Source organism: Crystallibacter degradans (assembly GCF_012952295.1).
Taxonomy (GTDB): Bacteria; Actinomycetota; Actinomycetes; order Actinomycetales; family Micrococcaceae; genus Crystallibacter; species Crystallibacter degradans.
Genome location: NZ_JABBCH010000010.1, coordinates 1 through 56509, shown reverse-complemented (window position 1 = coordinate 56509; position 56509 = coordinate 1). Strand labels below are relative to the sequence as shown.

The 56509-nt window shown below is 63.8% G+C and carries 55 protein-coding genes (1 of these 55 cut by a window edge); 46 read left to right on the top strand and 9 right to left on the bottom strand.

The features are described from left to right. The 3 genes in view from HGO92_RS15500 to HGO92_RS15490 are tightly spaced (at most 16 nt apart) and all read left to right on the top strand, a layout consistent with a single transcriptional unit that may run on beyond the window. A protein-coding gene (locus HGO92_RS15500) for a molybdenum cofactor biosynthesis protein MoaE (protein WP_169996382.1) crosses the window boundary here: on the top strand, positions 1–34 show its 3' end. 398 nt of this gene lie to the left of the window's left edge; 34 of the gene's 432 nt are visible here — the last part of the coding sequence; its start codon lies off the left edge, out of view; its stop codon occupies positions 32–34. 16 nt (positions 35–50) lie between these two features. Next, positions 51–809, top strand: coding sequence for a 4-hydroxy-tetrahydrodipicolinate reductase (dapB, locus tag HGO92_RS15495; RefSeq protein ID WP_169996380.1), 759 nt, complete (start codon positions 51–53; stop codon positions 807–809). Then, positions 802–1290, top strand: coding sequence for a tetratricopeptide repeat protein (locus HGO92_RS15490; protein WP_169996378.1), 489 nt, complete (start codon positions 802–804; stop codon positions 1288–1290). Before dapB ends, HGO92_RS15490 begins: the two co-directional genes overlap by 8 nt. Before the next feature lie 70 nt (positions 1291–1360). On the opposite strand, the gene HGO92_RS15485 is transcribed toward HGO92_RS15490, so the two are convergent. Beyond that, positions 1361–2563, bottom strand: coding sequence for a heparan-alpha-glucosaminide N-acetyltransferase domain-containing protein (locus tag HGO92_RS15485; protein WP_169996376.1), 1203 nt, complete (start codon positions 2561–2563; stop codon positions 1361–1363). A 138-nt stretch (positions 2564–2701) separates the two neighbouring features. On the opposite strand from HGO92_RS15485, the gene dapA reads away from it, so the two are divergent. From dapA to HGO92_RS15455, 6 genes are all read left to right on the top strand, one after another. Beyond that, positions 2702–3613 carry a 4-hydroxy-tetrahydrodipicolinate synthase gene (gene dapA, locus HGO92_RS15480; protein WP_169996374.1) on the top strand — a complete coding sequence of 304 codons (912 nt, stop codon included), beginning with the start codon at positions 2702–2704 and terminating at the stop codon, positions 3611–3613. A gap of 8 nt (positions 3614–3621) precedes the next feature. Continuing rightward, positions 3622–5313 (top strand): ribonuclease J, encoded by a 1692-nt coding sequence (locus tag HGO92_RS15475; RefSeq protein ID WP_169996372.1) that lies wholly within the window; start codon positions 3622–3624, stop codon positions 5311–5313. A 140-nt stretch (positions 5314–5453) separates the two neighbouring features. Next, positions 5454–8294 carry an FtsK/SpoIIIE family DNA translocase gene (locus HGO92_RS15470; RefSeq protein WP_169996370.1) on the top strand — a complete coding sequence of 947 codons (2841 nt, stop codon included), beginning with the start codon at positions 5454–5456 and terminating at the stop codon, positions 8292–8294. An 18-nt stretch (positions 8295–8312) separates the two neighbouring features. Continuing rightward, positions 8313–8912 carry a CDP-diacylglycerol--glycerol-3-phosphate 3-phosphatidyltransferase gene (gene pgsA / locus HGO92_RS15465; protein ID WP_169996368.1) on the top strand — a complete coding sequence of 200 codons (600 nt, stop codon included), beginning with the start codon at positions 8313–8315 and terminating at the stop codon, positions 8910–8912. Further along, positions 8909–9409, top strand: coding sequence for a nicotinamide-nucleotide amidohydrolase family protein (locus HGO92_RS15460; RefSeq protein ID WP_169996366.1), 501 nt, complete (start codon positions 8909–8911; stop codon positions 9407–9409). Before pgsA ends, HGO92_RS15460 begins: the two co-directional genes overlap by 4 nt. 142 nt (positions 9410–9551) lie before the next feature. Next, a complete protein-coding gene (locus HGO92_RS15455) occupies positions 9552–9992 on the top strand; it encodes a helix-turn-helix domain-containing protein (RefSeq protein ID WP_169996363.1) in 441 nt (146 codons plus the stop codon). A 97-nt stretch (positions 9993–10089) separates the two neighbouring features. Here the strand turns inward: HGO92_RS15455 and HGO92_RS15450 are convergent, their stop codons facing one another. After that, positions 10090–10584, bottom strand: coding sequence for a MarR family winged helix-turn-helix transcriptional regulator (locus HGO92_RS15450; protein WP_169996361.1), 495 nt, complete (start codon positions 10582–10584; stop codon positions 10090–10092). Between the two features lie 62 nt (positions 10585–10646). Here HGO92_RS15450 and HGO92_RS15445 point away from each other — a divergent pair, with 62 nt between their 5' ends. The 6 genes from HGO92_RS15445 (at position 10647) to dapF (ending at position 16160) form a co-directional block, all read left to right on the top strand. Next, on the top strand, positions 10647–10868 hold the full coding sequence (locus tag HGO92_RS15445; protein WP_169996359.1) for a DUF3046 domain-containing protein: 222 nt from the start codon (positions 10647–10649) through the stop codon (positions 10866–10868). 205 nt (positions 10869–11073) lie between these two features. Beyond that, positions 11074–12126 (top strand): recombinase RecA, encoded by a 1053-nt coding sequence (recA, locus tag HGO92_RS15440; RefSeq protein ID WP_169996357.1) that lies wholly within the window; start codon positions 11074–11076, stop codon positions 12124–12126. Between the two features lie 6 nt (positions 12127–12132). Continuing rightward, the gene (locus HGO92_RS15435; protein ID WP_169996355.1) at positions 12133–12690 is read left to right on the top strand and encodes a regulatory protein RecX; all 558 of its coding nucleotides are present in this window, start codon (positions 12133–12135) and stop codon (positions 12688–12690) included. Between the two features lie 72 nt (positions 12691–12762). Further along, entirely contained in the window at positions 12763–14292 is a 1530-nt protein-coding gene (gene miaB, locus HGO92_RS15430) for a tRNA (N6-isopentenyl adenosine(37)-C2)-methylthiotransferase MiaB (protein WP_169996353.1), read from the top strand. Positions 14293–14304: 12 nt separating this feature from the next. Beyond that, complete coding sequence (gene miaA / locus HGO92_RS15425; protein ID WP_169996351.1) at positions 14305–15228, top strand: tRNA (adenosine(37)-N6)-dimethylallyltransferase MiaA; 924 nt, start codon at positions 14305–14307, stop codon at positions 15226–15228. Beyond that, positions 15225–16160, top strand: coding sequence for a diaminopimelate epimerase (gene dapF, locus HGO92_RS15420; protein ID WP_169996349.1), 936 nt, complete (start codon positions 15225–15227; stop codon positions 16158–16160). Before miaA ends, dapF begins: the two co-directional genes overlap by 4 nt. Positions 16161–16162: 2 nt before the next feature. Here dapF and HGO92_RS15415 read toward each other — a convergent pair whose 3' ends face one another. Beyond that, positions 16163–16774, bottom strand: a complete 612-nt coding sequence (locus HGO92_RS15415) for a class I SAM-dependent methyltransferase (protein ID WP_169996347.1) — start codon at positions 16772–16774, stop codon at positions 16163–16165. Positions 16775–17191: 417 nt separating this feature from the next. Here HGO92_RS15415 and hflX point away from each other — a divergent pair, with 417 nt between their 5' ends. Both hflX and HGO92_RS15405 read left to right on the top strand, forming a co-directional pair. Then, positions 17192–18739, top strand: coding sequence for a GTPase HflX (gene hflX, locus HGO92_RS15410; RefSeq protein ID WP_169996345.1), 1548 nt, complete (start codon positions 17192–17194; stop codon positions 18737–18739). Beyond that, on the top strand, positions 18693–20765 hold the full coding sequence (locus HGO92_RS15405; protein WP_346768975.1) for an ATP-dependent DNA helicase: 2073 nt from the start codon (positions 18693–18695) through the stop codon (positions 20763–20765). Before hflX ends, HGO92_RS15405 begins: the two co-directional genes overlap by 47 nt. 162 nt (positions 20766–20927) lie before the next feature. On the opposite strand, the gene lexA is transcribed toward HGO92_RS15405, so the two are convergent. Further along, positions 20928–21692, bottom strand: a complete 765-nt coding sequence (gene lexA / locus HGO92_RS15400) for a transcriptional repressor LexA (protein WP_169996343.1) — start codon at positions 21690–21692, stop codon at positions 20928–20930. Between the two features lie 273 nt (positions 21693–21965). Here lexA and HGO92_RS15395 point away from each other — a divergent pair, with 273 nt between their 5' ends. From HGO92_RS15395 to HGO92_RS15365, 7 genes are all read left to right on the top strand, one after another. Continuing rightward, on the top strand, positions 21966–22340 hold the full coding sequence (locus HGO92_RS15395; RefSeq protein WP_169996340.1) for a LysM peptidoglycan-binding domain-containing protein: 375 nt from the start codon (positions 21966–21968) through the stop codon (positions 22338–22340). Positions 22341–22401: 61 nt separating this feature from the next. Then, positions 22402–23496, top strand: a complete 1095-nt coding sequence (locus HGO92_RS15390) for a histidinol-phosphate transaminase (RefSeq protein ID WP_169996338.1) — start codon at positions 22402–22404, stop codon at positions 23494–23496. A gap of 75 nt (positions 23497–23571) precedes the next feature. Continuing rightward, a complete protein-coding gene (gene hisB, locus HGO92_RS15385) occupies positions 23572–24189 on the top strand; it encodes an imidazoleglycerol-phosphate dehydratase HisB (protein WP_169996336.1) in 618 nt (205 codons plus the stop codon). After that, entirely contained in the window at positions 24186–24827 is a 642-nt protein-coding gene (gene hisH, locus HGO92_RS15380) for an imidazole glycerol phosphate synthase subunit HisH (RefSeq protein WP_169996334.1), read from the top strand. Before hisB ends, hisH begins: the two co-directional genes overlap by 4 nt. A gap of 2 nt (positions 24828–24829) precedes the next feature. Further along, complete coding sequence (locus HGO92_RS15375) at positions 24830–24991, top strand: CG2302 family histidine operon protein (protein WP_502305989.1); 162 nt, start codon at positions 24830–24832, stop codon at positions 24989–24991. 35 nt (positions 24992–25026) lie between these two features. After that, on the top strand, positions 25027–25770 hold the full coding sequence (gene priA / locus HGO92_RS15370; protein WP_169996332.1) for a bifunctional 1-(5-phosphoribosyl)-5-((5-phosphoribosylamino)methylideneamino)imidazole-4-carboxamide isomerase/phosphoribosylanthranilate isomerase PriA: 744 nt from the start codon (positions 25027–25029) through the stop codon (positions 25768–25770). 5 nt (positions 25771–25775) lie between these two features. Then, positions 25776–26624 (top strand): SseB family protein, encoded by an 849-nt coding sequence (locus tag HGO92_RS15365; RefSeq protein ID WP_346768974.1) that lies wholly within the window; start codon positions 25776–25778, stop codon positions 26622–26624. Positions 26625–26683: 59 nt separating this feature from the next. Here the strand turns inward: HGO92_RS15365 and HGO92_RS15360 are convergent, their stop codons facing one another. After that, positions 26684–27115 carry a DUF1844 domain-containing protein gene (locus HGO92_RS15360; RefSeq protein ID WP_169996330.1) on the bottom strand — a complete coding sequence of 144 codons (432 nt, stop codon included), beginning with the start codon at positions 27113–27115 and terminating at the stop codon, positions 26684–26686. A gap of 362 nt (positions 27116–27477) precedes the next feature. Between HGO92_RS15360 and infC the strand changes: the two genes are divergently transcribed. From infC to HGO92_RS15335, 5 genes are all read left to right on the top strand, one after another. Further along, positions 27478–28506, top strand: coding sequence for a translation initiation factor IF-3 (gene infC, locus HGO92_RS15355; RefSeq protein ID WP_440915780.1), 1029 nt, complete (start codon positions 27478–27480; stop codon positions 28504–28506). Between the two features lie 139 nt (positions 28507–28645). After that, positions 28646–28840 (top strand): 50S ribosomal protein L35, encoded by a 195-nt coding sequence (gene rpmI / locus HGO92_RS15350; protein WP_169996328.1) that lies wholly within the window; start codon positions 28646–28648, stop codon positions 28838–28840. Positions 28841–28956: 116 nt separating this feature from the next. Next, positions 28957–29661 carry a 50S ribosomal protein L20, sunset domain variant gene (gene rplT / locus HGO92_RS24745; protein WP_169996326.1) on the top strand — a complete coding sequence of 235 codons (705 nt, stop codon included), beginning with the start codon at positions 28957–28959 and terminating at the stop codon, positions 29659–29661. Between the two features lie 45 nt (positions 29662–29706). Beyond that, positions 29707–30672: a TrmH family RNA methyltransferase gene (locus HGO92_RS15340; protein ID WP_169996324.1), complete on the top strand. Its 966-nt coding sequence runs from the start codon at positions 29707–29709 to the stop codon at positions 30670–30672. 2 nt (positions 30673–30674) lie between these two features. Next, positions 30675–31625, top strand: coding sequence for a cation diffusion facilitator family transporter (locus HGO92_RS15335; RefSeq protein WP_169996322.1), 951 nt, complete (start codon positions 30675–30677; stop codon positions 31623–31625). On the opposite strand, the gene HGO92_RS15330 is transcribed toward HGO92_RS15335, so the two are convergent. Continuing rightward, positions 31559–32818 carry an MFS transporter gene (locus HGO92_RS15330; RefSeq protein WP_169996320.1) on the bottom strand — a complete coding sequence of 420 codons (1260 nt, stop codon included), beginning with the start codon at positions 32816–32818 and terminating at the stop codon, positions 31559–31561. The two genes, HGO92_RS15335 and HGO92_RS15330, sit on opposite strands and share 67 nt — an antisense overlap. Positions 32819–32993: 175 nt before the next feature. On the opposite strand from HGO92_RS15330, the gene HGO92_RS15325 reads away from it, so the two are divergent. Continuing rightward, positions 32994–33440 carry an NUDIX domain-containing protein gene (locus HGO92_RS15325; protein ID WP_169996318.1) on the top strand — a complete coding sequence of 149 codons (447 nt, stop codon included), beginning with the start codon at positions 32994–32996 and terminating at the stop codon, positions 33438–33440. A 254-nt stretch (positions 33441–33694) separates the two neighbouring features. On the opposite strand, the gene HGO92_RS15320 is transcribed toward HGO92_RS15325, so the two are convergent. Then, positions 33695–34756, bottom strand: coding sequence for an Rv2578c family radical SAM protein (locus HGO92_RS15320; protein WP_169996316.1), 1062 nt, complete (start codon positions 34754–34756; stop codon positions 33695–33697). Positions 34757–34810: 54 nt separating this feature from the next. Then, a complete protein-coding gene (locus HGO92_RS15315; protein WP_169996314.1) occupies positions 34811–35239 on the bottom strand; it encodes a hypothetical protein in 429 nt (142 codons plus the stop codon). A gap of 232 nt (positions 35240–35471) precedes the next feature. On the opposite strand from HGO92_RS15315, the gene pheS reads away from it, so the two are divergent. The 3 genes from pheS to HGO92_RS15300 all read left to right on the top strand — a co-directional run bounded on the left by pheS (position 35472) and on the right by HGO92_RS15300 (position 39900). After that, on the top strand, positions 35472–36551 hold the full coding sequence (gene pheS / locus HGO92_RS15310) for a phenylalanine--tRNA ligase subunit alpha (RefSeq protein ID WP_169996312.1): 1080 nt from the start codon (positions 35472–35474) through the stop codon (positions 36549–36551). A gap of 3 nt (positions 36552–36554) precedes the next feature. Continuing rightward, positions 36555–39098 carry a phenylalanine--tRNA ligase subunit beta gene (gene pheT / locus HGO92_RS15305; protein WP_169996311.1) on the top strand — a complete coding sequence of 848 codons (2544 nt, stop codon included), beginning with the start codon at positions 36555–36557 and terminating at the stop codon, positions 39096–39098. 79 nt (positions 39099–39177) lie between these two features. Continuing rightward, positions 39178–39900, top strand: a complete 723-nt coding sequence (locus HGO92_RS15300) for a 4'-phosphopantetheinyl transferase family protein (protein WP_169996309.1) — start codon at positions 39178–39180, stop codon at positions 39898–39900. Positions 39901–39935: 35 nt separating this feature from the next. Here HGO92_RS15300 and HGO92_RS15295 read toward each other — a convergent pair whose 3' ends face one another. Then, a complete protein-coding gene (locus tag HGO92_RS15295; protein ID WP_169996307.1) occupies positions 39936–40901 on the bottom strand; it encodes a quinone oxidoreductase family protein in 966 nt (321 codons plus the stop codon). 156 nt (positions 40902–41057) lie between these two features. Here HGO92_RS15295 and argC point away from each other — a divergent pair, with 156 nt between their 5' ends. The 13 genes from argC (at position 41058) to tyrS (ending at position 55896) form a co-directional block, all read left to right on the top strand. After that, a complete protein-coding gene (gene argC, locus HGO92_RS15290) occupies positions 41058–42089 on the top strand; it encodes an N-acetyl-gamma-glutamyl-phosphate reductase (RefSeq protein ID WP_169996305.1) in 1032 nt (343 codons plus the stop codon). After that, positions 42086–43237 (top strand): bifunctional glutamate N-acetyltransferase/amino-acid acetyltransferase ArgJ, encoded by a 1152-nt coding sequence (gene argJ / locus HGO92_RS15285; RefSeq protein WP_169996303.1) that lies wholly within the window; start codon positions 42086–42088, stop codon positions 43235–43237. Before argC ends, argJ begins: the two co-directional genes overlap by 4 nt. A 7-nt stretch (positions 43238–43244) precedes the next feature. Beyond that, positions 43245–44153 (top strand): acetylglutamate kinase, encoded by a 909-nt coding sequence (gene argB / locus HGO92_RS15280; protein WP_205834547.1) that lies wholly within the window; start codon positions 43245–43247, stop codon positions 44151–44153. Next, positions 44150–45490, top strand: a complete 1341-nt coding sequence (locus tag HGO92_RS15275) for an acetylornithine transaminase (RefSeq protein WP_169996299.1) — start codon at positions 44150–44152, stop codon at positions 45488–45490. Before argB ends, HGO92_RS15275 begins: the two co-directional genes overlap by 4 nt. Further along, positions 45487–46449: an ornithine carbamoyltransferase gene (gene argF, locus HGO92_RS15270; protein WP_169996297.1), complete on the top strand. Its 963-nt coding sequence runs from the start codon at positions 45487–45489 to the stop codon at positions 46447–46449. Before HGO92_RS15275 ends, argF begins: the two co-directional genes overlap by 4 nt. 23 nt (positions 46450–46472) lie before the next feature. Further along, complete coding sequence (locus HGO92_RS15265; protein WP_440915779.1) at positions 46473–46994, top strand: arginine repressor; 522 nt, start codon at positions 46473–46475, stop codon at positions 46992–46994. Positions 46995–47033: 39 nt separating this feature from the next. Continuing rightward, a complete protein-coding gene (locus tag HGO92_RS15260) occupies positions 47034–48242 on the top strand; it encodes an argininosuccinate synthase (protein ID WP_169996295.1) in 1209 nt (402 codons plus the stop codon). A 2-nt stretch (positions 48243–48244) separates the two neighbouring features. Further along, positions 48245–49666 (top strand): argininosuccinate lyase, encoded by a 1422-nt coding sequence (gene argH, locus HGO92_RS15255; protein WP_169996293.1) that lies wholly within the window; start codon positions 48245–48247, stop codon positions 49664–49666. A 203-nt stretch (positions 49667–49869) separates the two neighbouring features. Next, positions 49870–50868, top strand: a complete 999-nt coding sequence (locus HGO92_RS15250; RefSeq protein ID WP_169996292.1) for an SRPBCC domain-containing protein — start codon at positions 49870–49872, stop codon at positions 50866–50868. Continuing rightward, a complete protein-coding gene (locus HGO92_RS15245) occupies positions 50868–51512 on the top strand; it encodes a DNA-3-methyladenine glycosylase (RefSeq protein WP_169996282.1) in 645 nt (214 codons plus the stop codon). The genes HGO92_RS15250 and HGO92_RS15245 overlap by 1 nt, the downstream gene beginning before the upstream one ends. A gap of 114 nt (positions 51513–51626) precedes the next feature. Then, complete coding sequence (locus HGO92_RS15240; protein WP_169996290.1) at positions 51627–52166, top strand: adenine phosphoribosyltransferase; 540 nt, start codon at positions 51627–51629, stop codon at positions 52164–52166. A gap of 150 nt (positions 52167–52316) precedes the next feature. Continuing rightward, entirely contained in the window at positions 52317–54572 is a 2256-nt protein-coding gene (locus HGO92_RS15235) for a HelD family protein (RefSeq protein WP_169996288.1), read from the top strand. Positions 54573–54585: 13 nt separating this feature from the next. Then, entirely contained in the window at positions 54586–55896 is a 1311-nt protein-coding gene (gene tyrS, locus HGO92_RS15230) for a tyrosine--tRNA ligase (protein WP_169996286.1), read from the top strand. Positions 55897–56509: the final 613 nt, after the last annotated feature.

The following is a 56509-nucleotide window of genomic DNA, read 5'->3' as shown; positions in this document are numbered from 1 at the left end:
CGGACGTACCGAATGGGTGGGCATCGGCCAGTAGCGATACGCTGGAAACCATGACTGAACAACTTGCGGTGGCCGTGCTCGGTGCCGGTGGACGAATGGGCGCGGAGGCGGTCAAGGCCGTTGACGCCGCCGAAGACCTCAAACTTGTGGCGGCACTGGGTCGCGGGGACAGCTTGGATTCGCTGACCGGCACCGGCGCACAAGTCGTTGTGGATCTGACCACGCCGGACAGCACCGAAGCCAACGTCCGTTTCGCCGTCGAACACGGCATGCACGCCGTCGTCGGTACTACCGGCTGGGACGAACAGAAGCGCCGCAACCTGGCCGCACTGCTGGAATCGCACCCGGGAACCGGCGTGCTGATCGCGCCCAACTTCGCGCTGGGCTCGGTGCTGGCGTCCGCGTTCGCCGCCAAGGCTGCCAGGTACTTCGAATCGGTGGAAATCATCGAACTGCACCACCCAGACAAGGTCGATGCGCCCTCCGGCACCGCGGTACGCACGGCGCAGCTGGTCGCCGCATCGCGCGAAGAGGCCGGCGTTTCCGCCAGCCCCGACGCCACCACCAAGTCCCTCGACGGCGCCCGCGGTGCGGACGTGGACGGGGTCCGGGTGCACAGCGTGCGGCTGCGCGGCCTGGTGGCGCACCAGGAAGTGCTGCTCGGCGGCCCTGGGGAACAGCTGACCATCCGGCACGACTCGTTTGACCGTGCCTCCTTTATGCCCGGAGTCCTGCTGGGCGTGCGCGCTGTGGCAGCCCACCCGGGATTGACCTACGGCCTGGACGGATACCTTGACCTCAATGACTGACTCCGCAACCCCGGGAACCGGCTCCGCTTCCTGGTATTCGCGCCACGGCGAGAAGATCTGGGTCTCGGCGATCATCTTCCTGCTGCTCGCATACATGGCGCTGACCGTGCACCGCGCTTGGCTGCTCCTGCAGGACCCGCAGCCGGTGGCGATCGCCCTCGGCGCCGCCCTGCTGGTGCTCCCGGTGATCGGCGCATGGGCACTGATCCGCGAAATCCTCTTCGGCTCGAGGATGTCGAAACTGGCCAAGATCCTCGAAGCCGAGGGCGGGCTGCCGGTGGACAATCTGCCACGCACCCCGGGCGGACGCATTGTCCGCGAGGCAGCGGATGCCGAGTTCGAAAGGTACAAGGTGGAGGCCGAGGCCGCGCCCGAGGACTGGCGCAGCTGGTTCCGGCTTTCCTGCGCCTACGATGCCGCCCGCGACCGCAAGCGCGCCCGCGAATCCATGCGCAAGGCGATCGAGCTCAGCCGCAGCTGAATCCGCCGCCGACAGCGGCAGGCGGGCGTCCCGCCGTCGTACGTTTGATACGTAAGCGAAGTGGCGGGCGTCAGCTGTATTGGCGGTGGCCGCCGCGGATGGCGTCGCGGGTGGCCCGCGAGGTGGTGGAAGTGATGTATTCGAAAGGCCCCCGCCGGTCCAGCACTCGCAGAGTGGTGCCCACGGACAGGGCCACGATGACCTGCACCCAGTAAATCTCGTTGTCCCCGGGCCAGACCGCATTCTTCGGGATCAAGCTCATCACCCAGACATGCACGGAGTATAGGGTCAGAGTCATGGCACCGGCGCCCGAGAGCGGCAGCAGCAGATTCGGCTTCTTCGTGGTCAGCAGCAGGCAGATGGCAAGCACCACCGCCGCCGTACCGGAGGTATGCAGCAGATCGAAGGTTGTGCCGGAATGCGGGCCGGAAATCCCCAGCCACCACCAGGAATCGTCCGTGTCCACCCAACTGAGGTTCACCTGGTAGATCAGGGCGAAATCCGCACGTTCCGCCGCCTCGGTGGAGGCGAGCTGGCGGTAGCCGCCCAGACCATCCATGATGAGCCACGAGCCGGCCTTGGCCAGCGCCGCCGCCGCCAGGCCCCCGGAAAGCAGCCACAGCTGGACCACCGCGCGGCGGATATCCAGCCTGCCGATGACAAGTCCAACCAGGATGTAGCCAAGCCACTGCAGCACGGGGTAGTAGCCGGTGACGAAGATGTCGGCCAGGAACGTGGACGGGATAAACACGTCGAGAATCATGGGATTGTGCCCCAGGCTGCCCAGGCCGAGCGTGTTTTCCAGCCATGGGCGCAGCAGGTAGGCAGCCACCGGGGAGAGCACCAGCCAGCCACCGGCCCACGCTGCCAGCACGGGCAGACGCAGTTGCAGGAACGGCAGGGCGCAGAGGAACAGCACCGCATAGTGCACAAGGATGACGGCAATGCTGACGTTCAGCGTGCCAAGCATCAGACCAACGACGGCGATAATGGCCGCCCGCACCGTAATCCCGGACCGGTCGGCCAGTAGCGACCGGCCGCTGTGAGGGCGGCTGCCGCCGGTCAACAGGCCAAGCCCGACGCCGGCCAGGACCGCGAAGAGGGCCGAGGACCGGCCGGAGAGCACCAAGCCGCTGAAACTGGGCTCGGGGTTGGCGCCGGCGGTCCACAGCGGAAAGATATGGGTGGCCATCATGCCCAGCAGGGCCAGGCCCCGGGCAGCGTCGATTCCGGCCAGCCGCTGCCCGGCGGAACCGCTGTGAGTGGATGCCATAATCCGATATTCTCACAGCCCCCTGTATTGGGGCCCGCGGCGTAATAATCGCAGCGCCTCGAGGCGGAAAGGGCCCGTGATACGAAACTCCTGAGGGCCGTTGCGGCAAACCGAGGTCCACGCGGTAACGTTTTGTCTATGTCTGAGTCTTCTTCCCGTGAGTACACCTTCGGAACTTTGGTGACTGCCATGGTTACCCCCTTCAACGAAAAGGGGGACGTGGATTATGAAGTCGCTGGAAAGCTGGCCCTCAAGCTCGTCGAGGACGGCTGCGACGGGCTGGTGGTCACCGGGACCACGGGGGAGACTTCCACCCTGCTGGACGAGGAAAACCTCGGCATGTTCCGCGCGGTGGTAGACGCCGTCGGCGGACGGGCAAAGGTCATCGCCGGCTCCACAACCAACGACACGCGGCACTCCATCCGTCTGTCCCAGGAGGCAGCGAAACTAGGCGTGGACGGACTCCTTGTCACCACGCCGTACTACAACAAGCCGAGCCAGGCCGGTGTCCAGGCACACATCGAAGCGATCGCGGACGCTGTCGATCTGCCTGTCATGGTTTACGACATCCCCGGCCGCGCCGGCATCCCGATCGAGACCGAGACCCTGTACCGGCTGGCCGAACACCCGCGCATCGTCGCGCTGAAGGATGCCAAGGCGGACTACCAGGAGACCACCCGCGTCCTGGCGAACACCGATCTGGACGTGTACGCCGGCGATGACTCGCTCACCCTGCCGCTGATGGCAGCGGGAGCCGTCGGCCTCGTGTCGGTCAGCGCCCATGTTGCGACGGCGCAATACCGCGCACTGGTCGATGCCATGCATGCCGGTGATCTGACTACAGCCCGACGGCTGCACTTTGAGCTGGATCCGGTCCAGCGGGCGGTGATGACCCATATCCAAGGGGCGGTTGCGTCCAAACTCATTCTTAAGTGGCAGTCCGTTCTGCCCAACTCGGTGGTCCGCTTGCCTTTGGTCGAGCCGTCCGACGCCGAGATCGCAATGATCCGCGCAGACCTCGAAGAGGCCGGCTGGAACCTGGAGGTTTGATCTAAAGTATGAGCGAGTCCACAATTACAGAGCTGCGCACCCCGCCAAAACTCGCCGCCGGTACCCTGCGGGTAGTGCCGCTGGGCGGCCTGGGCGAGATCGGCCGGAACATGGCGGTGTTCGAGATCAACTCGAAGCTGCTGATTGTGGATTGCGGTGTCCTCTTCCCCGAGGAACACCAGCCGGGTGTGGATCTGATCCTGCCGGACTTCTCCTACATCGAGGACCGCCTGGACGACATCGTTGGTGTGGTCCTGACCCACGGGCATGAGGATCATATCGGTGCCGTCCCGTACCTATTGCGCATGCGCCAGGACATACCGCTGATCGGTTCCCGGCTGACTCTGGCACTGGTCGAGGCCAAGCTGACCGAGCACCGCATCAAGCCGTACACGCTGACTGTTTCCGAAGGCCAGATCGAGCAGTTCGGGCCATTCGAGTGCGAATTCGTCGCCGTCAACCACTCGATTCCAGACGCTTTGGCCGTCTTCATCCGAACGGCCGCGGGCAATGTCCTGCACACCGGCGACTTCAAGATGGACCAGTTGCCGCTGGACGGGCGCCTGACGGACCTGCGGGCCTTCGCCCGGCTCGGCGAAGAAGGCGTGGACCTGTTCATGTCGGATTCGACCAACGCCGACATCCCCGGGTTCACTACCGCGGAAAAGGAAATCGGACCGGTGCTGGAACGGCTCTTCGGGCAGGTCCAGAAACGGATCATCGTCGCGTCGTTCTCTTCGCACATCCACCGCGTCCAGCAGGTGCTCGACGCCGCCGCCGCCCACGGCCGCCACGTAGCATTCGTCGGCCGCTCCATGGTGCGCAATATGGCCATCGCCGAGAAGCTGGGCTACCTGAACGTACCTCCGGGCATTATCGTCGACCTGAAAAACGTCGAAGACTTCCCGGATGACCGCATCGTGCTTATGTCCACCGGCTCGCAAGGGGAGCCAATGGCTGCCCTCTCGCGGATGGCCAACGGGGACCACCGGATCCAGGTTGGCAAGGGCGACACCGTGATCCTCGCGTCGTCGTTGATCCCGGGCAACGAGAACGCGGTCTTCCGGATCATCAACGGCCTGCTCAAGCTGGGGGCCGAGGTCATCCACAAGGGTACGGCCAAGGTCCATGTCTCCGGCCATGCCGCTGCCGGCGAACTACTGTATTGCTACAACATCCTCCAGCCCAAGAACGCGATGCCGGTCCACGGCGAGACGCGCCACCTGATCGCGAACGGAAACCTGGCGCGGCAGACCGGCGTGGCCGACGAAAATGTCCTGCTGGCCGACGACGGCAGCGTGGTCGACCTCGTCGACGGCAAGGCGCGCATTGTGGGCCAGGTCGAATGCGGCTTCGTCTACGTGGACGGCTCCAGCATCGGCGAAATAACGGACTCGGACCTGAAGGACCGCCGGATCCTGGGCGAAGAAGGCTTCATCTCGGTGATCACCGTAGTCAACCGCAGTACCGGCAAGATTGTCTCCGGCCCGGAAATCCATGCGCGCGGCTTCGCCGAAGACGACGCGGTCTTTGACAACATCAAGCCCCAGATCACTGCAGCCCTGGAAGAAGCAGTGGTAGGCACGAAGGAGCACACCACCTACCAACTCCAGCAAGTGGTCCGCAGGGTCGTGGGTACCTGGGTCAATAAGCGACACCGCCGCCGGCCCATGATCGTACCTGTCGTGCTCGAAGCCTGATCTGCTCTCTGTTGCGCTCCGGCGGCCTGTCGCCGTTGCGGCAGTTGGTGCTGCCGCCGCGCCCGTGATTCGGCTGACACCTGCTCGTGCTCGATGGCAAATCCCCCAGTTGCCGGGTCTTTGCGGGTAACGTATCCGATATGGCGACTCGTACTTCTCCTGCCAAAAAAGGCACCCAGCAGTCGCGCGGTAAGAACTCAGGCAGTGCTTCGCGCTCTACTGCGGGACGCGGCGCGGCCAAAACCAAGGCCCTCAATGTGCAGCCGGAGGACCACCTTCCGCTGCCGCTGAGGATGGTCCGCGGCGCTTGGATGGGTACCGCGCACATCGTCGCGGCCGGCATCCGCAAACTCGGTCCGGATGTCCATCCGGACAAAGACCTGCGCCGCGACGGCACTGGTTTCTTCATGCTCCTGCTGGCCGTGGTCATCGCAGCGGTCGAATGGTGGGCCCTCAACGGCGGATTTGCCGACGTCGTGCACGCGGTCGCCGGCGGGACGTTCGGCTGGATGGCACTGCTGCTGCCTGTTTTCCTGCTGATCTTCACCGTGCGCCTGATGCGCTCCCCGGAGGATGCCCGCGGAAACAACCGGATCGCCATCGGGCTGACTCTGATGACGCTGTCCGGAACAGCCCTGGCACACGTCATCGGCGGCGAGCCTGGTTTGGCGGACGGGCTGGATGCATTGTGGGCCGCCGGCGGCATGGTCGGTTTCCTTATCTCTTCGCCGCTGGCAACCATCAACATGTGGCTCGCGGTTGCCGTCTACTCGCTGCTGGCCTTCGTCAGCCTGCTCATCGTTACCGCCACGCCGTTCCGGCATATTCCGGCCCGGCTCCGCGCCCTTTACGAAGGCCTCATGGGCCAGGATCTCAACGCGGTCACGGCCAACGGTCATGACCAGAGCTACCTCTATGAATCGGACCGGAGCGAGCCGAAGGCGAAGAAGCCCCGGAAGCGCAGGTTCGGCCGCGACAAGCATGAGTCCGAAGAGGAAGAGCACGACGACGGCTACTACGGCGACGAAGCCTTCGAGACACCCGTCATTGAAGACGAGGACGCTTCGAGTGCCGGAGCCCCCGGACCGGCCGCCCCGAAGGTGCCGCCGGGCGTGCGCCGTCCGACCCAGTCCGAGCTGGCAGCCGAGAAGCTCAAGCGCGACCAGGGCCTCCTGCCGGAGGGTGCCACCGAGGCCATCCCTGTTGTGCCCCCTGCCTCGACCGGGAGCGTCGCGGCGGTGCCGGCCAACCCGGTCCAGCCACAGCCGCCGGCGACGCCCATTCCGCAACGGACCGAGCAGCTTCAGCTCTCTGGCGATGTGGCGTACACGCTGCCGCCCTCGGACTACTTGCCTGCGGGCCCCCCGTCGAAGGAGCGCTCGGAAGCCAATGACGCCGTCGTTGCCGCGCTGACCCATACGTTGGACCAGTTCAAGGTGGAGGCCCACGTGACGGGGTTCTCCCGCGGCCCGACCGTGACCCGGTATGAAATCTCACTCTCGCCGGGCACCAAGGTGGAGCGTGTGACGGCGTTGTCCAAGAACATCTCCTACGCGGTGGCCAGCTCGGACGTCCGGATCCTGAGCCCCATTCCGGGCAAGTCCGCCATCGGCATCGAAATCCCGAACACGGACCGCGAGACGGTGTCTCTCGGTGACGTGCTGCGGTCCAACAACGCGCGCAAGACGGATCATCCGATGGTCATGGGCGTGGGCAAGGACGTCGAAGGTGGCTACGTCGTGGCCAACCTGGCGAAAATGCCCCACCTGCTCGTGGCCGGCGCCACCGGTGCCGGTAAATCCGCGTTCGTGAACTCCATGGTCACCTCAATCCTGATGCGCTCGACGCCGGACGAGGTCCGCATGGTCATGGTGGATCCGAAGCGTGTGGAACTGACCGCATACGAAGGCGTCCCGCACCTGATCACGCCCATCATCACGAACCCGAAGAAAGCCGCGGAAGCGCTGCAGTGGGTGGTTCGGGAGATGGACACCCGCTACGACGACCTGGCCAACTTCGGCTACAAACATATCGACGACTTCAACAAGGCCGTGCGCAACGGCAAGGTCATCCCGCCGGAAGGCTCCAAACGGATCGTCAAGCCGTACCCGTACCTCCTGGTGATCGTGGACGAGCTTGCCGACCTGATGATGGTCGCCCCGCGTGACGTAGAAGACTCCATTGTCCGGATCACCCAGCTGGCCCGTGCAGCCGGCATCCACCTGGTGCTCGCCACGCAGCGGCCTTCGGTCGACGTCGTTACCGGCCTGATCAAGGCCAACGTGCCCTCCCGAATGGCGTTTGCCACGTCGTCGGTCACCGACTCCCGCGTGGTGCTGGACCAGCCGGGCGCCGAAAAGCTGATCGGCCAGGGCGACGCGCTCTTCCTGCCGATGGGGGCCAACAAGCCCATGCGCGTCCAGGGCGCCTGGGTTAGCGAGACCGAGATCCACAAGGTTGTCGAACATGTCAAGGGCCAGCTGCAGGCGGTGTACCGCGAGGATGTGGCCGTCGAGGCACCGAAGAAGCAGATCGACGACGACATCGGGGACGACCTGGAGGTGCTGCTGCAGGCCACCGAACTGGTCGTGACCACGCAGTTCGGCTCCACCTCCATGCTGCAGCGTAAGCTCCGGGTCGGTTTCGCCAAGGCCGGGCGACTGATGGACCTGCTCGAGTCCCGCGGCGTGGTGGGCCCGTCCGAAGGCTCGAAGGCCCGGGACGTGCTGGTGAAGCCGGACGACCTCGCCGTGACGCTTGCTGCAATCCGGGGCGACGATGTTCCGGCAGCGGCCGCACCGGGCGCAGACCCGATGACGGATGCTCTCGCCGACAACGCCAATGCCAACCACAACTTCGACCAGGCCGGGCCGGAGGATCTTGTCCAGGCAGACCTGGACGCCAGGGCCCAGGCCGCGGAGTATTACGACGACGATGACGACCAGGGATCGGAAGATGCCTGGAGCCTGACCGGCCGATAGACGGGTAACCTTAGCGTCGTGACTGATTCACCAGCCCATCCGGTGCCCACGCTCAACATTGCCAACGTCCTCACGACGGTGCGCATCCTCCTGGTGCCGGTCTTCATCTGGCTTCTGCTCGCGGACAACGCCGAGCACGGGCTGTTCCGGTGGATCGCCGTCGTCGTTTTCGCCGTTGCTATCTACACCGACAAACTGGACGGCGATCTGGCCCGCAGCAGGGGCCTGATCACCAACTTCGGCAAGATTGCCGATCCGATTGCCGACAAGCTGCTGATCGGGTCCGCCCTCATCCTCCTGTCTGTCCTCGGCGAATTGCCTTGGTGGATCACGGTGGTCATCCTGGTGCGCGAACTCGGCATCACTTTGTTGCGGTTCGTGGTGATCAAGTATGGCGTCATGCCGGCGTCGCGAGGCGGCAAGTTGAAGACCGTTCTCCAGACCCTTGCCATCTTCCTGTATCTGCTGCCGCTGGGAACCTGGCTGGGGGAGTGGGCAGTCTGGATCGCCTTTATTGTCATGTTGGTGGCAGTGCTGGTGACAGTGGTGACCGGCGTCGACTATGTTCTCAAAGCTGTCCGGCTACGGTCCGGGGCACGACGGGAGGCCGGAAAGTGAACGAGCATACGTTGGCGCAGCAGGTTGTCCTGGCCGCCGTCGCGGACGGCGTGACAATCGGCACGGCCGAATCACTGACTGCCGGAATGGTCTCTTCGGCACTGGCAACCGTTCCCGGCGCGTCGGCTGCCTTGCAGGGCGGCATCGTGTCTTACCAGAGCGAGGTGAAGTCGGGCGTGCTCGGGGTTGATCAGGACCTGCTGGCCACAGAGGGGTCGGTCCACGCCGATGTGGCCAGGCAAATGGCTGAAGGAGCCCGTCGGGTCCTTGGCGCCGACATTGCTGTTTCGACCACCGGTGTGGCTGGTCCGGAACCGCACGGGGGCAAGCCAGTAGGCACTGTATTCATTGGAACTGCCGGTGCGGACGGTTCGGCTGCGGTGGGCTTTACCTTCAGCGGCGGGCGGGCAGAAATCCGTGCCCAAGCGGAGGAAGCCGCATTGGAACAGTTGCTGGATGCTATCCAGCGGACCACAGCGGCGCGTGGTCAAAGGTGACCTATCCCGCATCTTTCATGTCACGGGAACAAAATAATTAGCCCAGTAGTTATCAAAGGTGTCAGCAACTGTTACGGTAGTTGGCCTAAGCTGGAGACAAGCGGCAGCAGCCGCCATGCATTGAGGGAGTAAGGCGATACAGATGGTCAAGCAACCCGTGTCCGTAAACGGCGTCGTCCGTTGGCGTGATGTGGGTCTGACGGAAGAATCCCACCGGGAGCAGAAGGAGCGCAAAATGGTAGTGCTACGCCACGAGATCGGTGACGTCTTGCGCGACGTCCGGCAGCGGCAGGGCCGCACCCTGCGCGAAGTTTCACACAGCGCCCGTGTTTCCCTCGGTTACCTGAGCGAAGTGGAGCGTGGCCAGAAGGAAGCATCTTCAGAGCTTCTCTCGTCTATCTGCTCGGCTCTTGATGTTCCGCTTTCCCTGATGCTCCGCGAAGTCAGTGATCGCGTCGCTGTTGCAGAAGGTGTGGTCATACCCGATACCGTGCCGCAGGAACTTTCCCGCGAGTTTGTCGCCGACATTCCGGACGAACTGCCGGACGGCCTGAGCCGCGGGCTCGCATCCGCGCGGTCCTAACACGCCAATAAGCGGGCCGGTTACTTGGGGTCAGGTAACCGGCCCGCTTTTTTGTTGCGCGGTTTTAGTGCCCGCGACGCGGCGTGCGCAGTCTTTCTCAGGGCTGGTCGTGCGCCACCGGCTGTTCATGGGCATAGGACTCGTTGAGGCGGTCAAGTAACTGGGCAAGGGACGTTAGATCGTCCACACTCCAGTCTCCGAGCCGGTCATGGAAGGCTGCCTTCCTGGCGGTTTGGGCGGAGTGCAATTTCTCCCGACCGGCTTCGGTCAGGGTGATGGCCTGGGCGCGGGCGTCCAGCGGATCCGTTTCCTTCTGGACCAAGCCCAGCTGCTCAAGGAGTGCGACCTGACGGCTGACGGAAGGTTTACCCACCCCGATGCTGGCTGCCAGCTCGGTCAGGCGCATCGAGTCCTCTCGCTGCAGCAGCATCAGCAGCCCATACGCTGCCGGCTCCATGTCCGGGTGCACCTGACGTGCCACACGGTGGGAGTTGGCTCGGGCGCGGCGCCACAGGAGACTGAGCTGTTGTTCCAGGGCATCGATTGCCACGTCGAAACCAGTCTCGTCCGGTGCGGGATCCTGTCGGGTCATGAAGCCATTGTAGTGAGACGGTGGAACTCCCGTCGCAGGCGCTGCCGTGAGAGGATGGAAATGTGCGCATAAGTGACTTCTGGCGACTGATGGATGACGAGTTCGGGCCGGGATATTCGCGTGTCCTCGCTGCGGACCTCGTTCTGACGGGGCTCGGCGGGAGGACTGCCATGGCCGCTCTCGAAGCGGGGATACCGCCAAAATCGGTCTGGCTGGCCGTGTGCGAGATGCAGGACGTGCCGGCCGAGCGACGTCTGGGCCGGGATATCAAGCCGTCCCGATAAGTACCGACACGCCTAGAAAATTCGCAGATGTGTTCGAATCAGTGCTTGTGAGCGGATAAGCTCCTACACAGAGGCTGGAATCTGCGCAGTGTGCGCGGATTATCCACAAACGACATCCCTGATCAGATTCTGTCAGTGCGGAAAGCTACGGTCAGAGTGAGTAATGAACATGGTCCTGAGGGGCCCCAAGATACCGAGGTGAAGAATGGCCGCACCAGCTGACCGCGAGAAGGCTCTGGAAGCAGCGCTTGCACAAATCGATAAGCAGTTTGGCAAGGGCTCAATCATGCGCCTCGGCGATGACACCCGGGCGCCCATCGAAACAATTTCCACCAGTTCCATTGCCCTGGACATAGCTTTGGGCATCGGCGGACTGCCACGCGGGCGCGTGGTGGAAATCTATGGTCCGGAATCTTCCGGTAAGACCACGTTGGCTTTGCATGCCGTTGCCAATGCGCAGCGCAAGGGCGGTATTGCCGCGTTTATCGACGCGGAACATGCCTTGGATCCCGAGTATGCCAAAAAGCTTGGGGTGGATACTGATGCTTTGCTCGTGTCACAGCCGGATACCGGTGAGCAGGCGCTGGAAATCATGGACATGCTCATTGGCTCGGGGTCGTTGGACATCGTCGTCATTGACTCGGTCGCTGCGCTCGTTCCACGGGCCGAAATTGAAGGCGAAATGGGCGACACGCATGTCGGGCTCCAAGCCCGGCTGATGAGCCAGGCTCTGCGTAAGATCGCGGGCCGGCTGCACCAGAGCAAGACGACGGCGATCTTCATCAACCAGCTGCGTGAAAAGATCGGTGTCTTCTTCGGCAGCCCGGAGACGACCACCGGTGGTAAGGCCCTGAAGTTCTACGCCTCGGTCCGCATCGATGTTCGGCGGATCGAGACCTTGAAGGAAGGCTCCAACCCCGTCGGTAACCGCACCCGGGCCAAGATCGTCAAGAACAAGATGGCTCCGCCCTTCAAGCAGGCGGAATTCGACATTCTGTACGGGCACGGCATTTCCCGCGAGGGCGGCCTGATCGATATGGGTGTTGAGCAGTCGCTGGTCAAGAAGTCGGGTGCCTGGTTCACCTACGACGGTGACCAGCTGGGCCAGGGTAAAGAAAATGCGCGCAGATTCCTGGTTGACAACCCGGACCTGGCGGACGAGATCGAACGCCGGATCAGGGAGAAGCTTGGCATCGGGGTTGTGCCGGACGAGGGCGAAGGCGGGGAGCCCAAGCTCAAGGCCGTCGACGGTTTCTAGCCTGTCATGACCGGCAAAAGAAGCAGGGCTGCGGGGCCAACTCCCGGCAGCCCTGCGTACCAGGCTTCCGAAGCGGACCCGCATGAGGTGGCGCGGTCAATAGTTCTGCGGCAGCTCACGATGGCTCCCCGCAGCAGAAAGCAATTGGCGGAGAAGCTGGCCGAGCGCGATGTTCCCGGCGATGTCGCGGCTGCCGTGCTGGACAGGTTCGAAGAGGTTCAGCTCATCGATGACGCTGAATTCGCCCGAATGTGGGTGCGCAGCCGGTCCCAGACGCGGGCTTTGGCTCGTGGGGCGCTCAAGCGGGAGTTGGCGGACAAAGGCATCGACGGAGACATGGCGGACCAAGCGCTCAACCAGTTGACGCCCGAGGACGAACTGGAAAGTGCCAGGGAGCTGATCCGCCGGAAAATCCGGCCCGACTGGAATCTGGGCGACCGTCTCGTTAGGGACAAGCACGTGCGGCGCCTGGTTGCCATGCTGGCCCGGAAGGGCTATCCGCCCTCGATGGCGTTTCGCGTGGTGAACGAGGAACTCGACGTCCCGCAGGGAACCTGGGACTGACAAATACGTGTTTGCCCTGGGTCCTCGGGTGCCGATTGTGGCGACCTGCTTGGCAGGTCTTACCCTTAAGAGGTGAGCGTGACCATCCCTGCCCCCGAATCGATCCTGCCCGAAGGCACCCAACGTACATATCAGGTACGGACCTTTGGCTGCCAAATGAACGTGCATGACTCCGAACGCCTGTCCGGCCTGTTGGAGAATGCAGGTCTGGTGGAAGCGCAAGGCGCCCGGGCCGACGTCGTTGTTTTCAACACTTGTGCAGTACGCGAAAACGCGGACAACAAGCTGTACGGAAACCTCGGCCAGTTGGCTCCCGTCAAGGAACAGAACCCCGGTATGCAGATAGCCGTCGGTGGATGTTTGGCGCAGAAAGACCGGGAGACAATCCTTAAGAAGGCTCCATGGGTTGACGTGGTCTTCGGCACGCATAACGTGGGCTCGCTGCCGACGCTGCTGGAACGGGCGCGGCACAATAACGAGGCACAGCTGGAGATCCTCGAATCCCTGGACGTCTTTCCCTCCACGCTGCCGACAAAGCGGGATGCGGTCTACTCGGGCTGGGTCTCCATTTCGGTGGGCTGCAACAACACCTGCACGTTTTGCATTGTGCCGTCCCTTCGAGGCAAGGAACGGGACCGCAGGCCAGGGGACATCCTGTCCGAAATCCAGGCATTGGTCGACGATGGCGCCATCGAAGTTACCCTGCTAGGGCAGAACGTGAACTCGTACGGCGTCGAATTCGGCGACCGGGGTGCGTTCGCTAAGCTGCTGCGCGCGTGCGGCGATATTCAGGGTCTTGAGCGGGTGCGGTTCACGAGTCCGCATCCGGCTGCGTTTACTGACGACGTCATCGATGCGATGGCGGAAACGCCCAATGTCATGCCCCAGCTGCACATGCCGCTGCAGTCGGGTTCGGACAAGGTGCTCAAGGACATGCGCCGCTCCTATCGGTCAACCAAGTTCCTGGGCATCCTGGACAAAGTGCGGGACCGCATCCCGCACGCGGCCATTTCAACCGACATCATCGTAGGATTCCCCGGGGAAACCGAGGAAGACTTCCAGGCGACGCTGGATGTGGTGGAGAAGTCCCGCTTTGCAACCGCATTTACGTTCCAATACTCGAAGCGTCCGGGGACGCCGGCCGCGGAGCTGCCGGACCAGCTTCCCAAATCCGTTGTCCAGGAACGCTATGAGCGACTCACGGCCTTGCAGGACAGGATTTCCGCGGAGGAGAACGCCAAGCAGGTAGGACACCGGGTCGAAGTCATGGTCACCGCTCAGCAAGGCCGCAAAGCCAGCGAGACCCATCGGTTGTCGGGCCGGTCCCGCGACCAGCGGCTGGTCCACTTCTCGGTGCCGGCAGGCGCAGAGCCACCGCGTCCCGGGGACCTGGTGACAGTGGCAATTACGGAGGCCGCACCGTTCCATCTCGTTGCCGACCCGGACAACGCCGCCGATTACTCGGTACGCCGGTCCCGCGCGGGAGATGCATGGGACCGGTCCCAGGCTGAATCCTGTGGCGTTCCGTCGGCTGGGTCGGCCAGCGGAGCCAAGGCTGCCGTATCCCTGGGGATGCCGGTACTGCCTGTCCGCAGCAACTAACCCGGGGACGGAATGGGCAACGGAGCCGCGCCGGCGCCGCCGGTCATTGCGGTCGTCGGACCTACCGGCTCGGGCAAATCGGATCTGGCCGTCGCGTTGGCGCAGCGGATTGATGCCGAAATTATCAACGCCGATGCCATGCAGTTCTACCGCGGCATGGATATCGGCACGGCCAAGATGCCCGCGGTCGAACGCCAGGGAGTACCCCACCACCTGCTCGACATTCTTGATGTCCGTCAGGAAGCCAGCGTTTCGGCGTTCCAGCAGCAGGCCCGTGCGGCCATTGCCGACATAAGCAACAGGGGCCGGCGGGCCATTCTCGTCGGCGGATCAGGGCTGTACATCAAGGCGGCCCTGGACGTCATCGATTTCCCCGGAACCGATCCCGGGCTCCGCGGCCAACTCGAAGCAGAGCTGGACGCGCACGGCCTGCCTGCAATGCGGGAACGGCTGGCAGCCGTGGACCCGATCTCGGCGGCCCGTCTCGGGGATGGGCGCCGGGTGGTGCGTGCCCTTGAAGTCCATGCATTGACCGGACGTCCGTTCAGCTCCTACATGCCTGACCGCCGCTACTGGCAACCGGCTGTACAGATCGGTCTGGAAGTAGAGCGGGACGAGCTCAAGGAACGCCTGGCGCTGCGAGTCCATCAAATGGTCGAGGAGGGCTTGTTGGACGAGGTTCGTTGGCTGGAAGGCCACGGGCTGCGGGACGGGAAGACGGCCGCGCGCGCGTTAGGATACTCACAGTTCCTGCGGGTACTTGACGGACAGCTGTCCATCGAAGGGGCGGTTGAGGAAACAGTTGTGGCCACGCGCAAGTTCGCCCGCCGCCAGCTGACCTGGTTCCGTGCAGACCCGCGCATCCATTGGCTTCATTGGAAGGACGAGTTCCTCGTGGACAAGGCGGCGGCCGAGGTCGCTAAGCTTGGACAGTGACCGATACTTCCAGCGCAGCAATTCTGACTTCTCTTTCCGGAACCGCATTCTCGAAAGGTCACGGCACCGGCAATGACTTTGTCCTGATCGCCGATCCCGACGGAACGCGGCAGATCGGGCCGGAAGCTGTGGCAGTTCTCTGCGACCGACACCAAGGAATCGGCGGTGACGGCCTGATCCGCGCGGTGCGTTCCAAGCATCTGGCCGAGGGCCGCGACCTGCTCATGATGGCGCCCGAGGCCGAATGGTTCATGGACTACCGCAACGGGGACGGATCCTTCTCGGAAATGTGCGGCAACGGCGTTCGCGTGTTTGTGCACTTCCTGATTGAGCAGGGCTTTGTCACATTGAGCGAGGGGCAGTCCCTGACCATCGGCACGCGCGCCGGACTCAAGGTCATCACGCGCTCCAACGACGGCTATGCGGTGGATATGGGGCCCTGGGAGTTCATCTTTCCCGACCAGGCCGCCGCCAAAGCCATGGATTCCCTGGTCAATGCGGAGGGATTGGAGGTACCGCGGCCCGCGCTGAGCATCAGCATGGGAAATCCCCATACCGTGGTTGCATTGGCTGAACTTGACGAGCTGGCAGCCACAAAGCTGCACGAATCACCCGAAGTTGATCCGCAGCCCGCCAACGGCACCAATGTCGAATTTGTTGTCCCGGCCGAGCCGCTGGTTCACAACGGTGCCGGACATATCACCATGCGGGTACACGAGCGCGGGGTCGGCGAAACACAGTCGTGCGGAACCGGGGCGTGCGCCTCGGCCGTAGCCATCCGGCACTGGGCCGGCTCAGGAGCACCGAACGAATGGCAGGTGCAGGTACCCGGCGGCACCGTGCATGTCAGTTTCCTGCCCGGCCTTGACGGCAAAGAACATGTGCAGCTCAGCGGCCCGGCGGTTCTAGTCGCCACCGGGACCATCGCCTAGCTTCAGGCAGCCCGGGTGACCCGCAGTATCCTGAAGGCCTTGGCCGTGCTTTCGCGGCGTATCGAAAACTCCCCGGGAAGCTCGGCGGCTAACCAACGCTGCAGCGAATCGGAACCGAGATTCTTCTGCACCACTAGCCAGGCGTTTCCCCCAGACGCGAGTCGCGGCAGCCAGAGCATGAGCAGAGAATGCAGCTCGCTCTTGCCGATCCGGATCGGCGGATTGGACCAGATCGCATCGAAGCGGAGCGCCGGATCGACTTCTTCAGGCAGGCAAGCGCGGACGTTCGCCAGCCCGAGCGCGCGGGCGTTGTCATTGGTCAAGGCGATGCAGCGGGGGTTGACGTCGACGGCAGTCACCGTTGCCCCGGGGGACTTCAAAGCAAGGGTGAGAGCGATTGGTCCCCAGCCGCAGCCAATGTCCAGCAAATTCCCGCTGGCCGGCGGGGCCGGCACCTCAGCCAGGAGAACCGCCGTCCCCTTATCAATGCCCTCCGGGCTGAAAATTCCGTTGGACGTCGTCAAGCGGCGGGACTCACCGTCCAACACTACGGTCAGAGGCTTTCGGATCTCGGGTTTTCCGGGATCCGCACTGAAGTAATGATCTGTGGCCATAATCCGCCAGAGTAGTGCGCCAGGAGCGGAATGTGTATCTAGGCAGTCCTAACGAGGGCCGAAGTGCTGGTATGGTAGGTCCATGTGGAATAAGTGATTGTGCTGTTGCGGCTGACCTGAGCCGCGCCGAATCTTCTCTGCCGTTGAGCCCAGCTCCGAGGGAAGATGATGCACCTCAATCCGGAAGCGTAACCAAGTTCCTTCTTCCTTGAACCTGCGGCGGTGTGTGCCGCAGTTTTCCGATCTTCATCAGCCGAAGCCAAACGCTTCGGCGCCTACCAGATTATGCGCCGGCGGACACGCGCCGCCCGTTGTCAGGAGGATTTCTTGACCCCTCATCAACAAAGACCGGCTGGTCCCTCGGTACCCGACGCCGCTGAGGTCTACGATAGAACTACAGACTTTTCAAAGGAGAGCATGTCCACCACTAGCAACAGCCAGCCCTCGCCGGAACCGGAGCTGAGCCCCGAGGAAATCCAGGCGGTCATTGACCGGATTCTGGCCAAGGATACTGCGGCACGGACGAAGTCCGGCGGTGTCAGAGGCAGGGCACAGGCCATCTCGACGTTGGACGAGGAACACTCGGAATTCGACGGCGAGCAACAGGACTTGGCCGAACGGCGCGCCTTGCGCCGGGTTGCAGGTCTTTCTACCGAACTCGAAGACGTCACCGAGGTTGAATACCGGCAGCTGCGGCTCGAACGAGTCGTCCTTGCCGGTCTCTGGACTGAAGGAACCGCCGACGACGCCGACAATTCGTTGCGCGAGCTTGCAGCCCTGGCAGAGACCGCAGGTTCCGAGGTACTCGACGGCGTAGTGCAGCGGCGGCTCAAGCCGGACCCCGGCACGTTCCTTGGATCCGGCAAGGCCCAGGAGTTGCGGGACATCGTGATGGGCACGGGTGCGGACACCGTCATTGTGGACGGCGAACTTTCCCCGTCGCAGCGACGGGGCTTGGAAGACATCGTCAAGGTCAAGGTGATCGACCGGACAGCCCTGATCCTTGATATATTCGCCCAGCATGCCAAGAGCCGCGAAGGCAAAGCGCAGGTGGAACTGGCCCAGCTCGAATACCTGCTTCCGAGATTGCGTGGCTGGGGCGAATCAATGTCCCGCCAAGCTGGTGGCCGGGTCGGCGCTGCCGGTGGCGGCATCGGATCCCGCGGCCCGGGTGAAACCAAGATCGAACTGGACCGGCGCCGGATTCGCACCCGGATGGCGAAGCTGCGCAGGGAAATTACAGGGATGAAACCTGCACGGGATACGAAGCGGGCCAACCGAAAACGCAATGCTGTTCCGTCCGTTGCCATCGTCGGCTACACCAATGCGGGCAAGTCGTCGTTGTTGAACCGTCTGACCAATGCGGGCGTACTGGTGGAGAACGCGCTTTTCGCCACCCTCGACCCCACGGTGAGGAAGGCCGAAACCGCCGATGGCCTCGGCTATACCCTGGCCGACACGGTCGGCTTCGTCCGCTCGTTGCCTACTCAGCTGGTTGAGGCATTCCGCTCGACCTTGGAAGAGGCAGCGGATGCAGATCTCATTCTGCACGTGGTCGACGCCTCCCACCCGGATCCCGAAGGGCAGATTGCCGCTGTCCGGGAAGTGCTCACTGAGGTCGACGCGCGAAAGCTCCCGGAAATCGTAGTCCTGAACAAGGCGGACGCAGCCGACCCGTTTGTCATCGAGCGACTGCGCCAGCGTGAACCGCGGCACGTGGTAGTTTCGGCGCGCACCGGCCAAGGGATCCCGGAACTGCTTGAGGCCATCAGCGACGGAATTCCACGTCCCACGGTCAAGCTTGAGTTGTTGATTCCGTATGACCGTGGCGAAGTGGTGAGCCGGCTGCATAGCCCGGATGCGGAAATTCTCTCCGTCGAACATGTCGAAAACGGAACGAAGCTGGAAGTGAAGGTCCGTGAAGGGCTGGCGGCAGAGCTCGGACCCTTCCTCCATCGTGGCTGAGGCATCGTTGACCGAAAAGGAAGCGTTGCGTCTGCTTGACGTTGCGGTGCGTGCCATGGGCGGGCAGAACCGCGCGGGGCAGCATGAGATGGCCGACCGCGTTGCCGAGGCGTTCAATAATCAGGAACATCTGCTCGTTCAAGCGGGGACGGGCACCGGCAAATCATTGGCGTATCTCATTCCTCTGATCGTCCATGCCCTGGAGAGCGAGAAGCCCGCAGTTGTTTCCACTGCGACGCTGGCCTTGCAATCACAGATCGTCAAGCGCGACCTGCCGCGATTACTCGAGGCTATCTCGGACGAACTGCCCCGGCCGGTAGATGTAGCCCTCCTGAAGGGGCGCAACAACTACCTCTGCCGGCACAAGCTGGCGGGTGGTTTCCCCGAGGATGACGTTCCGGACGCTCTCTTCACTCTTGGCGAGGATGCCGTACCTCATCCTGCCCCGCCAACCGGCGGACCGGCCTCCGGGCTGGGAAAAGAAGTGGTACGACTGCGGGAATGGGCGGACGAAACTGACACCGGCGATCGGGATGAGATCGTCCCCGGCGTCAGCGATCGCGCCTGGCGACAAGTTTCGGTCAGTTCCATGGAGTGCCTCGGAGCACAGAAGTGTCCGATGGCGGCAGAATGTTTCAGCGAGCTAGCCCGCACGCGAGCCGGTGAAGCGGACGTCGTGATCACCAACCATGCGCTGCTGGCTATCAATGCCTTTGAAGGCCTGTCGGTACTTCCGGAATACGACGTGGTAGTCATCGACGAAGCACATGAGCTGCAGGACCGCGTCACCAGCGCGGTCGCTGGGCAGCTCTCGGTGGCGATGGTGCATACAGCGGCGTCCATGGCCCGCAAGCATACTGCGGCCAGCGTCGAGTCGATCAACAGCGCAGCGAAGAGCCTCGAAGTATCCTTGGCAGCAACTGCCACGGGGCTGATGGCCTCCGGGCTCCGTGACGATCATGAAATGGCGTTGACACAGTTGCGGGAGGCTTGCCGGATCGCACTTTCCGACTCCAAGTCGGACACGTCCAACAATGCGGACGGTGGACGGCAGATGGCCCGCTCCAGACTGATGGTTGTGCTGGAGGTGTGCGACCGGATTCTCTCGGCGGCTCAGGCTCGGGAAGTCTTGTGGATTACCAGGCCTAGTAATTTCGCGTCCGGAACGGATTTCGGTTCAGAGGACGATACGCAGCCCGCAACAGTCAACGTTGCACCCCTATCCGTGGCCTCACGGCTACGTGAAGGATTGTTTGACGGCCACACTGTGGTTCTGACTTCCGCGACGTTAGCCATCGGCAACGCTTTCGATGCAGTGGCAGGATCGCTGGGACTGATGGGGGCCGGTGCACCGGCCTATTCGAGCGCAGACGTTGGAAGCCCGTTCGACTATCCGAAGCAGGGAGTGCTGTATGTGGCTTCGCATTTGCCGAAGCCTGAACGCGGAACCAGCGCGGAACAGCTGGACGAGTTGGAAGCACTGCTGAAGGCTTCCGGAGGCGGGGCATTGGGCCTGTTCTCATCCCGGCGGGCGGCCGAGGAAGCGGCCGCCGAAATGCGGCGGAGGATTAGTAGCGAAATCCTGTGCCAGGGCGAGTCTTCGATCGCTGCCTTGGTCAAGCAGTTCGCGGCGGAGCCGGATACCTGCTTGTTCGGGACGATGACACTGTGGCAGGGTGTGGACGTACCCGGAGACGCCTGTAGGTTGGTCGTCATCGATCGGATTCCGTTTCCGCGTCCGGATGACCCTCTGATGACAGCGAGGACCCGCTCGGTGGCGCAAGCTGGTGGCAACGGTTTTATGGCCGTCTCCGCTACCCACGCCGCAGTCCGTCTGGCTCAGGGAGCCGGACGCCTTATTCGCGCCGCGGGCGATCGTGGCATGGTCGCAATACTGGATTCCCGCTTGGCAAACGCCCGGTACGGCAGTTTCCTCCGGTCTGCTTTGCCTCCATTCTGGTCTACTAAGGACCGGAGTGTGGCGCTGCAGATCTTGGAACGTCTCTCGGCACGTCAGTCGGGTTGACGGGCACGTCAAAGGCAACCCACGGTACTCGTGACATGGAAGGCCCCGGCCCTTAGCTCCGGTCCATCCGAAGACATGGACATCGTTGCAAGGATCGTAGGGCGCCGCGCCGCATCCAGCGGGAAAGCGGCTCCCAGCCACCTCGGCGAACACGGCGTTCGGCTACAGAGTGCGCATTACTGAAACCACTTTGCCCATCACCGTTGCATGGTCGCCGAGGATCGGTTCGTATTGGGTATTTTGGGGCAGCAACCACGTATGGCCGTCCCGCTGCCTGAATGTCTTCACAGTTGCCTCGTCATTAAGCAGGGCTGCGACAATGTCTCCGTTGTTGGCGCTTTGCTGTCGCCGCACGACAACCCAATCGCCATCGCAGATCGCTGCATCGATCATGGAATCGCCGGAGACCTTGAGCATGAACAGTTCGCCATGGCCAACCAGCTGTCGCGGAAGTGGCATGACGTCCTCGACGACCTGATCCGCCAGGATTGGACCGCCGGCGGCGATGCGACCGACGAGGGGAACCATAGCTGTATCCGACGCACTGCCGAGATCCGAAACGGTGGAACCGTTGATACTTCGCAGATTGCCTGCTTGTTCCATCCCGGCCACCTGGACAGCGCCGTCCTCAATAGTGAGCGGAGTCAGCACCTCCATTGCGCGGGGACGCTTGGGGTCACGACGGATGTAGCCCATCTTTTCGAGTTGGATCAGCTGGTGGGTCACGCTGGAAAGGCTTGCCAGTCCGACTGTGTCCCCGATTTCCCTCATCGATGGCGGATAACCATTGGCACTTACAGAGCCCTGGATGGTTTCAAGGATCTTCTTTTGGCGCGCAGTGAGGCCCTTGGACTGCCCCGCAGCCCGAGTCGGCTTTGTCTGTTTGCTGTCTGATGTGGCAGCTGCGTTGGAAACATTCTTCGACATGGCCGGACTCCGGTTTCTCCGTCCGATCCGATTCAGCAGTGCCGTGCCTGAACCGAACCGGAATCTTATTTTGTCAGTGGCAGCTGATGCACTGCATGTACGGCCACCTTTAGCTTTAACGCTAGGGGAGTCGCGGTGAACTTTCAAACATTTGTTCTAGTGAGTCTCGACAATGTTCGATCATAAGTGCTAAAACTGTGGAAGAAGGATTCGAACGTGAGTTCGAGTAGTTGATCTCGGACATCAGCGTTCGAAGATCGGGAAAGGTGTCATATGTCTGCACAGCTCGCACCGCAGTCGCCTGCCGTACCGCGCCACGCTCAACCACTCCAGCTAACCCGCCGGGGCCGCCTGCTGTTGATCGGCCTTCCGCTCATCCTGTCAGCTGCTGCCCTGTTGACGCTGATCGGCTTCTTTACTGCTCCCGCAATGGCCTCTACCGGCGACCGTCTAGGAGTTGGCGAGACGATCACCGTGACGGTCGGCGCCGGGCAGACCCTGTGGGAAGTCGCCAGTGCCGTTGCCCCTGAACGGAATCCGCACGATGTGATTGCCGAGATTTCCCAATTGAACAACCTTCCGGGCTCGGTTGTGCAAGCCGGACAGCAAATCCACGTTCCCGTCAGCGGCAGCGGCCAACGGCCGTAATATGAGACCCTCCGGCTGGCCCGATTCCTGCCCCGGGCCGGCCGGAGCTTAAGCTTGATCAGTGAGTGACCAGCTAGAACGACTGAATCGCCTGCCTCTCAGGGAAAACCTCAGAGGCTTAGAACCATATGGCGCACCCCAGTTACATGTGCCGGTGCTGCTGAATGTTAACGAGAACACCCATCCACTTCCCGAGAGTGTTCACAAGGCCATTGCGGCAGCCGTCGATGCGGCAGCCACGGGGCTGAACCGCTATCCTGACCGTGAATTTACGCAACTGCGTCAATCGTTGGCTCGTTACCTGGGGCACGGGCTAACCGAAGAAAACGTTTGGGCTGCCAACGGGTCGAACGAAGTCCTCCAGCAGATTCTGCAGGCTTTTGGCGGTCCCGGCCGACGCGTACTCAGCTTCCCCCCTACATATTCGATGTATCCATTGCTCGCAAGCGGCACGGACACTGAATATGTGACCGGCGCTCGCTCCTCCGACTTCAGTTTGACGGCCGAGGCAGCCGCGCGGGCAGTCAGAGAGTCAGCTGCCAATATCGTCATTCTTTGTTCCCCGAATAATCCGACCGGGACAGCTCTAGGCCTGGATGTTGTAGAAGCCGTGTACGAGGCCGGGGCCGAATACAACACCGTGGTCATTGTCGACGAAGCGTATGCCGAGTTTGCCCACACCGGCACCCCCAGCGCTCTGGAATTGCTTCAGGGCAGAGAGCGTCTGATCGTTTCGCGAACAATGAGTAAAGCGTTCGCTTTAGCGGGGGCGCGTGTGGGATATCTGGCAGGGGCCCCCGAAGTGACGGATGCGTTGCGTTTGGTCCGCCTTCCGTACCACCTGTCCGCCATTACCCAGGCAACTGCTGTTGCGGCCCTGGACCATGCGGACGCGTTGCTGGCCAACGTTGAAGACATCAAGGGCCAGCGTGACAGGATCGTGTCCGAACTCACGGATATGGGTCTGCATCCCGCGCCCTCGGATTCGAATTTCGTATTCTTCGGGGGAGTACGGAATCCGCACGCAGTATGGCAGGGTTTGCTCGACGCCGGAGTGCTCATCCGAGATGTGGGGATTCCGGGCCATCTTCGGGTTACTGCCGGCACTGAGGCGGAGACCACGGCGTTCCTGAACCGTCTCCGCGAGCTTGTCTGAGCGATTTCTCCTAGACTGATATAAGAGGCGCACGTCTTCGTGGACAGCCGAATCGATTTTCTTCAAAGGACTCCAATGACCGTGGATATTGCCACCGGACGCACCGCGCGCCTTGAACGCACTACAAGTGAATCCTCCGTCCTGGTGGAACTGAACCTCGATGGCACAGGCCAATCCGATATCAGCACGACCGTGCCGTTCTATGACCATATGCTCACGGCGCTGGCGAAGCACTCGCTGATAGATCTGACGGTGAAGGCCTCCGGGGATACCCATATCGACGTCCACCACACCGTTGAAGACGTCGCAATCACCCTTGGGGAGGTTCTAAAAAGCGCTCTCGGCAACAAGGCCGGGATCAGGCGGTTCGGTGAGGCCACGGTTCCGCTGGACGAGGCTATTGCCAACGCTGTTGTAGACATTTCCGGGCGCCCTTACCTGGTGCACGACGGGGAACCCGCGGGCCAGGAGTACCACTTGATTGGCGGTCACTTCACGGGTTCGCTGACGCGCCACGTCTTCGAGGCCGTCACCCTGCATGCACAGATTTGCCTGCACATGCGGGTCTTGGGCGGCAGGGACCCGCACCACATTGTTGAGGCCCAGTTCAAGGCCTTTGCGCGGGCCTTGCGGGCTGCTATCGAACCGGATCCGCGGGTGGAAGGCATTCCCTCCACGAAGGGGGCCTTGTGACATCAGCCCCAAAAATCACCGTCCTCGACTATGGATCCGGCAACGTCCGGTCCGCGGTGCGTGCGCTTGAGCATGTTGGTGCGGAAGTAACGCTTAGTCATGCCTCCGAGGACGTTCTCAATGCGGATGGCCTGCTGGTTCCCGGCGTCGGTGCTTTCGCCGCTGTTATGGAGCAGCTGAAGAAGGTGGATGCGTTGCGCTGGATTGGGCGCCGCGTTGCCGGGGGTCGGCCGGTTCTTGGCATCTGCGTCGGTCTTCAGGTGTTGTTCGACGAGGGTGTTGAACATGGTGTCAGTACCCCGGGTATGGGGGAGTGGCCCGGAACGGTGGAGCGTCTTGCTGCCGATGTTGTACCGCATATGGGATGGAACACCGTTGACCCACCGGAAGGCAGCCGCCTGTTTGCCGGCATCGAGGACGAGCGCTTCTATTTCGTACACTCATACGGAGTGCAGCGTTGGGATTTCGATGTCTCGCAGCCGGCTATGACCCCGCCGCAGGTGACCTGGTCCGAACACGGAGGAAGGTTCATCTCCGCTGTCGAAAACGGCCCTCTTTGCGCCACGCAGTTCCACCCGGAAAAGTCAGGCGACGCGGGAGCTGAACTGCTGCGCAACTGGCTCCGGACGCTGGGCTAGATATGTGGAGCATAGTGCTCATGGGTGTCGCCGGACTGCTTATCGGTGGTGCCATATCCTTCCGCAGCCAGAAGGCCCCGAAGGCTATTGTCATTAGCTTCTATGTGCTAGCCGGAATGTCGCTGCTGGCCGCTTACCTGCTCACACTCGGCCCGTCCGAGTAGAACTTTCCAACCAACCGAGAAAGCAGACATACCGAATGACTACAGACAACGCCCCGATTCTGGAACTGCTGCCCGCAGTGGACGTTGCCGACGGCCAGGCCGTCCGCCTCGTTCAAGGCGAGGCCGGCAGCGAAACCAGCTACGGCGATCCATTGGATGCTGCGATGGCTTGGCAGAACGACGGCGCAGAGTGGGTCCACCTGGTAGATCTGGACGCCGCCTTCGGCCGCGGTTCGAATTCCGAATTGCTCCAGCGGGTCGTCAAGGAACTCTCCATCAAGGTTGAACTTTCGGGAGGCATCCGAGATGACGCCTCCCTGGAGCAGGCACTGGAACTCGGGGCGGCCCGGGTAAATCTCGGCACCGCTGCGCTGGAGAATCCTGAATGGACTGCCCGGGTTATCGATCGATTCGGCGACGCCATCGCCGTGGGGCTTGATGTACGCGGCACGACTTTGGCAGCGCGCGGATGGACCAAGGAGGGCGGCGATCTGTGGGAGGTACTGGCTCGTCTCGAGGATGCCGGCTGCGCCCGCTATGTTGTCACCGACGTGACCAAAGACGGTACCCTCAAGGGCCCGAACATCGAACTGCTGCAGGAAGTAGCTGCGCGAACGGAAAAGCCGGTGGTTGCCTCCGGCGGAATTTCAAGTCTCGATGATCTTGTTGCGCTGCGCGCCCTGGTGCCGCACGGTGTGGAAGGCGCGATTGTGGGTAAGGCACTCTACGCTGGCGCCTTTACTTTGCCGCAGGCCCTGGATACCGCCGGCCGCCGCTGACCGAAGTGGAAAAGCGAGAGCTTCCCGGGCACATAGCGGCGGCGCTGGCAGGCGCCGGCGGAAGCACTGATTCCGCCGGACAGTCCTGGGAAGGCCGGGACCTGAGTGGCGCGGGTAATCCGCTGCATAATTTCGACCAGGACGACGGCACCGCCGACGCTGCTTACACCGAGGCGTTATCCGCGCTCATCGACGGCACCGGTGGCGAAACCGATGTTGTCCGCGCCCTGGCGACTGCGCGTGTCTTTGTGCCGATTGTGGCGCAGTTGGCAGAGGAAGAAGCCGGTGCACACGGACTGTCTGCCGACAAACAGGCGGATATGGCACTCGTGACGGTGCAGGCTCCAGATGGTCGGCGCGCGTTGCCCGTGTTTTCTTCTATCGCCGCGCTGGAAGCCTGGCACCTGGAGGCGCGGCCCGTGGCCGTCTACGCAGCACGTGCCGCACTGTCCGCGGTCGCTGAGAAGGCGGAACTGCTTGTCGTCGATCCTGGTGCTGAACTGACTTTCGTTGTTCGCCGGCCGGGCGTGTGGGCTCTGGCGAAACAGCAGGAATGGGTGCCGTCCTACGAAGACGAATGGTTGACCGGGATCGTTTCACAGGCAGTCGCGGTCGAGACCGATATCAGCGGCGTCGGTTTGGCACCTGGAGGAGGAATCGGGGCAAAAACTGCAAGCGGCAAGATTGTTGCCGGTGGCGGCGCCGGTCCTGAGCTGCGCCTCGTGCTCAAAGTCCGTGAGGGGCTTGGGCGGACTGAACTGCAGGCCTTGGCCGCACGTTTGCAGCGGAGGCTGGGGGGAGACGCGGACTTTATGGAGCGGGTGGACTCACTCGAGATCCGATTCACCCGATAATAAAAGTTCGACGCCGGAGCGAGACTCCGGCGTCGAACTTGGTGTGGGCAGGACAGAGTTTAGCTGACCGGGCCGGTGTACTTTTCGCCTGGGCCTTTGCCCGGTTCGTCCTGGATGGTCGATGCTTCGCGGAAGGCCAGCTGCAGGGATCGCAGCCCATCACGCAACGGGCCTGCATGCTGGCTGCCAATTTCCGGTGCGGCCGCGGTCACGAAGCCGGCCAAGGCCGTAATCAGTTTCCGTGCCTCGTCCAGGTCTTTGAGCTCTTCGGCATCGTCGCCGGCGGCCAAGCCGCATTTGACGGCTGCAGCACTCATAAGGTGGACAGCGGCGGTGGTGATGACCTCTACCGCCGGAACTTCGGCAATATCGCGCATCTGGGTCAGGACTTCCTGCTCCTGAGCGCTCGCGCCGGGGGCGGAGTCCGGGGCGGATCCGAAACTGTGGCGGTGCTCTGTTGCGGGGGCAGGATTATTATCTGGCGTGCTCATACTGGTAAGCTTGTCACAGACCGATTGATTCAAGTTATTTTCGTGCCCAAAAGCACACGGCATTACAGGCCGTCGGAAGTAACGCGAATCAATATGCAAGCGGAGACCTCTCCCACCTGTCGGCATGGATATTCCAGAGCTGCCGGGTTCCTGGTCGGCATGTTCAGTTCGCAGTCTTTTCGGACAGCGAGGATGAACAGGAAGCGCCCGTCATGCGGTGTCGTTTCGCAGCCGGCGTTTGAGGCCTTCGATTGCGCGTGCAATGGGAGGCCTTCTTTTATTGCAGGCGGTACTCGTTACCAGAACAACAGGAGCAACACATTAGCGAGCCACGAATCAATGATCGGATCCGCGTCCCTGAGGTGCGGTTGGTAGGACCGGCTGGTGAACAAGTCGGTATTGTCCGTATTGAGGACGCCCTGCGTCTGGCCTCCGAGTCGGATCTGGATCTTGTTGAGGTCGCACCGCAGGCCAAGCCTCCGGTGTGCAAGCTCATGGATTTTGGCAAGTATAAGTATGAAGCTGCAGTCAAGGCCCGTGAAGCGCGCAAGAACCAGACGAATACGGTACTCAAGGAGATCCGTTTCCGGCTGAAGATTGACAAGCACGACTACGAGACCAAGTGTGGTCATGCTCTGCGTTTCCTCGGAGCCGGGGACAAGGTCAAGGCCATGATCCAGTTCCGTGGCCGTGAGCAGCAGCGTCCGGAGATGGGCATTCGCCTGCTTCAGAAGTTCGCTGATGATGTTGCCGAAGTCGGCGTGGTCGAATCCAGCCCACGCATTGACGGCCGCAACATGGTAATGGTTATCGGCCCGCTTAAGAACAAGGCAGAGGCCAAGGCAGAAGCGCGTCGGGCGGCCCAGAAAGCCGAAGCGAAGGCAGCAAACGAAGCCAAGAAGGAGCGCGTAGACGTTTCTTCGGACCAGGCTCCGATGACCCAGAGCTTGGGCGACCTATTGCCCGAAGAGCTGACCAATGTTGCCGCGGAGCCGGCTGCTTCGGAGTCGCCGGCAGAAGCTGCACCGGTGCAGGAAGCGCCCAAGGAAGAGGCCCAGGCTCCCGAGGCGGAGGCTCCGGCACCAAAGGTTGCTCCGGCTGAGGCGGAGGCTCCGGCACCGAAGGTTGCTCCGGCTGAGGCGGAGGCTCCGGCACCGAAGGTTGCTCCGGCTGAGGCGGAGGCTCCGGCACCGAAGGTTGCTCCGGCTGAGGCGGAGGCTCCGGCACCGAAGGCTGCTCCAGCCAAGGCGGAAGCTCCGGCACCGAAGCCAGCAGCCAAGGCTCCGGCTCCGATGCCGAAGCCTATGGCCAAGCCGAAACCAGCCGCGGCCAAGGCGCCGGCCAAACCGGCAGCACCCAAGCCTTCCGGCCGGAGCAGCTCCAAGAGCTGAGCCACGCCGGGTTTCATCTGGTGCCGGTTGCTGTTATTGCATCCGGTCCGGCAGACATGTACACCGCCGGTACCCGAACTGGGTACCGCATGAACCGATGGCCGTATGGCCGGAGGAAGACGTAAGGAGAACGGCAGCTATGCCGAAGCAGAAGACCCACAGCGGCGCCAAGAAGCGCTTCAAGCTCACCGGTACGGGCAAGCTCAAGCGGCAGCAGGCTAACCGCCGTCACTACCTGGAGCACAAGGCTTCCACTCTCAAGCGCCGTCTGGCCAGCGACAAGATCGTGGCTCCGGCTGATGTGAGGAACATCAAGAAGATGCTGGGCATCTAGCTCAAATTTCTGATTTCTGGTGCGGTCATCCGGTCCACCACATCTTTTCAACTAGCTCCCCAGCCTGAGGAACATCAACTTAGGCTTCTGGGTATCAACACTTAAGGAGTACGCACGTGGCACGTGTGAAGCGGGCGGTTAATGCCCATAAGAAGCGCCGGGTAATCCTGGAACGCGCAAAGGGATACCGCGGACAGCGGTCCCGTCTCTACCGCAAGGCCAAGGAACAGCTGCTGCACTCGTTTGTGTACAGCTACGGCGACCGTCGCAAGCGTAAGGGTGACTTCCGCCGTCTCTGGATCCAGCGCATCAACGCTGCATCCCGCGCCAACGGCCTGACCTACAACCGGCTTATCCAGGGCCTGAAGGCCGCCGAGGTCCAGGTTGACCGGCGCATGCTTGCCGAGCTGGCTGTTTCGGATGCCAATGCATTCGCTGCCCTGGTTCAGATTGCCAAGGATTCCCTCCCCGCTGACACCTCCGCTCCCGCAGCTGTTGAGGCAAAGCCGGCCGTAAAGAAGGCCGAAGCAGCCAAGGCCGCAAAGAAGGCTCAGACGGCCCCGGCAAAGGCCGAAAAGAGCGACGCTGCTGCCGCTGACAAGAGCGAAGCTCCTGCCGGTGCGGTCCGTGTTGTTGACGGTCAGCCGGCCCCCGAGGGTTTCACCATCAAGGGGAACGCTGAGTCCAACAAGTACCACGTTCCGGGCTCCACCTGGTACGAGCAGACTGCCGCCGAGTACTGGTTTGACTCCGTCGCGTCCGCCAAGGCTGCAGGCTTCGAGCCCGCAGGTGGCGAGGCACGCCAGAAGATCGCCGAGTAAGACTGCCGTTTCAAGCAGCATCTGTGGTGACGCTATAGTCGCTTTATGAGCACTACTGGGCGCCCGCAAGCCGTTATGTCTAACCCCCGAGCAGATCGGGTCAAAGACGTAGCCAAGCTTGCCGGGCGCTCAGTGCGTTTAAGGCGCAGGCAGTTCCTGGCCGAAGGTCCGCAGGCAGTCCGCGAAGCATTGGCTGCGCACCGTGCCGCTGCCGTCCCCGGTGGAAGCGGCGTCGTGGTTGAAGTATTCGCGACCGAACCGTGTCTCGAACGGCTGCCCGAATTGGCCGACCTCGCAGCCGGGGTCCCTCTGAGGCACGCCACCGAGGAAGTTGTATCTGCCATGGCAGATACAGTCAGCCCGCAGGGCATCGTCGCCGTCTGCAATTTCCTGGACCGGCCCCTGAGTGATGTATTGGCGGCAGGCCCGAAGCTGCTGGCAGTCATGTGCCGTGTCCAAGATCCTGGCAACGCAGGGACGGTTCTCCGCGCGGCCGATTCCGCCGGTGCAGATGCGGTGATCCTCACTGAGGGAAGCGTTGACATCTACAATCCGAAAGCTGTCCGCTCGACCGCCGGATCGCTCTTCCACCTGCCTATCGTCACGGGTCAGGATTTCATCTCGCTCACCGACGGGCTCCGCACGCACGGGCTTGCTCTGCTGGCTGCCGATGGGTATGGAAACGTCGATCTCGACCGCCTGCAGGACCAAAGCGCCGGCCGCCGGCTTAAGGGCGGAGACGATTCCGGTGGCACGGCCGCAGAATTGAAGATGCCGCGCCTTGAAGATTCGACTGCATGGTTCTTTGGCAATGAGGCAAAGGGGCTATCGGCCGCAGAACTGGACATGGCGCAATGGCGAGTCGCCGTACCGATCTACGGGGAAGCCGAAAGTCTCAATGTTGGAACCGCAGCGACTGTTTGTTTGTATGCTTCGGCTCGGGCACAACGGGATGGGTATAGCTTTGAGGAGACCGAGAGTCTAGAAACCCAGCGTCTAGAAACGGAGTAGCCATGGCAGCCGGCGGAGGTACCAAGGCCATCATTGCCGCCTTGACTGCGAACCTGACAATCGCGGTTCTGAAGTTCGTCGCCTATATTCTTACTGCATCGTCCTCAATGCTCGCGGAGGCGATCCACTCCGTGGCCGACTCGGGGAACCAGATACTGCTCCTGGTCGGCGGTAAACGTGCCGCCCGGCAGGCCAGCCCACAGCATCCGTTCGGATACGGCCGGGACCGTTACATTTACGCTTTCATTGTCTCGATAGTGCTCTTCAGCGTCGGCGGACTGTTTGCGCTCTACGAGGCGTACCACAAGTGGCAAGACCCGCATCCTATTGAAGGCTTTTGGTGGTGGGTTCCGCTCGCTGTCCTGATCGGTGCCATCATCGCGGAATCGTTTTCTCTCCGCACTGCCGTTGTCGAGTCGAACCACGTCCGCGGAAAGAAGAGCTGGGTGCAGTTCGTCCGTAACGCCAAGTCGCCGGAGCTTCCCGTAATTCTGCTGGAGGACATCGGGGCACTGCTGGGGCTGGTCTTCGCACTCTTTGGAGTCAGCCTGACACTGCTCACCGGCAACGGCATCTGGGACGCCGTCGGCACGGCGATGATCGGCGTGCTACTAGTGGTAATCGCTGTTGTTTTGGCGATCGAAACGAAGTCGCTGCTTCTGGGTGAGTCGGCGACCAAGGAACACATCAGGCTGATCGAAGAGGCAATCGGCGCCGACAACGAGACCAGAATCATTCACCTAAAGACGATGCACCTGGGTCCCGAGGAACTGCTGGTTGCTGCGAAGGTCACTATTGCGCACAGCGAATCAGGCCGCAAGATCGCGGAACAGATCGATGCAACCGAGCAGCGGATCAGGGAGGCTGTGCCGATTGCCCGGGTGATCTACTTGGAGCCGGATATTTTCCGGTCAGACAGGGCATCAGCGTCGTCGGAGGCAACAGGAGCCTGACCGCGGCGATCAAGGAGGCCGGAAATAGCGGCAACTGCCAGTCCGAGGAACGCCAGCCCGGCACCGACGAGGGCAGGGGCTTTGAAGCCCCATCCTGCGGCGATGACGGCTCCGCCGAGGAAGGCACCCAGCGCGTTCGCCATGTTAAGGGCCGAATGGTTCAGCGAGGCGGCCAGTGTCTGTGCATCCGGTGAGGCATCCATCAGGCGGGTCTGCAGTCCCGGGATCAGGCTGGCGCCTGCGGCGCCAAGCAGGAAGACCAGCGGGATCGCCAGCCACGGGATACCCGCAGCGGCCCAGAACAGCACCAACACGATAATGATTGCCGTCATGACTATGTAGATGCTGCCCATAACCGAGCGGTCGGCAAGCCGGCCGCCGATAAGGTTTCCCGCAACCATGCCGAGGCCGTACAGTCCCACGATGAGCGGCAGTGCCGATTCAGGTACTCCAGTGACATCGGTCATGGTTGGGCTGATATACGAATACACCGCGAAAAAACCGCCGAAGCCGACAATGCCAATCAGCAAAGCCAGCCATACCTGGATTCGTTTGAGTGCGCTGAGCTCCTTGCGGATGCTCGCTTCCGCATGGGTAGGAGTGAACGGTACGAAACGCTGGAGGAGGACCAGAGTAATTGCGCCCATGATGCCCACGGCCACGAACATCAGCCGCCAGCCGTATTGCTGGCCCAGCCAAGTCACCAGCGGAACGCCGACAACGTTTGCCACCGAAAGCCCCAGCATGACGGCGGCCACGGCCCGGGCGCGCTTGGCCGGGGCAACAAGGGAGGCCGCGATCACGGCAGCGACGCCGAAGTAGGCGCCGTGGGGGAGACCGGAAAGGAAGCGGGTCAGGAGCATGGTGGTGTAATCCGCTGCCACCACCGACGAGAGGTTGCCGATGGTGAACAACCCCATGAGCCCAAGAACCATGTATTTGTGCGGAACTCTGGCGCCGAGCGCGGCCAGGACGGGCGCGCCCACGACCACGCCCAGGGCATAGGCGGAGATCAGTTGGCCGCTCTGGGGAATGCTGATTTGCAGACCTTCAGCCACGTCCTGGAGCAGGCCCATGATGGCGAATTCCGTTGTTCCGATACCAAATCCGCCTGCGGCCAAGGCAATGATCGCCCAAACAACATGGGTGCTGTCACCGGGTTGTCTGACGGGTTGAACGGATTTGGAAGTCATGAATGGAGAAGCTCTCGGTTGAAGTCAGGCAGCCAGCAGCCGGAGGTATAGGCGCAGGGCTTCTGCCGGCAGATGATGGGAGTGCAACGCGCCGACGTCGTTGTCCATTTCCACTCTAACTGAGGCGGCGGGCCGTTTCCGGGGAGTCGCGCGTACAGTCGGTAGACTCGGTTCCGTGCAACAGCCTCTAAAACAGATCGTCGGAGCCGCCATCCTGGACTCTCTTTCGGAGCCCTCCGAGCTCCTGGTCGCCCGGAGAACGGCACCGGAATCCTTGGCCGGCCTGTGGGAGTTTCCGGGAGGCAAGGTGGAGCCGGGAGAGGGCTGCGAAGACGCGCTTCTGCGTGAAATCCGCGAAGAGTTAGGTGTCGACGTCGAGCTCGGCACGGAGATCCCTGGTCCGCTGGAACAAGGCTGGCAGCTCAACGGTGCCGCTGCGATGCGGGTCTGGACGGCACGGATTCTCGACGGCGACCCTCGGCCGCTCGAAGACCACGACGAGCTGTGTTGGGTGCCCTTGCGGCACGCGGAGCTCATGGCTTTACCCTGGATTCCAGCCGATCTCCCGATCATCATGGCCGTGCTGGAGACGGTGGAACAGGCAGATACCGCCCGATCCTGAACGAATGGGTACGGTGAGCCGAACCAAGGAGCCAGAGAAATATGGGAGCCAGAGGATAGGCGTTTTCCCGTTCGGGCTGCTGGTAGTTGTCCTCGGGCTTCTTGGTTGGAGTCTTCCTCATGCTCCTGTCGCCCTCCCGGACCGTCCTGGAGATCGACAGCGCGGTGCTGACCGTCGTGTACGGACTGTTCCTTCCCGCCGCGCTGGTGTCCGCGATCACAGCATGGTTCAGGCTACCCGTCGCTGCCCGACGGTCAGAAAAGCGCGGGCTGCAGAGCCGGCCAAGCCCCCGGTGCTGTCTGTCCAGCGGCCGGAGCCGGCCCCTCGGCTGCCTGTGCGACCGTGCGGACGCGCAGATGGGCGGCGCTGCCGGATAGCGCGTATCGGGATTTAAGTTTAGTTACCCGTCCTGCCAACCACTGGCGATAATCCTTGGACGCGTAGGTACCGCCGTTGTAAAGTCCGTGGTACCTGGCCACAAGTTGCGGGTAGTCCCTGCCCAGCCACTGCAGGTACCACTCCCGGGCACCGGGGCGCAGATGCAGGGCGCCCACTGTGACGCCGGAAGCCCCCGCGGCAGCCAACTGGGAGAACAGGCGGTCCAAATGCTCGTCCCCGTCCGTAAGCCACGGCAGGATCGGCATGGCCATGACGTTGCAATCGAAACCTGCGTCCGCAACCGCTTTGATGAGATCCAGCCGGGCCTTGGGCGTGGGTGTTCCGGGCTCGACCTGTTGCTGAAGCCGTGTATCGGCAAAAGCAAGAGACACGCCGATGCTGATGTCCACGCTGTCGGAGGCTCTGGCCAGGAGCGGCAGATCGCGCTTCAGCAAAGGGCCCTTGGTGAGGATGGAGAACGGCGTTCCGGCGTCGGCAAGAGCTTCGATAATGCCGGGCATCAGTTTGTAGCGGCCCTCCGCACGCATATACGGATCCGAGTTTGTTCCCAGCGCGACTGGCTGCCGTTTCCACGATGGCCGGGCCAGCTCGCGGCGAAGCACCTCGACGATATTTGTCTTGACGATGATCTGGGTGTCAAAGTCCCGCCCGGCATCCAGGTCCAGATACTCGTGGGTCTTCCGCGCAAAACAATAGGTGCACTGATGCAGACAGCCGCGGGTGGGATTGATGGTCCATTCGAACGGCATGGCAGACTGCACGGGAACTTTGCTGAGCGCAGATTTGCAGACGATCTCGTGGAAGGTGACCCCCTTGAACTCGGGGGTTTGTGTAGACCGCACCAGTCCGGCCATCTTCGCAAGGCCCGGCAATGCCAGATCATCAACAGAGTCCAAAGCTTGCCCGTCCCAACGCATAACCCAATTCGAACACACGTTCGACGCATTCGGCAAGAGCCGCCGAGATCCGGCCTAGTCCCTCGTGCGCCAGCGCCGCAGGGGCCGCTCGGAATACCCGCCTTCACGCAGGCCGGCCCACCGTTCAAAGATATTGCGCGAGGCCGGATCGCCGGTCCGCAGCAGCGACCAGACCGCGGCAGCGCCGTACAGCGGCAGGAAGGGCAGTCCAAGGCAGCAGGCGTACTGGGTGCTGTGGCGTGCCTCGTGGCCCATCAGGACCGGATTGGCGGCCAGATGCGCGGCCGCTGGGCGGAGCAGCACCACGTTTCCCAGTGTGAAGGCCGATGCTTTCGGCGCCGACCAGGTGTAACCCTGCGCAACAAGCAGGCCCCGGGGAGCGTGCTGAAGAGAACATCCCGCCGTCTTCGCGACGGCGAGCCCCACCAGGGTGGAGAGATTGATGAGGTTCAGGTAGCTGCGCAGGCGCTCACCGGCGGTCATGCCAACATCATAGGTTCTGCAGGTGCAGCGCCTCGCGACGGCGCATTTGGTCATCGGTGGCAGCCCGCATCCACTCCCTCGATGTCGGAGGTATCGGCACTGTCCACTAGACTGTTTGTGCTGAGACATGACCGAAGTGGCGGGCACCTGAAGTGCTGCACTGGCGTATTCGAGGCACCTGTTCATGAGCCGAAGACACACCTGCATACAGAATCAATAGGTAAGAACATACATGTCTGAAACCACATTGGGGACTGAGACCCCGCAGGCCGCCGCTGTGCCGCATCCGCTGGACGAGGCTGCCGTTGGCGCCGCCGTCGAGCAGGCGTTGGCCGCGATTGCCGCCGCCGCCAACCTTGAAGAACTGAAGGCCGCCCGCATTGCCCACACCGGTGAGAAGTCGCCGCTGAGCCTGGCCAACCGCGAGATCGGCAAGCTCGCCAAGGAAGAGAAGGCTGCAGCTGGCAAGCTTGTGGGCCCGGCGCGAGGGCGCCTGAACAAGGCGCTGGCCAGCCGCACCGAGGAGCTCGAAGCGGAGCGGGATGCGCAAATCCTCGTGGATGAGGCCGTGGACGTTACGGCTGCCCCGCGCCGTCGTCGTGCCGGTGCCAGGCACCCGCTGTCCATTCTGCAGGAACGCGTGAGCGACATCTTTGTTGGTATGGGCTGGGAAATCGCCGAAGGTCCCGAAGTGGAGTCCGAGTGGTTCAACTTCGACGCGCTGAACTTCAAGCCGGACCACCCCGCGCGGGAGATGCAGGACACCTTCTTCGTGGAGCCCCCGGAAGCCCACCTGCTGATGCGTACGCATACCTCTCCGGTCCAGGTCCGCTCCATGCTGGAGCGCGAGGTGCCGATTTACGTGCTGTGCCCGGGCAAGGTGTTCCGGACCGATGAGCTGGATGCCACCCATACACCCGTGTTCCACCAGTTCGAAGGCCTGGCCATCGACAAGGGCCTGAGCATGGCGGACCTGCGCGGGACGCTGGAGCACTTCGCCCGGCAGATGTTCGGCGCCGACGCCAGCATCCGGCTGCGCCCGAACTTCTTCCCCTTCACCGAGCCCTCCGCGGAGCTGGACATCTGGCACCCGGGGGCCAAGGGCGGCCCGCAATGGATCGAGTGGGGCGGCTGCGGTATGGTGCACCCGAACGTGCTGCGTGCGGCCGGAATTGATCCGGAGGTCTATTCGGGCTTCGCCTTCGGCATGGGCATCGAGCGCACGCTGATGTTCCGCAACGAGGTGGGCGACATGCACGACATGATTGAAGGCGATGTACGGTTCAGCGAACACTTCGGGATGGAGATCTAAGTAATGCGTATCCCACTTTCCTGGTTGCGCGAGTATGCCCAGGTACCGGCGGAAGCAACCGCTGAAGACGTCATGGCCGAACTGGTCAAGGTTGGTCTCGAAGAGGAGGACGTCCACCGTCCGCTCGACGAACTGAAGGGCCCGGTAGTCGTCGGGCAGGTGCTCTCGGCCGAGAAGGAACCGCAGTCCAACGGCAAGACCATCAACTGGTGCCAGGTCCGCGTAGTACCGGAGGGCCAGGAGCAGACCCTGACCGGAGATGGCATCGACCCTTCCGGTGTCCAGGGCGTAGTCTGCGGCGCGCACAACTTCGAGCCGGGGGACAAGGTTGTCGTCACCCTGCCCGGCGCCGTGCTGCCCGGCGACTTCAGGATCACCCCGCGCAAGACCTACGGCCACGTTTCCGCCGGCATGATCGCTTCCGTGCGGGAGCTCGGCATCGGCGATGACCATGACGGCATCCTGGTACTCGGCACGCTGGGCCTGGATCCCGAAATCGGCGCGGACGCCCTTGAGGTGCTCAGCCTCTACGACGAGGCCGCCGAGATCAACGTGACCCCGGACCGCAGCTACTGCTTCTCCATCCGAGGCGTGGCGCGCGAATTCGCCCACGCGACTGGTACTCAGTTCAAGGATCCGGCTGCCGCGGTCGCCGTCGACGCTTCCACCGGTCCCGGCTACCCAGTCCGGCTCGAAGACCAGGCTCCGATCTACGGCAAGCCCGGCTGCGACAGGTTTGTCGCCCGCACGGTGCGGGGCGTGGATCCCACCCGGCCGACGCCCACCTGGATGGCTTCGCGCCTGCGCCTGGCCGGTATCCGTTCCATCTCGCTTGTCGTGGACATTTCCAACTACGTCATGCTCGAGCTGGGCCAGCCGCTGCACTTCTACGATCTGGACCGGCTCCAGGGCGATATTGTGGTGCGCCGTGCCAACGCGGGGGAGACCCTGCGGACGCTCGACGACAAGGTGCGCAAGCTGGATCCCGAGGACCTGCTGATCACCGACGCTTCCGGCGCCATCGGCATCGCCGGCGTGATGGGCGGTGCGGCGACCGAGGTTTCGGACAGCACGGTCAACGTGCTCATCGAGGCGGCCCACTTCGAAGAAGTCAGCATTTCCCGCTCCCGCCGCCGCCACAAGCTCCCCTCGGAAGCGTCCAAGCGCTTCGAGCGGGGCGTGGACTGGCAAGTGGCCGACGAGGCCGCGCAGCGCGCCGTGGACCTGCTGACCGAGCTGGCTGGTGGTACCGCGGACACCACGGTGACCGACGCCGGGCAGGAACCGGCCGCCGTCGTTATTGATCTGCCGGCAGGTTTCCCGGCCGAACGGATCGGTATCGACTTCACCGAGGAACAGATCACCGTGGCGCTCACGGATCTGGGTGCGGAGGTCGAAAAGTACGACGGCGGGTACAAGGTCACGGCGCCGAGCTGGCGCCAGGACCTGGAGATCAAGGAAGACCTGGTTGAAGAAATCGCCCGGCTGGTCGGCTACGACCAGATCCCGGCGACCCTGCCGGTGGCGCCTCCCGGACGCGGACTGACCCGCGTGCAGCAGCAGCGCCGGCGCGTCATGCAGGCGCTCGCGGATGCGGGTTTGACCGAGGTGCTTTCGTACCCGTTTGTCACCAAGGCGGCCAATGACACCTTCGGTGCCGCGGCGGATGGGGAGGAGCGCAGTGCGCTCAAGCTGGCCAATCCGCTCAGCGATGAACACGGCTACCTGCGCACGTCAGTGCTGCCGGGGCTGCTGGAAACGGCGCGCCGGAACCACTCCCGCGGCTTCCGCGACCTGGCCCTGTACGAGGCCGGACTGGTCTTCCTGCCCAACGGCCGCCTCGGCTCGGCGGAGATCCCGCCGCTGGGCGTGCGCCCTTCCGAAGAGGTGCTGGACGAACTCTACTCGGGGATTCCCGAGCAGCCGCTGCACCTTGCGGCCGTCTTCATGGGCCATGACTCGCCCGCCGGCGCCAACCACACCCCGCGTCCCTGGGACTGGGCGGATGCCCTCGATGCTGCGCGCCTGGTCGGCGACGTGCTCGGCGTCGAACTCGTAGTGGAGCAGGGTTCGCACCAGGCCTTCCATCCGGGGCGTACGGCCAGGATCTCGCTCCGTAACGGCCAGAGCGTCGGCTACGCAGGCGAACTGCACCCCAAGCTGCTCGCCGCGCAGGACCTGCCGGAACGCACTGCGGCACTGGAGCTCAACGCGGACGTGCTCTTCGAGGCCGCCCCGGATGTTATCGTCGCCAAGCACCTTTCCACCTACCCGGTGGCCACGCAGGACGTTGCGCTGGTGGTGGATGCGGACACGGCCGCCGAGGCAGTGCGGGAGACCCTGCGCGAGGGCGCTGGCGGACTGCTGGAGGACATCGCGCTCTTCGACGTGTACGCCGGGACAGGCATCGAAGACGGCAAGAAGTCCCTGGCCTTCGGGCTGCGCTTCCGTGCCGATGACCGCACGCTGACGGCCGATGAGGCCTCGGAGGCGCGGGCCGCCGCGGTGGCTCTGGCCGCCGAACGGTTCGGCGCCGTCCAGCGTTAAAGAAAAAGCGAACTGAACAACGACGGCGGGGCGCGCCTTGGTAGGCCCCGCCGTCGTTGGCGGTCTTGGAGGTAAGTGTATGAGGGGTGAGGTCATCCTGCGGCTGGTCCGCCTGGCTGATTCCGGTTCCGGCATGGCCAGCCGCGCCTTCCGCCGGGGTGCCATCCGCAGCCTGTCCCGTGACGCAGTACGGCGCCTGGCGGCGGATGAGCTCGACGTCGGGACCGAACGCGTGCAGTTGGCATTCGACTGCCGCGACTGCCTGCGCGGCAACGACGGAAGCCATGGCCAGCCGTACCTGCTGCTGGACGGCAATCCTGCGCCCGTTCGGGTCAGTTACAGCCGCACCGGGGACTGGCTGCTGGCCGCGCTGTCCTTCCGGCCGGTGCTTCTGGGCGTGGACCTGGAGGACACGGGTTCGGCGGCCTTCGGCGAGGATGACAACATCGACGCCGTGATGCTCACCCCCGACGAACGCGAACTGCTCGCCCGGGCCGTTGACCGCCGGCGGCTCCGCGCGCAGCTCTGGACGCGGAAAGAAGCCGTGCTGAAATCCACCGGCCACGGCCTCCGCCTTGCCCCCGACGCGGTAGGAGTGGCGGATGCGGAAGGGAGCGCCCTGCTGACCGTCTGGCCCGGCTCGGCCGGGGAACGGCCGGGCGTGCAGCTGGTTGACCTCCAGCTCACGCCGGCCATGGCCGACGGGACAGCCGTCCCGCCAACGTTGACAGCGGCACTGGCCATCGGCGGTTCGGCCGATCCGGGTGTTATTTTCCGGGAAACTCTGGCAGTGCCGCGCTGAACAGCCACGGCCCGAGCAGCATGGCGGCGGAAAGGTTACGGGATCAGCAGGAGTTTGCCCGTGGTGCGGCGTGACTCCAGGTCGGAGTGGGCCTGCCCCGCCTCGGCCAACGGGTAGCTCGCTCCCACTCGCATCTTGAGGGAACCGTCCAGGACCGCGGCGAAGAGCTCCTCCGAGCGCCAGCGGCGTTCTTCTGCCGTGAGCAGGTGGTCGGCCAGCTTGGGGCGCGTCACGAACAGCGAGCCGGCCGCGTTCAAGCGCTGCAGGTCGAACGGCGGAACCTGGCCGGAGGCGCCCCCGAAGAGCACCAATGTGCCGCGGGTCCGCAGGCTGGCGAGCGAGCCTTCGAACGTATCCTTGCCCACGCCGTCGTACACCACGTCCACCCCGGTGCCGCCGGTCAGCTCGCGCACCTGCTCGGCGAAGCCGTCGTAGCCCAGGACTTCGTCCGCTCCTGCCTCCCGCGCCAGCTCTTCCTTTTCGTCGGTGGAGACCGTGGTGATGACCCGGGCGCCCTTGGCCTTGAGCAACTGGGTCAGGACCAGGCCCACGCCGCCGGCACCCGCGTGCGTCAGCACGGTCTGGCCGGACTGGACCTTGAAGCTCGAATTGACCAGATAGTGCGCCGTCATGCCCTGAAGCGGGATAGCCGCGGCCGTCTCGTCGCTGACGCCGTCCGGGACCGGCAGGGCACCGTCCGCGTCGACGAGCGCATACTGCGCATAGCCGCCGCGCGCCTCGGAGGTGGCCACCCGGTCGCCGGCGGCAAAACCCGTGACGCCCTCGCCGCAGGCTTCCACAGTTCCGGCGATCTCGCTGCCTGGGGTGAACGGGAACCGGACCTTGTACACGCCGCTGCGCTGATAGGTATCGATGAAGTTCACACCCGCGGCCGCAACCTTGACCAGCAGCTGGCCCGGTCCCGGGGTGGGGATCCGGACCTCCTGCAGCTGCATAACCTCGGGTCCTCCGGGAGCTTCGGCAACGATTGCTTGGGCCATGGCGTCTGGTCCTCCTGTAATCAACCGCGCACGCGCGTGCGGCGGCAGCTAGACTGGCGTTTTCGCGCGCCCGCAGTCTCCGCTGCAGGCGCTGGCTTCATCGTATCGTGCATAATTATGACTCCCTATGAATAAATTTTCCTGTATAGTGGCTCTATGACTTTTTCGGTAGCTGTTTCCGGTGCCAGTGGCTATGCCGGCGGAGAAGTGCTCCGCCTGCTGGCCAGCCATCCAGAGGTCTCCATCGGGGCCATCACTGCGCACAGCAATGCCGGCTCCCGATTGGGTTCGCTCCAGCCGCATCTGCACACCCTGGCCGAGCGTGAGCTGACGGAAACCACCGTGGAAAACCTGGCCGGGCACGACGTCGTCTTCCTGGCCCTGCCGCACGGTGCCAGCGCGGAGATCGCGGCCAAGCTGCCCGAAGAGACCCTGGTGATCGACGCCGGGGCGGACCACCGGCTGGAAGATCCGCTCGTATGGGAGAAGTTCTACGGCACGGTCCACGCCGGAACCTGGCCCTACGGCCTGCCCGAGCTCCCGGGCCACCGCGAGCGTCTGCGCGAGGCCAAGCGGATCGCCGTTCCCGGCTGCTATCCCACCAGCTCTCTGCTCGCGCTGACGCCGGGCTTCAGCGCCGGCCTGCTGGAGACCCAGGACGTGGTCATCGTCGCCGCTTCGGGGACGTCCGGCGCGGGTAAATCCGTGAAGGTCAACCTGCTGGGCTCCGAGGTGATGGGCGGCATGAGCCCGTACGGCGTCGGCGGCGGCCACCGGCACACGCCCGAAATCGAGCAGGGCCTCTCCGCTGCCGCGGGCGAAGACGTCCAGGTTTCCTTCACTCCCACCCTCGCGCCGATGAGCCGCGGCATCCTCACCACGGCCACCGCCAGGGTGAAGCCGGGCACCGACACCGCAGCGCTGCGCCAGGCCTGGACCGAGGCCTACGCCGGCGAGGCTTTTGTGCATCTGCTGCCGGAGGGCCAGTGGCCGCACACCAAGTCCGTGCAGGGCTCCAACCACGTCGCCATCCAACTGGCCTTCGACGAACATGCAGGCCGCGTGATCGTCAGCTGCGCCATCGACAACCTGACCAAGGGCACCGCTGGCGGCGCTGTCCAGTCCATGAACATCGCCCTCGGTCTTGAGGAGACCGCCGGCCTGACCCACCAGGGAGTATCACCGTGAGCGTCACCGCTGCACAAGGTTTCCGCGCCGCAGGCGTGACCGCCGGGCTGAAGGCCTCCGGCAATCCGGACGTGGCCCTGGTGGTCAACGACGGTCCCGCCAAATCTGCCGCCGCGGTTTTCACTTCCAACCGCGTGGCAGCCGCCCCTGTCCACTGGTCCCGGCAGGCGCTCAGTGACGGCCGCGCGGACGCCGTAATCCTCAACTCCGGCGGGGCCAACGCCTGCACCGGCCCTGAGGGTTTCCAGAACACGCACAGCACCGCGGAGAAAACTGCCGCGCTGCTGGGCATTTCCGCGTCGGATGTGGTGGTGTGCTCCACCGGGCTGATCGGGGAGCAACTGCCCATGGACAAGCTGCTCCCCGGCGTCGAGGCTGCTGTGGCGGCCCTCAACAACGACGGCGGCGCTGACGCCGCCACCGCGATCATGACCACCGACAGCGTGGCCAAGCAGTCGCGGTTCGACGGCTCGGGCTACGTCATCGGCGGCATGGCCAAGGGCGCCGGCATGCTGGCCCCCGGTCTGGCCACGATGCTGGTGGTCATCACCACCGATGCCCACGTCGAAGCGCCCGCCTTGGACATGGCGCTGCGTGAGGCCACCCGGGTGACCTTCGACCGGACGGATTCGGACGGCTGCATGTCCACCAATGACACCGTTGTCCTGCTGGCCTCCGGTGCCTCCGGCGCGGTGCCGGACCTGGCTCAATTCAGTGCCGGCTTGACCACGGTGTGCGCCGATCTGGCCCGCCAGTTGATTACCGACGCCGAGGGCGCCAGCCACGACATCGCCATCACCACCCTCAACGCCGCCTCCGAACGGGATGCGGAGGTCGTCAGCCGTGCCGTGGCCCGGTCCAACCTCTTCAAGACCGCCATCTTCGGCAAGGACCCCAACTGGGGCCGGGTGCTCTCCGCCGTCGGCACCACCGACGCAGTCTTTGAACCGGACCAGCTGAACGTCACGATGAACGGCGTGCAGGTCTGCCGCGACGGCGGCGTGGGGGACTCCCGGGACCTGGTGGATCTGGACACCCGCGAGGTCATCGTGATGATCGATCTGAACGCCGGCAACGAGTCCGCCACCATCTGGACCAATGACCTCACGCACGAGTATGTGCACGAGAACTCCGCGTACTCGAGCTGAGGAACCGATGAACACGATGCTTGTAGCCCAGGACAAGGCGGGCACGCTGATTGAAGCGCTGCCATGGATCCAGCGCTTCGCCGGGACCACCATGGTCATCAAGTACGGCGGCAACGCCATGGTCAACGACGAGCTGCGCCGGGCTTTCGCCGAGGACATCGTCTTCCTGCACCACGTCGGCATCAAACCCGTGGTGGTGCACGGCGGCGGCCCGCAGATCAACGCCATGCTCTCCAAGCTCGGCATCGAGTCCGAGTTCAAGGGCGGCCTGCGCGTGACCACGCCGGAGGCCATGGACGTGGTGCGGATGGTGCTTACCGGCCAGGTGGGCCGGGAACTGGTCGGCCTCATCAACTCGCACGGCCCGTACGCCGTCGGGCTTTCGGGCGAAGACGGCCGGCTGCTGCAGGCCGTGCGCACCGGCACCGTGGTGGACGGCGAGGAAGTGGACCTGGGCCTCGTGGGCGAAGTGGTGGGAGTGAATCCCTCCGCCATCCTGGACCTGCTCGAGGCCGGCCGGATCCCGGTCATCTCCACCGTGGCCCCGGAGATCAACAACGACGGCGAAGGCACCAACCAGGTGCTGAACGTCAACGCCGACACCGCCGCGGCTGCGGTGGCCGATGCATTGCATGCCTCGCGCCTGGTGATCCTGACCGACGTCGAGGGTCTGTACGCCAACTGGCCGGACAAGTCCTCGCTGATCTCCTCGCTGACCGCCTCCGAACTGCGGGACCTGCTGCCCCAGCTCGAAGCGGGCATGATCCCCAAGATGGAAGCCTGCCTCAAGGCGGTCGACGGGGGAGTGGAGCGCGCCGCCGTGGTCGACGGCCGGATGGCGCACTCGATCCTGCTTGAAATATTTACGGCTGCCGGCATCGGCACCCAGGTTGTTCCGGACGGAGACGAGAAATGAGCGAGGCAATCCAACAGGCAACACCACAGCCGGCCACCGGCTCGGCGTCGGAGCTGGCCAGCCTCGACGGGCTGCACAACCAGGAACTGCTGGCCCGCTACAACCAGTCCCTGATGGGCGTGTTCGGCACGCCGCAGCGCGTGCTGGTCCGCGGCAATGGCTGCACCGTCTGGGACGCCGACGGCAAGGAATACCTGGACCTGCTCGGCGGCATCGCCGTGAACGCCCTGGGCCACGCTGACCCGTTTATCACCAGCATCATCTCCAGCCAGCTGTCCACACTGGGCCATATTTCCAACTTCTTCACCAGCCCGACGCAGATCGCGCTGGCCGAAAAGCTGCTGGAGCTGGCGCACGCCCCGGCCGGTTCCAAGGTCTTCTTCGCCAACTCCGGCACCGAAGCCAACGAGGCGGCCTTCAAGCTGGCCCGCCGCAACTCCACCGCCACGCGGAACAGGATCATCGCCCTGGACGGTGCCTTCCACGGCCGGACCATGGGCGCGCTGGCGCTGACGGCCAAACAGGCCTACCGCGAACCGTTCGAGCCCCTGCCCGGCGGCGTGGAGCATATCCCCTTCGGCGACGTGGATGCGCTGCGCGCCGCGGTCGACGGAACCGTTGCCGCCGTCGTTCTTGAGCCGATCCAGGGCGAAGTGGGGGTGCGTCCGCTGCCGCCGGGCTACCTCAAGGCCGCCCGCGAAATCACCCGCGAGGCCGGGGCGCTGCTGATCCTGGACGAAGTCCAGACCGGCGTGGGACGCACCGGCAACTGGTTCGCCTACCAGGGCAGCGTGGCCGGCGGCGAGGACATCCTGCCCGACGCCATGACCCTGGCCAAGGGCCTGGGCGGCGGGTTCCCCATCGGCGCCATGGTGACGTTCGGCGAGCAGGTTTCCACGCTGCTGACCGCCGGCCAGCACGGCACCACGTTCGGCGGCAACCCGGTGGCAACCGCCGCCGCGCTGGCCACGCTGCACTCGATCGAGGCCCGGCAGTTGCTGCAGCATGCGAACGACGTCGGCGCGCAGCTTCGCACCGCCCTGGCCGGTATCGACGGCGTCACCGAGGTCCGCGGCGAGGGCCTGCTGATCGGCTTCGATCTGGCCGAGGAGGTTGCCGCACTGGCCGTCCGCGCCGCGCTGGAGGCCGGCTTCATTATCAACAACCCCGGTCCGCGTACGCTTCGCCTCGCTCCGCCGCTGATCCTCACCGGGGGGCAGGCCGACGCCTTTATCCAGGCGCTGCCCGCCATTCTGGCAGCGGCCGCCGAAGCTGCGGCCGAAGCCGCAACTGAAAAAGCTGCCCCCAACGCCGACGCCCCGAAGGACACGCCATGATCCGCCACTTCCTCAAAGACACCGATCTGAGCCCGGCCGAACAGCTCTCGGTGCTGGACCTGGCGGCGCAGCTGAAGGAGTCGCCCTACCTCTACCAGCCGTATGCCGCGGACGGGGCTGCGCGCAAGACCGTGGCGGTCATCTTCGACAAGACCTCCACCCGGACCCGGCTGTCCTTCGCCGCCGGCGTCGCGGATCTGGGCGGCGTGCCGCTGATCATCAATCCGGGCGAATCCCAGATGGGCCACAAGGAGTCCATTTCGGACACCGTCAAGGTTATGGAGCGCATGGTCTCGACCGTGGTCTGGCGCACCTACGCCCACTCCGGACTTGAGGAGATGGCCGCCATCTCACGCGTGCCGGTAATCAACTCGCTCTCCGACGACTACCACCCATGCCAGCTGCTGGCGGACCTGCTCACCATCAGGGAACACAAGGGCGAACTCGCCGGCCTGACCATGACATACCTGGGGGATGCGGCCAACAACATGGCCAACTCCTACCTGCTGGCCGGCGTCACGGCGGGCATGCATGTGCGGATAGGCGGACCCGTTGGCTACCTGCCCGCTGCCGCCGTCGTCGCCGAAGCCGAGGCCCGCGCCGCGGAAACCGGCGGCTCGGTGCTGGTTACCTCCGATGCGGCCGAGGCACTGGCAGGGACCGACGTCGTCGCCACCGACACCTGGGTCAGCATGGGCCAGGAAGAGGAAAAGGCCCAGCGGCTTGAGCTGTTCAAGGACTATTCGGTGGATGCAGCGGCGATGAAGCTGGCCGCGCCGGACGCCATTGTGCTGCACTGCCTGCCGGCCTACCGCGGCTACGAGATCGCGGCCGACGTAATCGACGGCGACCAGTCCGTGGTGTGGGACGAGGCCGAGAACCGGCTGCACGCGCAGAAGGCGCTGATGACCTGGCTGATGGACAAGGCCGGCCTGGCACCGTTGCAGAAGATTTCTTGAAGGCGCTGAAGGAACACCCGGCCGTGACCAGCATGCCCACCACCAAGACCGCCCGCCAGGCCCGCATCACCGCGATCCTGACCGGGCAGTCCGTGCGCTCGCAGGCGGAACTCGCGGCCCTGCTCGCCGCTGAGGGCGTCCAGGTGACGCAGGCAACCCTGTCCCGGGACCTGGTGGAACTCGGTGCGGTGCGCGTGCGCAGCCAGGACGGCGCGCTGGTCTACGCCGTCAGGTCCGAAGGGGGAGAACGCGTCCCGCAGGCGGGCATTACCCAGGAGATTCTGGACGCCCGCCTGGCCAAACTGTGCGCGGACCTGCTGGTCACCGCCGAGGCCTCCGGCAACCTGGTGGTATTGCGGACTCCGCCCGGAGCCGCGAACTTCCTGGCCCTGGCCATCGACCACTCCGTCATGCCCTCCGTGCTGGGCACCATTGCCGGCGACGACACCGTGCTGCTGGTGACCAGGGACCCCGACGGCGGCGCCGACCTGGCCGCCCGCTTCCTGCAGTTCGCGGACGAACCCGCCCGCAACAGCCAGACCTGAAAACGTACCATTCCTGCAAACCAATAGGAGCACCCTTAAGTGACTGACCGCATTGTTCTGGCCTACTCCGGTGGCCTCGACACCTCCGTTGCCATCGGCTGGATCGCCGAGGCGACCGGGGCCGAAGTGATCGCCGTCGCGGTCGATGTAGGACAGGGCGGCGAGTCGCTGGAAACCATCCGGCAGCGTGCACTGGACTGCGGCGCCGTCGAGGCCTATGTGGCCGATGCCCGGAATGAGTTCGCCACCGAATACTGCATGCCGGCGCTGAAAGCGAACGCGTTGTACATGGATATCTACCCGCTGGTCTCCGCCGTCTCCCGCCCGGTGATAGTTAAGCACCTCGTGGCTGCGGCCCAGAAGTTCGGTGCCACCACCGTTTCCCACGGCTGCACGGGCAAGGGCAATGACCAGGTCCGCTTCGAAGTGGGCATCCAGACCCTGGGCCCGGAGCTCAAATGCATCGCCCCGGTCCGCGACCTGGCGCTGACCCGCGACAAGGCGATTGCCTACGCGGAAGCCAAGAACCTGCCGATCGTCACCACCAAGAAGAACCCGTTCTCCATTGACCAGAACGTCTGGGGCCGGGCCGTGGAGACAGGCTTCCTCGAGGACATCTGGAACGCGCCCACCAAGGACGTCTACGACTACACGGCCTCGCCGGAATTCCCGCCGGTGGCCGATGAAGTGGTCATCACGTTCAAGGAAGGCATCCCGGTGGCCATCGACGGGCACGCCGTGACGCCGCTGCAGGCCATCGAACAGCTGAACCACCGCGCCGGCGCCCAGGGCGTGGGCCGGATCGACATCGTCGAAGACCGCTTGGTGGGCATCAAGTCCCGCGAAATCTATGAAGCCCCCGGCGCCATGGCACTGATCGCGGCGCACAAGGAACTGGAAAACGTAACCATCGAGCGTGAGCAGGCCCGCTTCAAGAAGACCGTAGGCCAGCGCTGGACCGAACTGGTCTACGACGGCCAGTGGTTTTCGCCGCTGAAGCGTTCGCTGGACACCTTCATCGACGACACGCAGCAGTACGTCAACGGCGAGATCCGGCTGGAACTGCACGGCGGCCGCGCCACCGTGACCGGACGCCGTTCGGCTACGGCGTTGTACGACTTCAACCTGGCCACCTACGACACCGGCGATACGTTCGACCAGTCCATGGCCCGGGGCTTTATCGAGATCTTCGGTCTCTCCTCCAAGGTCGCGTCCGGACGCGACCAGCGCGCAGCGGAAGGCAACTAAGAATGGCACACGGAACCAATGAAGGCGCACTCTGGGGCGGACGTTTTGCCGGCGGCCCCGCGGATGCGCTGGCAGCCCTGAGCAAGTCCACGCACTTCGACTGGCGGCTGGCGCTCTACGACATCGACGGCTCCCGCGCCCACGCTCGGGTGCTGCACAAGGCAGGACTGCTTGACGACGGCGAACTGGCCGGCATGCTCGCCGCGCTCGATGAGCTCGACGCCGATGTCCGCTCCGGTGCCTATGTTGCCGCTGAATCGGACGAGGATGTGCACGGCTCGCTGGAGCGCGGCCTGATTGAGCGGGCCGGAACGCAGCTCGGCGGCAAGCTCCGCGCCGGCCGGTCCCGCAATGACCAGATTGCCACGCTGGGCCGGATGTACCTGCGCGACCACGCCCGCATCATCGCCGGCGGCGTCCTCGCCACGGTGGACGCCCTGATCGGCCAGGCCGAGGCGCACCACGGTGTGGCCATGCCGGGGCGCACGCACCTGCAGCACGCACAGCCGGTGCTGCTGAGCCACCACCTGCTGGCCCATGCCTGGGCGCTGCTGCGCGACGTGCAGCGGCTGGCCGACTGGGACAAGCGCGCCGCCGTTTCGCCCTACGGCTCGGGCGCCCTCGCCGGGTCCTCGCTGGGCCTGGACCCAAACGCCGTCGCCGCCGACCTGGGCTTCGACTCCGCGGCCTGGAACTCGATCGACGGCACCGCCTCCCGCGACGTCTTCGCAGAGTTCGCCTGGGTGTCAGCCATGATCGGCGTGGATCTGTCCAGGATCTCGGAGGAAGTCATTTTCTGGGCCACCAAGGAATTTTCCTTCGTCACGCTGGATGACTCGTATTCCACCGGGTCCTCGATCATGCCGCAGAAGAAGAACCCGGATGTGGCGGAACTGGCCCGCGGCAAGGCCGGGCGTCTGATCGGGAACCTGACCGGGCTGCTGGCCACCCTCAAGGGCCTGCCGCTGGCCTACAACCGGGACCTGCAGGAAGACAAGGAACCCGTTTTCGACGCCGCGGACACACTGGAACTGCTGCTCCCGGCGGTTTCCGGCATGATCGCCACGCTGAAGTTCAACACTGAACGGCTCGAATCGCTGGCACCGCAGGGCTTCGCCCTCGCCACGGACATCGCCGAGTGGCTGGTCCGCCAGGGCGTGCCGTTCCGCGAGGCGCACGAACTCTCCGGGGCGGCTGTGAAGCTGGCCGAAAGCCGCGGCATCGAGCTGTGGGATCTCAGCGACGAGGACTACGCCGGCATCTCGGAGCACCTGACCCCGCAGGTGCGCGAGGTCCTGAGCGTGGAAGGCTCGTTGAACAGCCGCAGCTCCCAGGGCGGCACCGCACCCACTGCCGTGGCCAGCCAGCTGGAGGCGCTGAAGGCACAGCTGGAACCGGTGCGCACGTACGCCGCGGGCGCCTGACACCCGTAACAACCTGCTAACGACGGCGGGTCCGCACCTGCAGCGAGCAGATGCGGACCCGCCGTCGTTCTCTGTCCGTGGGCACCCTTGCTTCTGCCCTTCGTCGCTCTCACCAAACCGAAGTTACCGGCCAGTAACTTCCGTCTTTGGGGTAGTTTGTGAAACAGAGATGCAGCCGGAGCCCACGAGCCGAGGAAGTGACGATGACCACGCTGAGCCCGCAGGATGAGAAAGTAGTTCCGTCCGGACGGATCGAACGGATCGCGTCCGACTATGTGCTGGCCTTTGACCGCCAGCTCGACTATCCGCACAGCTACTTGTGGAGCCTGCTGGCCGAGCCGGAACATGTGGCCAAATGGCTGGGGAACCTGATCGGCGGATGGGAACAGGGCCAGCCTTACGAACTGGAGGTCGGGGGCACGGTCACCGGCAGCGTGCTGCAGCTGAACGCGCCGCTGAGCCTGCAGATCACCTGGGAGGACGAGCTGGACAATGAGTCCGTGCTCGAGTGGCGGATGCTCAACAGCAACGGCGGCACGCTGGTGCAGCTGCGCGCGCGCTCCGAGAGCCAAGCGTTCCTGACCGAAGGTGCCGCGGGCTGGGAAACCATCCTGGACGCGTTCGAGGACGTGGCGGCCGGACGGACACCGCAGCCGCAGCCTGACCGCTGGAGCAAGCTGCGGGAAGCCTACGCGCGCGAGTACTCGCTGTCGCACACCATGGGCACCCTCGGCAAGGACTCCGGCCACGACTGCGTCCACTTTGACCGGCTGCTGGGCGCGGACCGGTCAACGGTCTGGCAGGCTCTGACTGAGCCGGACATGTTCGGAAAATGGCTCGCACCCGGAGCCCTGCAGCTGCAGGTCGGCGGAAGCGTCCGGCTGGACTTCGAGACCTTCAGCATGCGCGGCGACGTAACGAACGTCCTGAACGAGCAGACGCTGGAGTACAGCTGGTGCAGCCCGGAAGTGGAGCAGAGTTCCGTGCGCTGGATGCTGGAGAACTCCGGCGGCAAGACACTGCTGAAACTCCGCCATGGACTGCGCTCGAAGGCCAGCGCCGCCGAACTCCTGGCGCTATGGCACGAACGGCTCGATGCGCTGGCCCTGCACCTCTCCGGGGCCGAAATCCATCCTTCCGCGCATCACCGGGATGCCTTGACGCACTTTTACCGCCGGATGGCCGGCAGCGCCGGATCGTAGTGGAGACTGTCCCCGCCATCCCGGGAGCACTGCTGAAATGGCTCGCACGTCCGGCCGATGAAGTGGCTCCGGGCCTGCTCGGTGCGCAGCTGCTCCGGACGACGCCGGAGGGCGCCGTGGGCGTGCGGATCACCGAGGTGGAGGCGTACCTGGGCGAAAGAGACCCGGGCTCGCATGCCTTCCGCGGCCAGACCAACCGGAACAAGGCCATGTTCGGCCCGGCCGGCCACATCTACGTCTACTTCACCTACGGGATGCACCACTGCGTCAACATTGTCTGCGGCCACGCCGGTATAGCTACCGGTGTACTGATCCGCGCCGGGGAGGTGACCCACGGACGCGAACTGGCGTACCGCCGTCGTACCTCGGCGAAAAACGATACCGAGCTGGCTCGCGGACCGGGCCGCCTTGCGCAGGCCTTGGGGCTTACCCTGGCGGATAACGGCCGGGCCTTCGTCCCCGGTGAACTCGAGCTCCGGCTACCTGCCACGCCCGCTCCGCCGGCCCATGTGCGCAGCGGGCCCCGGGTGGGGGTCAGCGGTGAGGGCGGGACCGATAGCTACCCCTGGCGGTTCTGGCTGGAGGGGGAAAAGACCGTCTCGCCCTACCGCGCGGCCAAACCCCGCCGCCGCGCGGACGGATAAAAGCCGGGCGGCGGGTAATCTGAGCCGGACGGAGCCGGCAGGTGTCTACCCACGCACGGCCGTCATCCCGTCATCCCGTCATCCCTGCAGGCCAGCGGCCGGTATGGTAATGGGGTGAGTGAACGAGCTTCAGAGTCCGCGGAGTCAGTCATCAGCCGGCTTTCGGCCACCGTCTCCGACTACCCGAAACCAGGCATTGTCTTTCGGGACCTCACGCCCGTTTTTGCGGACGGTCCCGCACTGCGCACCATCGTGCATGCCCTCATCGACCCCTTCGAAGGGCAGTTCGACGCCGTGGCCGGCATCGAAGCCCGCGGCTTTTTGCTGGCAGCCGCCGGAGCGTATGCATCAGGCAAAGGCGTGGTGACGGTACGGAAGAAGGGCAAACTTCCGCGGAAGGTCTACTCGGAGGATTACACCCTCGAATACGGTACGGCGACGCTTGAACTGCATGCCGATGATCTCAAGCCCGGCATGCGCGTACTTATCCTTGACGATGTGCTGGCCACCGGCGGCACCCTCGGCGCGGCCTGCCGGCTGTTCGAACGGGCCGGAGTGCAGGTTTCCGGGTTCGGCGTCGTACTGGAACTGACGGGCCTGCGCGGACGCGCGGCACTGGCAGGCCACCGGATCCGCTCGTTGGTCCGCGAGTAATTACATCCGGCATCCCACCGGGTCTATTCCGGATCTTCTCTGGAACCCCTCCGGTTCCGTCGTCGTGTTGCGGCGCTGACGTGAGCATTCATGTAATTTCAGGCCGGGCACTGTAAGATTGACGCTCTGCCTTTGCGGGAGGAACACATAATGCAGGAAGCAGTTTCGGCACACACGGAACTTGAACACGAGCGGGACTATGTCGCGGGTTTGTACCAGCGTCTGGATGAGTTGCGCACCGAAAAGCAGCAGCAGCTGGACCGGGTCCGCAGCGGTGGTGCAGTAGGCACGATGCAGAATATTTCTGAACGTGACGCCTTTGCCAGCATGTACGAGGACAGGCTCGCCCAGCTCAACGCCGTGGATGACCGGCTTGTCTTCGGACGACTGGATCTGGACAGCGGTGAGTCCCGCTACATCGGCCGCATCGGCCTGAGCACGGCTGATCTGCAGCGGCTCATGGTGGACTGGCGCGCGCCAGAGGCCGGAGTCTTCTACCAGGCCACGGCCTTCGAACGCCAAGGCGTACGACGGCGCCGGCATCTGATCCTGAAGGGCCGGGACGTTAAAGCCGTTGAGGACGACGTACTGGACGCGTCGATGCTCGATTCGGGCAACCTGCAGGGCGAGGGCGCTCTGCTGGCGGCGCTGAACTCGAAACGCACCGGGCAGATGTCGGACATCGTCGGCACTATCCAGGCCGAGCAGGACCGCATCATCCGCAGTCCCATGCCGGGCGTCTTGGTAGTCCAGGGCGGGCCGGGGACGGGCAAGACCGCCGTGGCTCTGCACCGCGCGGCGTACCTGCTGTACATGCACCGGGAACGGCTGAAGTCCGCCGGCGTCCTGCTGGTGGGGCCGTCGAACTCCTTTATGAAGTACATCGAACGCGTACTGCCGTCACTCGGGGAGACCGGTGTGGTGATGTCCACCCTGGGCAAACTCATGCCGGGTATTAACGCCGTGCCGGAAAGCGACCAGGCCGTCGCCGAACTCAAGGGCCGCGCGTCCATGGCCAAGGTAGTGGCGCGGGCGGTGGCTAACCGGCAGCGCCTCCCGGCGGGCCCGCGCAAGCTCAACGTCGAGGGCACCATCCTGACGCTGACTCCCAAGCAGGTGGCCCGGGCACGGGACAGGGCACGGTCCACCGGCAAGCCGCACAACGAGGCCCGAACGACCTTCGTGAAAATCCTGCTGCGCGAACTGACCGAGCAGTTGACCCAGGCGCTGGAAGAATCCTCCGGGCCGGGCAACAATGCGGACCGCAGCTACCTGACGGAAGACGTCCGCACCTCCCGCGACGTTCGGGTGGCCCTGAACCTGTGCTGGATGCCGCTGACGCCGGAGCAGCTGATCGGCGAACTGCTGAGCAAGTCCGCGCACCTCGAAGGTGCCGCGCCTCGGTTGAGCGACGCGGAACGGGCACTGCTCCTGCGTGATCCGTCGGCGCCGTGGACCGAGGCCGACGTGCCGCTCCTCGACGAGGCGGCGGAACTTCTCGGCCCGATGGATGTTTCCAGTGCCCGCGACAAGTCCCAGCGGGAGCACCAGCGTGCCCGCGACGTCGCGAATGCCGAGCAGTCCCTCGTGAACCTGGACGAGGCATTAAAGGCAAGCGGGATCGACGGTCTCGTCAGCGCCGAGGACCTGGCGGCCCACAACCAGATACAGGAGACCCGCTTCACCGCGGCAGAACGTGCCGCGTCGGACCGCACCTGGGCCTTCGGCCACATCGTGGTCGATGAAGCGCAGGAACTCTCGGCCATGCAGTGGCGGCTGTTGATGCGCCGCTGCCCGCTGAAATCCTTCACAGTGGTGGGCGACATCGCACAGACGAGCTCCGCTGCAGGCGCACACTCCTGGCAGCAGGTCCTTGAGCCCTTTGCCCAGGACCGCTGGCGGCTGGAAGAGCTGACGGTGAATTACCGCACGCCGTCGCAAATCGCGGAAGCCGCGGTGCGCATGGCCAATGCGGCCGGACTGGTGATTTCTGCGCCCAAGGCTGTCCGGGACGGTATCTGGGATCCGATCATTGACAAGGTGGACGACGGCGGACTCCTGGGCAGACTGCTCGAGGTCATGCCCGAGGAGCTCGACGCCCTCGACGGCGGCCTGTTGGCGGTCATCGCGGCGGATCATCGTGTTGAGCAGGCACGCAAGGAACTGGCGGCTGTCTACGGAAGCCGCGTGGGCGCGGGAGCCGGCGGGTTGGACCAGGACATCACGGTCATCGGACCCAAGGAAGCCAAGGGACTGGAATTCGACGGTGTTGTCCTGCTGGAACCGGCGGAACTGCTCGACGGCGTCAGCGGCAAGGTGGGCGATCTGTACGTCGCAATGACACGCCCCACCCAGCGTCTGCGTCTTCTGGCGGAGGGCGATATCCCACCGGGCATCGAAGGCTGATATTTTAGAGTCCGTGTCAACTAATACGTTTCTGAGTTCCCAAAGCAATGACCCCGGTTTCGCCAATGTATGGCAGGAACTGAAGTGGCGCGGACTGGTCCACGTCTCCACCGATGAGGCGGAGCTGGAAAAGCTGCTGGCCGGTGAACCGATCACGTATTACTGCGGCTTCGACCCGACGGCGCCGAGCCTGCATCTGGGCAACCTCGTCCAGCTGTTGACCATGCGCCGTCTGCAGCTGGCAGGCCACAAGCCCCTCGGCCTGGTCGGTGGTTCCACCGGCCTGGTGGGGGATCCGCGCCCCACAGCGGAGCGGACGATGAACACCAAGGAAACCGTCGCCGAATGGGTCGGCTACCTGCAGGGCCAGGTGCAGCGGTTCCTCAGCTTCGAGGGCGGGAATGCTGCCCGGATGGTGAACAACCTGGACTGGACGGCACCAATGAGTGTGCTGGACTTCCTGCGCGACGTTGGCAAACACTTCCGTGTCGGCACCATGATCAAGAAAGACATCGTCGCCTCCCGGCTGAACTCCGACGAGGGCATCAGCTACGCGGAATTCAGCTACCAGATCCTGCAGGGCATGGACTACCTGGAACTGTTCCGCCAGTACGGCTGTGTGCTGCAGACCGGCGGGTCGGATCAGTGGGGCAACCTGACCAGCGGCACCGAGCTGATCCGCAAGGTCGAGGGCCAGTCCGTCCACGCCATCGGCACTCCGCTGATCACAAACTCGGATGGAACCAAGTTCGGCAAGAGCGAAGGCAACGCCATCTGGCTCGACGCCGCAATGTGCAGCCCGTACGCGATGTACCAGTTCTGGCTGAACACGGCCGATGCCGACGTTGTCGAGCGGCTCAAGGTCTTCACCTTCCGGAGCAGAACCGAAATCGAAGAGCTCGAAAAGGCAGTGGCCGAACGCGCCCATACCCGCGAGGCCCAGCGCGTGCTGGCCTACGACGTGACCTCGCTGGTGCATGGGGAGGAAGCAACCGACAAAGTGATCGCTGCTTCGGCGGCGTTGTTCGGGCAGGGAGAGCTGCAAGCGCTGGACGAAGCCACATTGGTTTCGGCCACTTCGCAGCTGCCCAGCGCCACAGTGGACCGCGGTTCCCTGAACATCATTGGGTTGCTCGTTGCCTCCGGCCTCGTGCCGAGCAATTCCGGCGCCCGTCGCACCGTAGCCGAAGGTGGTGCGTATGTGAACAACGAAAAAATCACGGATCCGGATGCAGTCATCGACGTTGCAAAGCTGCTGCACGGCAAGTACTTGCTGATGCGCAGGGGCAAGCGCACCCTGGCCATGGTTGAAGTACCCGCCTAGCCAGCGGCTGCAAGTCGGGACAATCCCCGGCAAAGCCAACATGGCGGGCCCGTACCCGTGTCAGCTGCCAGCAAGGCGGCGTGCACAGGGACGGGTCCGCCTTTCTTTTTTGAGGGGTAATTTGGGCGGATTTGCAGGAGCCCGAAACCTTGTGTATTGTTTTCTGAGTCGCCGCCGCTGAGTTGAAAAAGACACAGCGAGCAGGAGGACAAAATCCCAAGATAAATCGGAAGCAACTCGGGCGTGCGCTTAGATGCAAAAGCCGGGGGCGCTGAAAATTGTTGCGGGTGCATTCTTTATCGAATGGAAAATCGCGGAAAACACCGATTTGACAAGCGATATCGAATGAAATAAATTTATGAACATCGCAGCGAAAAAAAGCGAAACAATAAAAGAATTCAATGAATTCGAGTTTCAAAAAGTATTCGTTTGCTCCTGTTGTTTGAGAACTCAATAGTGTGCCAAGTTTGTTGATACCAATTATTTTATTGGTTGAATTATTGTCGTGGGGCACCGCCTCCGTGGTGTGCCGCGATGTTTTTTAGCCTGGTTTGAATTTAGTGCAGTGCTGGTTCCCGTTTTCCCGGGGGCCGGTGTTGTGTCTGTTAGTAAA

Excerpts from the sequence above, each read along its gene's own strand:
- dapB (WP_169996380.1), top strand. The coding sequence starts at position 51 with ATGACTGAACAACTTGCGGTGGCCGTGCTCGGTGCCGGTGGACGAATG.
- HGO92_RS15490 (WP_169996378.1), top strand. The coding sequence starts at position 802 with ATGACTGACTCCGCAACCCCGGGAACCGGCTCCGCTTCCTGGTATTCG.
- HGO92_RS15485 (WP_169996376.1), bottom strand. The coding sequence starts at position 2,563 with ATGGCATCCACTCACAGCGGTTCCGCCGGGCAGCGGCTGGCCGGAATC.
- dapA (WP_169996374.1), top strand. The coding sequence starts at position 2,702 with ATGTCTGAGTCTTCTTCCCGTGAGTACACCTTCGGAACTTTGGTGACT.
- HGO92_RS15475 (WP_169996372.1), top strand. The coding sequence starts at position 3,622 with ATGAGCGAGTCCACAATTACAGAGCTGCGCACCCCGCCAAAACTCGCC.
- HGO92_RS15470 (WP_169996370.1), top strand. The coding sequence starts at position 5,454 with ATGGCGACTCGTACTTCTCCTGCCAAAAAAGGCACCCAGCAGTCGCGC.
- HGO92_RS15455 (WP_169996363.1), top strand. The coding sequence starts at position 9,552 with ATGGTCAAGCAACCCGTGTCCGTAAACGGCGTCGTCCGTTGGCGTGAT.
- HGO92_RS15450 (WP_169996361.1), bottom strand. The coding sequence starts at position 10,584 with ATGACCCGACAGGATCCCGCACCGGACGAGACTGGTTTCGACGTGGCA.
- recA (WP_169996357.1), top strand. The coding sequence starts at position 11,074 with ATGGCCGCACCAGCTGACCGCGAGAAGGCTCTGGAAGCAGCGCTTGCA.
- HGO92_RS15435 (WP_169996355.1), top strand. The coding sequence starts at position 12,133 with ATGACCGGCAAAAGAAGCAGGGCTGCGGGGCCAACTCCCGGCAGCCCT.
- miaA (WP_169996351.1), top strand. The coding sequence starts at position 14,305 with ATGGGCAACGGAGCCGCGCCGGCGCCGCCGGTCATTGCGGTCGTCGGA.
- HGO92_RS15415 (WP_169996347.1), bottom strand. The coding sequence starts at position 16,774 with ATGGCCACAGATCATTACTTCAGTGCGGATCCCGGAAAACCCGAGATC.
- hflX (WP_169996345.1), top strand. The coding sequence starts at position 17,192 with ATGTCCACCACTAGCAACAGCCAGCCCTCGCCGGAACCGGAGCTGAGC.
- lexA (WP_169996343.1), bottom strand. The coding sequence starts at position 21,692 with ATGTCGAAGAATGTTTCCAACGCAGCTGCCACATCAGACAGCAAACAG.
- HGO92_RS15395 (WP_169996340.1), top strand. The coding sequence starts at position 21,966 with ATGTCTGCACAGCTCGCACCGCAGTCGCCTGCCGTACCGCGCCACGCT.
- hisB (WP_169996336.1), top strand. The coding sequence starts at position 23,572 with ATGACCGTGGATATTGCCACCGGACGCACCGCGCGCCTTGAACGCACT.
- HGO92_RS15375 (WP_502305989.1), top strand. The coding sequence starts at position 24,830 with ATGTGGAGCATAGTGCTCATGGGTGTCGCCGGACTGCTTATCGGTGGT.
- priA (WP_169996332.1), top strand. The coding sequence starts at position 25,027 with ATGACTACAGACAACGCCCCGATTCTGGAACTGCTGCCCGCAGTGGAC.
- HGO92_RS15360 (WP_169996330.1), bottom strand. The coding sequence starts at position 27,115 with ATGAGCACGCCAGATAATAATCCTGCCCCCGCAACAGAGCACCGCCAC.
- rpmI (WP_169996328.1), top strand. The coding sequence starts at position 28,646 with ATGCCGAAGCAGAAGACCCACAGCGGCGCCAAGAAGCGCTTCAAGCTC.
- HGO92_RS15340 (WP_169996324.1), top strand. The coding sequence starts at position 29,707 with ATGAGCACTACTGGGCGCCCGCAAGCCGTTATGTCTAACCCCCGAGCA.
- HGO92_RS15335 (WP_169996322.1), top strand. The coding sequence starts at position 30,675 with ATGGCAGCCGGCGGAGGTACCAAGGCCATCATTGCCGCCTTGACTGCG.
- HGO92_RS15330 (WP_169996320.1), bottom strand. The coding sequence starts at position 32,818 with ATGACTTCCAAATCCGTTCAACCCGTCAGACAACCCGGTGACAGCACC.
- HGO92_RS15320 (WP_169996316.1), bottom strand. The coding sequence starts at position 34,756 with ATGCGTTGGGACGGGCAAGCTTTGGACTCTGTTGATGATCTGGCATTG.
- HGO92_RS15315 (WP_169996314.1), bottom strand. The coding sequence starts at position 35,239 with ATGACCGCCGGTGAGCGCCTGCGCAGCTACCTGAACCTCATCAATCTC.
- pheS (WP_169996312.1), top strand. The coding sequence starts at position 35,472 with ATGTCTGAAACCACATTGGGGACTGAGACCCCGCAGGCCGCCGCTGTG.
- pheT (WP_169996311.1), top strand. The coding sequence starts at position 36,555 with ATGCGTATCCCACTTTCCTGGTTGCGCGAGTATGCCCAGGTACCGGCG.
- HGO92_RS15300 (WP_169996309.1), top strand. The coding sequence starts at position 39,178 with ATGAGGGGTGAGGTCATCCTGCGGCTGGTCCGCCTGGCTGATTCCGGT.
- HGO92_RS15295 (WP_169996307.1), bottom strand. The coding sequence starts at position 40,901 with ATGGCCCAAGCAATCGTTGCCGAAGCTCCCGGAGGACCCGAGGTTATG.
- argC (WP_169996305.1), top strand. The coding sequence starts at position 41,058 with ATGACTTTTTCGGTAGCTGTTTCCGGTGCCAGTGGCTATGCCGGCGGA.
- argB (WP_205834547.1), top strand. The coding sequence starts at position 43,245 with ATGAACACGATGCTTGTAGCCCAGGACAAGGCGGGCACGCTGATTGAA.
- HGO92_RS15275 (WP_169996299.1), top strand. The coding sequence starts at position 44,150 with ATGAGCGAGGCAATCCAACAGGCAACACCACAGCCGGCCACCGGCTCG.
- argF (WP_169996297.1), top strand. The coding sequence starts at position 45,487 with ATGATCCGCCACTTCCTCAAAGACACCGATCTGAGCCCGGCCGAACAG.
- argH (WP_169996293.1), top strand. The coding sequence starts at position 48,245 with ATGGCACACGGAACCAATGAAGGCGCACTCTGGGGCGGACGTTTTGCC.
- HGO92_RS15250 (WP_169996292.1), top strand. The coding sequence starts at position 49,870 with ATGACCACGCTGAGCCCGCAGGATGAGAAAGTAGTTCCGTCCGGACGG.
- HGO92_RS15235 (WP_169996288.1), top strand. The coding sequence starts at position 52,317 with ATGCAGGAAGCAGTTTCGGCACACACGGAACTTGAACACGAGCGGGAC.